The 54,012-nt window shown below is 70.5% G+C and carries 61 protein-coding genes (1 of these 61 only partly in view); 32 read left to right on the top strand and 29 right to left on the bottom strand.

Annotated features, from left to right (window positions below; genetic code table 11):
- The 13 genes from ACFUUZ_RS22255 to ACFUUZ_RS22195 all read left to right on the top strand — a co-directional run.
- On the top strand, positions 1 to 733 hold the 3' portion of the coding sequence (locus tag ACFUUZ_RS22255) for a lipid-transfer protein (protein ID WP_378699144.1). The gene continues 440 nt to the left of window position 1, outside the view; the window shows 733 of its 1,173 coding nt (coding positions 441-1,173); the start codon falls outside the window, past its left edge; the stop codon is at positions 731 to 733.
- Between the two features lie 102 nt (positions 734 to 835).
- Positions 836 to 1,270: an NUDIX domain-containing protein gene (locus ACFUUZ_RS22250; RefSeq protein WP_378699142.1), complete on the top strand. Its 435-nt coding sequence runs from the start codon at positions 836 to 838 to the stop codon at positions 1,268 to 1,270.
- A gap of 14 nt (positions 1,271 to 1,284) precedes the next feature.
- Entirely contained in the window at positions 1,285 to 2,232 is a 948-nt protein-coding gene (zapE, locus tag ACFUUZ_RS22245) for a cell division protein ZapE (RefSeq protein WP_378699140.1), read from the top strand.
- Positions 2,233 to 2,446: 214 nt separating this feature from the next.
- Entirely contained in the window at positions 2,447 to 3,370 is a 924-nt protein-coding gene (locus ACFUUZ_RS22240; RefSeq protein ID WP_378699138.1) for a DUF4129 domain-containing protein, read from the top strand.
- A complete protein-coding gene (locus ACFUUZ_RS22235) occupies positions 3,367 to 3,870 on the top strand; it encodes a hypothetical protein (protein ID WP_378699136.1) in 504 nt (167 codons plus the stop codon). Before ACFUUZ_RS22240 ends, ACFUUZ_RS22235 begins: the two co-directional genes overlap by 4 nt.
- A 31-nt stretch (positions 3,871 to 3,901) precedes the next feature.
- Entirely contained in the window at positions 3,902 to 4,864 is a 963-nt protein-coding gene (locus ACFUUZ_RS22230; RefSeq protein WP_378699134.1) for an AAA family ATPase, read from the top strand.
- Positions 4,861 to 6,135 carry a DUF58 domain-containing protein gene (locus tag ACFUUZ_RS22225; RefSeq protein WP_378699132.1) on the top strand — a complete coding sequence of 425 codons (1,275 nt, stop codon included), beginning with the start codon at positions 4,861 to 4,863 and terminating at the stop codon, positions 6,133 to 6,135. The genes ACFUUZ_RS22230 and ACFUUZ_RS22225 overlap by 4 nt, the downstream gene beginning before the upstream one ends.
- Positions 6,132 to 6,629 carry a hypothetical protein gene (locus tag ACFUUZ_RS22220; RefSeq protein ID WP_378699131.1) on the top strand — a complete coding sequence of 166 codons (498 nt, stop codon included), beginning with the start codon at positions 6,132 to 6,134 and terminating at the stop codon, positions 6,627 to 6,629. The genes ACFUUZ_RS22225 and ACFUUZ_RS22220 overlap by 4 nt, the downstream gene beginning before the upstream one ends.
- A 124-nt stretch (positions 6,630 to 6,753) precedes the next feature.
- A complete protein-coding gene (locus ACFUUZ_RS22215) occupies positions 6,754 to 7,518 on the top strand; it encodes a CAAX protease (RefSeq protein WP_378699129.1) in 765 nt (254 codons plus the stop codon).
- 178 nt (positions 7,519 to 7,696) lie between these two features.
- Complete coding sequence (locus ACFUUZ_RS22210) at positions 7,697 to 8,083, top strand: DUF4870 domain-containing protein (protein WP_378699127.1); 387 nt, start codon at positions 7,697 to 7,699, stop codon at positions 8,081 to 8,083.
- A gap of 49 nt (positions 8,084 to 8,132) precedes the next feature.
- Positions 8,133 to 8,867, top strand: coding sequence for a leucyl/phenylalanyl-tRNA--protein transferase (gene aat / locus ACFUUZ_RS22205; protein ID WP_378699125.1), 735 nt, complete (start codon positions 8,133 to 8,135; stop codon positions 8,865 to 8,867).
- 43 nt (positions 8,868 to 8,910) lie between these two features.
- Positions 8,911 to 9,171, top strand: coding sequence for a ribbon-helix-helix domain-containing protein (locus ACFUUZ_RS22200; RefSeq protein ID WP_378699122.1), 261 nt, complete (start codon positions 8,911 to 8,913; stop codon positions 9,169 to 9,171).
- A complete protein-coding gene (locus ACFUUZ_RS22195; protein WP_378699120.1) occupies positions 9,168 to 9,407 on the top strand; it encodes a toxin in 240 nt (79 codons plus the stop codon). Before ACFUUZ_RS22200 ends, ACFUUZ_RS22195 begins: the two co-directional genes overlap by 4 nt.
- 12 nt (positions 9,408 to 9,419) lie before the next feature.
- On the opposite strand, the gene ACFUUZ_RS22190 is transcribed toward ACFUUZ_RS22195, so the two are convergent.
- On the bottom strand, positions 9,420 to 9,791 hold the full coding sequence (locus tag ACFUUZ_RS22190; RefSeq protein ID WP_378699118.1) for a winged helix-turn-helix transcriptional regulator: 372 nt from the start codon (positions 9,789 to 9,791) through the stop codon (positions 9,420 to 9,422).
- Positions 9,792 to 9,906: 115 nt separating this feature from the next.
- Between ACFUUZ_RS22190 and ACFUUZ_RS22185 the strand changes: the two genes are divergently transcribed.
- Complete coding sequence (locus tag ACFUUZ_RS22185) at positions 9,907 to 10,284, top strand: RidA family protein (protein ID WP_378699157.1); 378 nt, start codon at positions 9,907 to 9,909, stop codon at positions 10,282 to 10,284.
- A 20-nt stretch (positions 10,285 to 10,304) separates the two neighbouring features.
- On the opposite strand, the gene ACFUUZ_RS22180 is transcribed toward ACFUUZ_RS22185, so the two are convergent.
- The 3 genes from ACFUUZ_RS22180 to kstD are packed head-to-tail and all read right to left on the bottom strand — an operon-like array spanning position 10,305 to position 13,849.
- Positions 10,305 to 11,198 (bottom strand): NAD-dependent epimerase/dehydratase family protein, encoded by an 894-nt coding sequence (locus tag ACFUUZ_RS22180; RefSeq protein WP_378699116.1) that lies wholly within the window; start codon positions 11,196 to 11,198, stop codon positions 10,305 to 10,307.
- Positions 11,199 to 11,249: 51 nt separating this feature from the next.
- A complete protein-coding gene (locus tag ACFUUZ_RS22175) occupies positions 11,250 to 12,110 on the bottom strand; it encodes a MaoC/PaaZ C-terminal domain-containing protein (protein WP_378699114.1) in 861 nt (286 codons plus the stop codon).
- Entirely contained in the window at positions 12,110 to 13,849 is a 1,740-nt protein-coding gene (gene kstD / locus ACFUUZ_RS22170) for a 3-oxosteroid 1-dehydrogenase (RefSeq protein ID WP_378699112.1), read from the bottom strand. The genes ACFUUZ_RS22175 and kstD overlap by 1 nt, the downstream gene beginning before the upstream one ends.
- Before the next feature lie 38 nt (positions 13,850 to 13,887).
- On the opposite strand from kstD, the gene ACFUUZ_RS22165 reads away from it, so the two are divergent.
- The 6 genes from ACFUUZ_RS22165 to ACFUUZ_RS22140 all read left to right on the top strand — a co-directional run bounded on the left by ACFUUZ_RS22165 (position 13,888) and on the right by ACFUUZ_RS22140 (position 19,750).
- Positions 13,888 to 15,489: an FAD-binding protein gene (locus ACFUUZ_RS22165; RefSeq protein ID WP_378699111.1), complete on the top strand. Its 1,602-nt coding sequence runs from the start codon at positions 13,888 to 13,890 to the stop codon at positions 15,487 to 15,489.
- A complete protein-coding gene (locus ACFUUZ_RS22160) occupies positions 15,490 to 16,275 on the top strand; it encodes a 2-keto-4-pentenoate hydratase (RefSeq protein ID WP_378699110.1) in 786 nt (261 codons plus the stop codon).
- Between the two features lie 262 nt (positions 16,276 to 16,537).
- Positions 16,538 to 17,008 (top strand): hypothetical protein, encoded by a 471-nt coding sequence (locus ACFUUZ_RS22155; RefSeq protein WP_378699109.1) that lies wholly within the window; start codon positions 16,538 to 16,540, stop codon positions 17,006 to 17,008.
- A gap of 85 nt (positions 17,009 to 17,093) precedes the next feature.
- Positions 17,094 to 17,402: a hypothetical protein gene (locus ACFUUZ_RS22150; RefSeq protein WP_378699108.1), complete on the top strand. Its 309-nt coding sequence runs from the start codon at positions 17,094 to 17,096 to the stop codon at positions 17,400 to 17,402.
- 83 nt (positions 17,403 to 17,485) lie between these two features.
- Positions 17,486 to 18,223: an SDR family oxidoreductase gene (locus ACFUUZ_RS22145; protein ID WP_378699107.1), complete on the top strand. Its 738-nt coding sequence runs from the start codon at positions 17,486 to 17,488 to the stop codon at positions 18,221 to 18,223.
- A 57-nt stretch (positions 18,224 to 18,280) separates the two neighbouring features.
- The gene (locus tag ACFUUZ_RS22140) at positions 18,281 to 19,750 is read left to right on the top strand and encodes an ATP-binding protein (RefSeq protein ID WP_378699106.1); all 1,470 of its coding nucleotides are present in this window, start codon (positions 18,281 to 18,283) and stop codon (positions 19,748 to 19,750) included.
- A gap of 5 nt (positions 19,751 to 19,755) precedes the next feature.
- Here ACFUUZ_RS22140 and ACFUUZ_RS22135 read toward each other — a convergent pair whose 3' ends face one another.
- The 5 genes from ACFUUZ_RS22135 to hsaA are packed head-to-tail and all read right to left on the bottom strand — an operon-like array spanning position 19,756 to position 23,876.
- Positions 19,756 to 20,301 (bottom strand): YdeI family protein, encoded by a 546-nt coding sequence (locus tag ACFUUZ_RS22135; RefSeq protein WP_378699105.1) that lies wholly within the window; start codon positions 20,299 to 20,301, stop codon positions 19,756 to 19,758.
- 49 nt (positions 20,302 to 20,350) lie between these two features.
- Positions 20,351 to 20,920 carry a 3-hydroxy-9,10-secoandrosta-1,3,5(10)-triene-9,17-dione monooxygenase reductase subunit gene (hsaB, locus tag ACFUUZ_RS22130; RefSeq protein ID WP_378699104.1) on the bottom strand — a complete coding sequence of 190 codons (570 nt, stop codon included), beginning with the start codon at positions 20,918 to 20,920 and terminating at the stop codon, positions 20,351 to 20,353.
- Entirely contained in the window at positions 20,917 to 21,822 is a 906-nt protein-coding gene (hsaC, locus tag ACFUUZ_RS22125; RefSeq protein ID WP_378699102.1) for an iron-dependent extradiol dioxygenase HsaC, read from the bottom strand. The genes hsaB and hsaC overlap by 4 nt, the downstream gene beginning before the upstream one ends.
- Positions 21,822 to 22,700, bottom strand: coding sequence for a 4,5:9,10-diseco-3-hydroxy-5,9,17-trioxoandrosta-1(10),2-diene-4-oate hydrolase (hsaD, locus tag ACFUUZ_RS22120; protein WP_378699100.1), 879 nt, complete (start codon positions 22,698 to 22,700; stop codon positions 21,822 to 21,824). Before hsaD ends, hsaC begins: the two co-directional genes overlap by 1 nt.
- Positions 22,701 to 22,712: 12 nt before the next feature.
- Positions 22,713 to 23,876 carry a 3-hydroxy-9,10-secoandrosta-1,3,5(10)-triene-9,17-dione monooxygenase oxygenase subunit gene (gene hsaA, locus ACFUUZ_RS22115; protein ID WP_378699098.1) on the bottom strand — a complete coding sequence of 388 codons (1,164 nt, stop codon included), beginning with the start codon at positions 23,874 to 23,876 and terminating at the stop codon, positions 22,713 to 22,715.
- Positions 23,877 to 24,072: 196 nt separating this feature from the next.
- Here hsaA and ACFUUZ_RS22110 point away from each other — a divergent pair, with 196 nt between their 5' ends.
- The gene (locus ACFUUZ_RS22110; RefSeq protein WP_378699096.1) at positions 24,073 to 25,269 is read left to right on the top strand and encodes a Rieske 2Fe-2S domain-containing protein; all 1,197 of its coding nucleotides are present in this window, start codon (positions 24,073 to 24,075) and stop codon (positions 25,267 to 25,269) included.
- Positions 25,269 to 25,598 carry a hypothetical protein gene (locus ACFUUZ_RS22105; RefSeq protein ID WP_378699094.1) on the top strand — a complete coding sequence of 110 codons (330 nt, stop codon included), beginning with the start codon at positions 25,269 to 25,271 and terminating at the stop codon, positions 25,596 to 25,598. Before ACFUUZ_RS22110 ends, ACFUUZ_RS22105 begins: the two co-directional genes overlap by 1 nt.
- Before the next feature lies 1 nt (position 25,599).
- Here the strand turns inward: ACFUUZ_RS22105 and ACFUUZ_RS22100 are convergent, their stop codons facing one another.
- Together ACFUUZ_RS22100 and ACFUUZ_RS22095 are read right to left on the bottom strand one after the other, a co-directional pair.
- Positions 25,600 to 26,001: a cupin domain-containing protein gene (locus ACFUUZ_RS22100; RefSeq protein ID WP_378699092.1), complete on the bottom strand. Its 402-nt coding sequence runs from the start codon at positions 25,999 to 26,001 to the stop codon at positions 25,600 to 25,602.
- Positions 26,002 to 26,014: 13 nt separating this feature from the next.
- On the bottom strand, positions 26,015 to 26,614 hold the full coding sequence (locus ACFUUZ_RS22095) for a TetR/AcrR family transcriptional regulator (protein WP_378699090.1): 600 nt from the start codon (positions 26,612 to 26,614) through the stop codon (positions 26,015 to 26,017).
- A gap of 83 nt (positions 26,615 to 26,697) precedes the next feature.
- On the opposite strand from ACFUUZ_RS22095, the gene ACFUUZ_RS22090 reads away from it, so the two are divergent.
- Positions 26,698 to 27,588: an alpha/beta fold hydrolase gene (locus ACFUUZ_RS22090; RefSeq protein WP_378699088.1), complete on the top strand. Its 891-nt coding sequence runs from the start codon at positions 26,698 to 26,700 to the stop codon at positions 27,586 to 27,588.
- Here the strand turns inward: ACFUUZ_RS22090 and ACFUUZ_RS22085 are convergent, their stop codons facing one another.
- The 6 genes from ACFUUZ_RS22085 to ACFUUZ_RS22060 all read right to left on the bottom strand — a co-directional run bounded on the left by ACFUUZ_RS22085 (position 27,589) and on the right by ACFUUZ_RS22060 (position 34,532).
- On the bottom strand, positions 27,589 to 28,806 hold the full coding sequence (locus ACFUUZ_RS22085) for an MFS transporter (protein WP_378699086.1): 1,218 nt from the start codon (positions 28,804 to 28,806) through the stop codon (positions 27,589 to 27,591).
- Between the two features lie 109 nt (positions 28,807 to 28,915).
- Positions 28,916 to 29,941, bottom strand: a complete 1,026-nt coding sequence (locus tag ACFUUZ_RS22080) for an acyl-CoA dehydrogenase family protein (RefSeq protein ID WP_378699084.1) — start codon at positions 29,939 to 29,941, stop codon at positions 28,916 to 28,918.
- Between the two features lie 46 nt (positions 29,942 to 29,987).
- Positions 29,988 to 30,968, bottom strand: coding sequence for an acyl-CoA dehydrogenase family protein (locus ACFUUZ_RS22075; RefSeq protein ID WP_378699082.1), 981 nt, complete (start codon positions 30,966 to 30,968; stop codon positions 29,988 to 29,990).
- Complete coding sequence (locus ACFUUZ_RS22070) at positions 30,965 to 32,104, bottom strand: acyl-CoA dehydrogenase family protein (protein ID WP_378699080.1); 1,140 nt, start codon at positions 32,102 to 32,104, stop codon at positions 30,965 to 30,967. Before ACFUUZ_RS22070 ends, ACFUUZ_RS22075 begins: the two co-directional genes overlap by 4 nt.
- Positions 32,104 to 32,979 carry an enoyl-CoA hydratase gene (locus ACFUUZ_RS22065; RefSeq protein ID WP_378699078.1) on the bottom strand — a complete coding sequence of 292 codons (876 nt, stop codon included), beginning with the start codon at positions 32,977 to 32,979 and terminating at the stop codon, positions 32,104 to 32,106. Before ACFUUZ_RS22065 ends, ACFUUZ_RS22070 begins: the two co-directional genes overlap by 1 nt.
- Positions 32,979 to 34,532 (bottom strand): FadD3 family acyl-CoA ligase, encoded by a 1,554-nt coding sequence (locus ACFUUZ_RS22060; RefSeq protein ID WP_378699076.1) that lies wholly within the window; start codon positions 34,530 to 34,532, stop codon positions 32,979 to 32,981. Before ACFUUZ_RS22060 ends, ACFUUZ_RS22065 begins: the two co-directional genes overlap by 1 nt.
- A 56-nt stretch (positions 34,533 to 34,588) precedes the next feature.
- Between ACFUUZ_RS22060 and ACFUUZ_RS22055 the strand changes: the two genes are divergently transcribed.
- Genes ACFUUZ_RS22055 through ACFUUZ_RS22040 form a run of 4 tightly spaced genes read left to right on the top strand, consistent with a single transcriptional unit; the run spans position 34,589 to position 38,395 of the window.
- Positions 34,589 to 35,791 carry an acyl-CoA dehydrogenase family protein gene (locus ACFUUZ_RS22055; RefSeq protein ID WP_378699074.1) on the top strand — a complete coding sequence of 401 codons (1,203 nt, stop codon included), beginning with the start codon at positions 34,589 to 34,591 and terminating at the stop codon, positions 35,789 to 35,791.
- Positions 35,788 to 36,606 (top strand): SDR family oxidoreductase, encoded by an 819-nt coding sequence (locus tag ACFUUZ_RS22050; RefSeq protein WP_378699072.1) that lies wholly within the window; start codon positions 35,788 to 35,790, stop codon positions 36,604 to 36,606. Before ACFUUZ_RS22055 ends, ACFUUZ_RS22050 begins: the two co-directional genes overlap by 4 nt.
- Complete coding sequence (locus ACFUUZ_RS22045; RefSeq protein WP_378699155.1) at positions 36,606 to 37,220, top strand: TetR/AcrR family transcriptional regulator; 615 nt, start codon at positions 36,606 to 36,608, stop codon at positions 37,218 to 37,220. The genes ACFUUZ_RS22050 and ACFUUZ_RS22045 overlap by 1 nt, the downstream gene beginning before the upstream one ends.
- Before the next feature lie 8 nt (positions 37,221 to 37,228).
- A complete protein-coding gene (locus ACFUUZ_RS22040) occupies positions 37,229 to 38,395 on the top strand; it encodes an acetyl-CoA C-acetyltransferase (RefSeq protein WP_378699070.1) in 1,167 nt (388 codons plus the stop codon).
- A gap of 57 nt (positions 38,396 to 38,452) precedes the next feature.
- Here the strand turns inward: ACFUUZ_RS22040 and ACFUUZ_RS22035 are convergent, their stop codons facing one another.
- The 12 genes from ACFUUZ_RS22035 to ACFUUZ_RS21980 all read right to left on the bottom strand — a co-directional run bounded on the left by ACFUUZ_RS22035 (position 38,453) and on the right by ACFUUZ_RS21980 (position 49,058).
- The gene (locus ACFUUZ_RS22035; RefSeq protein ID WP_378699068.1) at positions 38,453 to 38,923 is read right to left on the bottom strand and encodes a hypothetical protein; all 471 of its coding nucleotides are present in this window, start codon (positions 38,921 to 38,923) and stop codon (positions 38,453 to 38,455) included.
- Complete coding sequence (locus tag ACFUUZ_RS22030; protein ID WP_378699066.1) at positions 38,920 to 39,546, bottom strand: hypothetical protein; 627 nt, start codon at positions 39,544 to 39,546, stop codon at positions 38,920 to 38,922. Before ACFUUZ_RS22030 ends, ACFUUZ_RS22035 begins: the two co-directional genes overlap by 4 nt.
- Before the next feature lie 475 nt (positions 39,547 to 40,021).
- Positions 40,022 to 41,263, bottom strand: a complete 1,242-nt coding sequence (locus tag ACFUUZ_RS22025; protein WP_378699064.1) for a hypothetical protein — start codon at positions 41,261 to 41,263, stop codon at positions 40,022 to 40,024.
- Positions 41,260 to 42,453 carry a hypothetical protein gene (locus tag ACFUUZ_RS22020; RefSeq protein ID WP_378699062.1) on the bottom strand — a complete coding sequence of 398 codons (1,194 nt, stop codon included), beginning with the start codon at positions 42,451 to 42,453 and terminating at the stop codon, positions 41,260 to 41,262. Before ACFUUZ_RS22020 ends, ACFUUZ_RS22025 begins: the two co-directional genes overlap by 4 nt.
- Before the next feature lie 72 nt (positions 42,454 to 42,525).
- The gene (locus ACFUUZ_RS22015; RefSeq protein ID WP_378699060.1) at positions 42,526 to 43,281 is read right to left on the bottom strand and encodes an ESX secretion-associated protein EspG; all 756 of its coding nucleotides are present in this window, start codon (positions 43,279 to 43,281) and stop codon (positions 42,526 to 42,528) included.
- Positions 43,274 to 44,578 (bottom strand): hypothetical protein, encoded by a 1,305-nt coding sequence (locus tag ACFUUZ_RS22010; protein ID WP_378699058.1) that lies wholly within the window; start codon positions 44,576 to 44,578, stop codon positions 43,274 to 43,276. The genes ACFUUZ_RS22015 and ACFUUZ_RS22010 overlap by 8 nt, the downstream gene beginning before the upstream one ends.
- Positions 44,575 to 44,949, bottom strand: a complete 375-nt coding sequence (locus ACFUUZ_RS22005; RefSeq protein ID WP_378699056.1) for a hypothetical protein — start codon at positions 44,947 to 44,949, stop codon at positions 44,575 to 44,577. Before ACFUUZ_RS22005 ends, ACFUUZ_RS22010 begins: the two co-directional genes overlap by 4 nt.
- An 8-nt stretch (positions 44,950 to 44,957) precedes the next feature.
- The gene (locus tag ACFUUZ_RS22000) at positions 44,958 to 45,518 is read right to left on the bottom strand and encodes a DUF3558 domain-containing protein (protein ID WP_378699054.1); all 561 of its coding nucleotides are present in this window, start codon (positions 45,516 to 45,518) and stop codon (positions 44,958 to 44,960) included.
- Positions 45,519 to 45,606: 88 nt separating this feature from the next.
- Positions 45,607 to 46,677 carry an NAD(P)H-dependent flavin oxidoreductase gene (locus ACFUUZ_RS21995; protein WP_378699052.1) on the bottom strand — a complete coding sequence of 357 codons (1,071 nt, stop codon included), beginning with the start codon at positions 46,675 to 46,677 and terminating at the stop codon, positions 45,607 to 45,609.
- Entirely contained in the window at positions 46,674 to 47,420 is a 747-nt protein-coding gene (locus ACFUUZ_RS21990) for a CoA-transferase subunit beta (protein WP_378699050.1), read from the bottom strand. Before ACFUUZ_RS21990 ends, ACFUUZ_RS21995 begins: the two co-directional genes overlap by 4 nt.
- On the bottom strand, positions 47,417 to 48,283 hold the full coding sequence (gene ipdA, locus ACFUUZ_RS21985) for a cholesterol ring-cleaving hydrolase subunit IpdA (RefSeq protein WP_378699048.1): 867 nt from the start codon (positions 48,281 to 48,283) through the stop codon (positions 47,417 to 47,419). The genes ACFUUZ_RS21990 and ipdA overlap by 4 nt, the downstream gene beginning before the upstream one ends.
- Positions 48,284 to 48,293: 10 nt before the next feature.
- On the bottom strand, positions 48,294 to 49,058 hold the full coding sequence (locus tag ACFUUZ_RS21980; RefSeq protein ID WP_378699046.1) for an enoyl-CoA hydratase family protein: 765 nt from the start codon (positions 49,056 to 49,058) through the stop codon (positions 48,294 to 48,296).
- A 55-nt stretch (positions 49,059 to 49,113) separates the two neighbouring features.
- On the opposite strand from ACFUUZ_RS21980, the gene ACFUUZ_RS21975 reads away from it, so the two are divergent.
- The 5 genes from ACFUUZ_RS21975 to ACFUUZ_RS21955 all read left to right on the top strand — a co-directional run bounded on the left by ACFUUZ_RS21975 (position 49,114) and on the right by ACFUUZ_RS21955 (position 53,725).
- Entirely contained in the window at positions 49,114 to 49,905 is a 792-nt protein-coding gene (locus ACFUUZ_RS21975; RefSeq protein WP_378699044.1) for an SDR family oxidoreductase, read from the top strand.
- A 17-nt stretch (positions 49,906 to 49,922) separates the two neighbouring features.
- A complete protein-coding gene (locus ACFUUZ_RS21970; protein ID WP_378699042.1) occupies positions 49,923 to 50,831 on the top strand; it encodes an SDR family oxidoreductase in 909 nt (302 codons plus the stop codon).
- Positions 50,832 to 51,225: 394 nt separating this feature from the next.
- Positions 51,226 to 52,221, top strand: a complete 996-nt coding sequence (locus ACFUUZ_RS21965; protein WP_378699040.1) for a hypothetical protein — start codon at positions 51,226 to 51,228, stop codon at positions 52,219 to 52,221.
- Positions 52,218 to 52,721, top strand: coding sequence for an ImmA/IrrE family metallo-endopeptidase (locus ACFUUZ_RS21960; protein WP_378699038.1), 504 nt, complete (start codon positions 52,218 to 52,220; stop codon positions 52,719 to 52,721). Before ACFUUZ_RS21965 ends, ACFUUZ_RS21960 begins: the two co-directional genes overlap by 4 nt.
- The gene (locus tag ACFUUZ_RS21955) at positions 52,718 to 53,725 is read left to right on the top strand and encodes a hypothetical protein (protein ID WP_378699036.1); all 1,008 of its coding nucleotides are present in this window, start codon (positions 52,718 to 52,720) and stop codon (positions 53,723 to 53,725) included. Before ACFUUZ_RS21960 ends, ACFUUZ_RS21955 begins: the two co-directional genes overlap by 4 nt.
- The last annotated feature ends 287 nt before the right edge of the window (positions 53,726 to 54,012 follow it).

The following is a 54,012-nucleotide window of genomic DNA, read 5'->3' as shown; positions in this document are numbered from 1 at the left end:
CCCGGCGGCGCAGGTGGCGATGGTGGCTCGTCGGTACATGCACGTGTACGGGGCCACCAGCGCGGACCTCGGGCGGGTCGCGGTGGCCGACCGCAAGCACGCCGCGGTGAACCCGAACGCCTTCTTCCACGGCAAGCCGATCACGCTCGACGACCACCAGAACTCGCGCTGGATCGCCGAGCCGCTGCACCTGCTGGACTGCTGCCAGGAGTCGGACGGCGGGGTCGCGCTGGTGATCGTCAGCGCCGAGCGGGCGAAGGAGCTGCCCAACCCGGCCGCGGTGATCACCGCCGCCGCCCAGGGCAGCGGCGCCGACCAGTACGTCATGACCAGCTACTACCGCGACGCGCTCACCGGCCTCCCGGAGATGGGGCTGGTCGGCGACCAGCTCTGGGCACAGAGCGGGCTGCGCCCGGACGACATCCAGACGGCGGTCCTCTACGACCACTTCACGCCGTTCGTGCTCATGCAGCTCGAGGAGCTGGGGTTCTGCGGGCGCGGCGAGGCGCGGGAGTTCATCGCGGACGGTGCCATCGAGCTCGGCGGGCGGTTGCCGCTGAACACGCACGGCGGGCAGTTGGGGGAGGCGTACATCCACGGGATGAACGGCATCGCCGAAGCGGTCAGACAGTTGCGCGGCTCCTCGGTGAACCAGGTGCCGGACGTTCGGAACGTCCTGGTGACGGCGGGTACCGGCGTCCCGACGTCAGGGCTGATTCTCAGCGCGGCGTGAACTCGGTCGGGCTGCTCACCGGCGGCCCGACCTGCAGCGGCGCGTGCTCCGCCGGCACGCTGGATCCGGCGCACCCATCCCGCGCCGGAGAGGAGCGCCGCCGTGATCACCCGGCACGTTGTCGATGTGCACGCCCTGCTCACCAGGCAGGACGAGATCCTGCTGAGCCTGCGCCGCAGCGGCGACGAGTTCGACGCCCGCTGGCACCTGCCCGCGGGCAAGCTGGAGGCGGGCGAACCGGCCGCGCTCGGCGCGGTGCGGGAGGCGCGCGAGGAGGTCGGGGTCGAGATCGATCCCGGCACCCTGCGCCTCGTGCACACCGCCCACGTCACCGCCCCGAACCGGGACTCCCGGCTCGGCCTGTTCTTCCACACCGAGCACTGGTCCGGCACCCCGGAGAACCGCGAACCGGACCGCTGCTACGAACTCCGCTGGTTCCCGCTCGACGCCCTCCCCGCCGACCTCATCCGCTACCCGGCACTCGGCATCGACGGCTGGCGCACCGGCACCCCGTACAGCGAGTTCGGTTGGCCCTGATACAACCGGGGTCGATGCCCGATCCGACACTCGACCCCGCACAGCAGGCCGCCGCGGCCGCCCTCGACGCCCTGCTGGACCGCCGCGGCCGCGTGCGCAGACCCGGCGGCCCCCGCCCGGCAGGCGTCTACCTGCACGGCCGCCCCGGCCGCGGCAAGACCATGCTCATGGACCGCTTCTTCACCGCCACCACCTCGAAACACAAGGCCCGGCTGCACTTCCACCGCTTCTTCGCCGACCTGAGCGCCGCCGTCCGGATCACCGGCTCCATGCGCACCGCCGTCGACATGGTGGTCGGCGACGTCGCCCTGCTCTGCTTCGACGAGTTCCAGGTGGACGACATCGGCGACGGCATGCTCATCGCCCGCCTGCTCGACGTCCTGATCGCCCGCCGCGTCCTGGTAATCGTCACAGCCAACCAGGCGCCGGCCGAGCTGCTGCCGAACCCGATTTTCCACGAGCAGTTCGAGCCCACCATCGCGCTCATCACCGAGCGCTTCACCGTCCTCCCGGTGGACGGACCGCGCGACTACCGGGCCTGCGGCGAGCGGGCCGCGGGCGGTTTCGCGGGCGGCACCTACCGGATCACCGGGGTCGTGCCCGCCCTGCCGCCACCGGGCCGCCCGGTGCGCCGCGCCCTCCGCCCGGTCCCCGCGGGCGACGGCGTCGCCCTGCCCTTCACCGCGGTCTGCGGCGACGCCGGGGCCGCCGGAGACTATTTGGCCCTGGTCGCGGCGCATCCCCGGATCACGCTCACCGGCGTGCCCCCGCTGCGCCTGGTCCCGCCGTCCTGGACGGCCCGGCTGGTCACCTTCGTCGATGTCATGCACGACGCGGGCGCGCACCTGACCGTCGAGGCGACCGTCCCGCCCGCCGAGCTCGCCGCAGGCACCACCCCGATCCCCGGCCTGGCCCGCATGCTCAGCAGGCTCGCCGAACTGAAACCTGTTCCATCCTCCTGAGACAGCGGAGTGAGATTCCACAGGAGACCGCGGTGCGGTTTGTGGCTGAACCCGACCAGTCCGCAAGATCGCTGGTGAGAGCGCTTTGTGAGCCATCCGGATGTCACCGATTCGGACTCGAGCGGACCACCCGCCATGTAACTATGTGGGCGAATTCGGTGTGATCGGGGTTGGTGAACTGAACGTGGCAAGGGCGGGCGCGCCGGTCGCACGCGTGGTCGTATCGATCGCGCTGCTCTGCTGTGCCGTCGTCGCGCTCCGCGGCCACCTGCCCGGCGCCGAGGCCGCGCGCCCGCCGGAGCCCGCCGCGCCGTCGGCGCTCACCCTCGCGCTCATGCCGGTGCTGCTCACCGTCTCGGTGGTGATCCTGACCGCGGGCGTGATCGCCTCCAGGCACCGGCTGCCGCTCGCGGTGCCGGAGCCGGAGCGCGCGGAGGAGCGGGAGCTCGGCAAGCTCGGCCCGATCGGGGTGCTGGTGGTCGCCGGGCTGGCGCTGCTCGCCATGGCGCTCGCGGTGGGGTCGGTGGCCTACCTGCTCCGGGCCACCGCGCCGGCGGAGGAGCCGGGGGAGGTGACGCTGCCGCCGTCGCCGACCGGCACCGCCCCGCTCACCACCGACGCCCCGCCCCCCGATCCGGGCGCGGCCCCGCTCGGCCTGGACGGCACCGCGCTGCTGCTCACCGCGGTCACCGCCGCCGTACTGCTCGGCGCCGCGCTGCTCGGCCTGCTGGTGGTGCTCTTCTCCGGCCCGAGCACCCGCAGGCGGGTGGTCACCGCGCCGCCGGAGCCGGAGACCCCGAGCCAGATCGACACGCTGGCCCGCGCCGCCGAGATGGGGCTGGCCGCCATGAACGCGCCGGGCCAGGACGCCCGCACCGCCATCATCGCCTGCTACGTCGCCATGGAGCGCGGCCTCTCCGCCGACCGCGCCGCCGCGCCGCTCGCCTCCGACACCCCCATGGAGGTGCTGGCGCGCGCCTTCGAGCACGGCGCGCTGCGCGACGCCTCGGCGCGCGAGCTGGTCGCCATGTTCGAGGAGGCGCGGTTCAGCCCGCACTCCATGCTGGAGTGGCAGCGCATGCGCGCCGAGCAGCTGCTCCGGGTCGTGCTCGCCGATCTGCAGGGGGAGATGGCATGAACCGCGCAGGTGTGGTGGCGGCGGGCGCGGTGGCCGTGCTCTTCGTCGAGCTGATCGCCTTCCGGGTGGCGCGCGAGCTGGCGCTGATCGTCGCCGCGGTGCCGCTCGCGCTGGTGCTCTGGATGCTGGCCCGCTGGTGGCTGGGCGAGCGCGCGCCGTTCAGCGAGCCGGACCTCCCGCCGGACGACATGGAGAACGGCCCGGCCGAGATGCTGGAGCGCTGGCACGCGCGGGCGAGCGTGCTCGCCGACCGCGCCGACGGGACCAGGGCCGACTGGGACAAGCACCTGCGTCCCATGCTGGCGAAGGAGTTCGAACTCTCCACCGGGCTGCGGATCGCCAAGAACCGGAGAGCCACCGAGGCTGCGGGGTTGTTGCAGTTCGGGCCGGAGCTGTGGCGGTGGGTGGACCCGACCGATTCGGCGACTCGCGACCACACCGGTCGCGCGCCAGGCCGGGCGGCGCTGGACGAGATCCTGCGCCGATTGCAGCGGTTGTGACAATGGGGTCGAGGGAAATGCGGGTGTTCACATGACCATGCCGATGGACGCTACCGTCCACCGCAGCGAGGCCATCCTCCGCGAGATGTCGCGGGTGGTGGTGGGTAAACGCGAGGAGTTGCAGCTGATCCTGGTGGCTGTGCTCGCGGGCGGCCACGTCCTGATCGAGGACCTGCCCGGCCTGGGCAAGACGCTCATCGCCAGATCGTTCGCCGCCGCGCTGGGGCTGAACTTCACCCGGGTGCAGTTCACCCCCGACCTGCTCCCCGCCGACCTGCTCGGCTCCACCATCTACGATATGAACACCGGCCGCTTCAACTTCCGCCGCGGGCCGATCTTCACCAATATGCTGCTCGCCGACGAGATCAACCGCACCCCGCCCAAGACGCAGGCGGCGCTGCTCGAGGCGATGGCCGAGGGGCAGGTGAGCATCGACGGCGAGACCTTCCCGCTGCCCGACCCGTTCATCGTGCTCGCCACCGACAACCCCATCGAGTACGAGGGCACCTACCCGCTGCCCGAGGCCCAACTGGACCGGTTCGCCATCCAGCTGCGGCTCGGCTACCTCTCCGAGCACGACGAGACGCAGATGATCCGGCGGCGGCTGGAGCGCGGCGCGGTGCCGCCGCAGGTCGGGCAGGTCGTCGACGCCCAGGGGCTGCTGGAGATGCGGCAGTCGGTGGAGTACGTGACCGTGCACCCCGACGTGGTCAGCTACGTCGTGGCGCTGGCCGCCGCCACCCGGGCGCATCCCCAGGTCGAGGTGGGCGCCAGCCCGCGCGCCGAGCTGGACCTGGTGCAGATGTCGCGGTCGCGCGCGCTGCTGCTCGGCCGCGACTACGTGATCCCCGAGGACGTCAAGGCGCTGGCCGTGCCCGCCATGGCGCACCGGATCACGCTGCGGCCGGAGATGTGGGTGCGGCGGATCCGCGGCGAGGATGTGATCTCGGAGTTGCTGCGCCGGCTTCCGGTGCCCCGCGCCACGAACTCATGAGGCATCGGGAGGCGGGCGCCACCGTCGAGGCGGAGCTGAAGTGGCGGCCTGCTCCGCTGGTCTTTATGCTGCTCGCGGTCGCCGGGGTCGCGCTGCTGCTAGCGCTGGTGGTGCAGCGCTGGCAGCTGGTGGTTTTCGTCGCGCCGATGATCGGGGTGTTGGTCACCGCGCCGTGGCAGCAGTCGCGGACCCGGATCCAGGTGGACGGGTCCGGGACGCTGCGCTGCTTCGAGACCGAGGAGGTGGTCTTCGAGGTCGCCGCCTTCGTCGACGACGGGCACGCGCTGCTCCGGATGACGCCGGAGCCGCTGGACGGGCTGGCCATCCACGTCGAGGAGAGTTCGGATTCCGGGCTCGCGCCCGCGGGGTTGAAGTTGGCGCTCTCCGCGCAGCGGTGGGGGCGGTACCCGGCGGCTGTTCGCGTCTCCGCGCTGAGCCCCGCCGGGCTCGCCGTCGCCACCGCCGTCCTGCCCGCCGGGCAGCTGTACGTGTACCCGATCACCGACCCGCAGCGGCTCACGCTGCCGCGCACCGAGTTGCCGGAGCGGCTCGGGGTGCACCTGACCCGCAAGCACGGGCCCGGCGTCGAGTACGCCGATATCCGCGCCTACGCGCCCGGCGACCAGCTGCGGCTGGTCAACTGGCCGGTCAGCGCGCGGCGCGGCAGGCTCTACGTGACCGAGCGGTACACGAACCGCTCCGCCGACGTGGTCGTCCTGGTCGATACCTCCCAGCAGGCCCCGGGCCCCGCCACCGACTCCATGGAGCTCTCCGTGCGCGGCGCCGCCCAGGTCGTGCAGTCCACCCTGCAGGCAGGCGACCGCACCGCCGTCGTCTGCCTCGGCGAGACCCCGCGCTGGCTGCGCCCCGATATCGGCCGCCGCCAGTTCTACCGCATCGTCGACACCGTGCTCGACGTCGGCGACGAGCACATCCCCACCACCGGCACCCTCGCCCCGCACGCCGCCGTCCCCCTCGGCGCGATCATCGTCGCCTTCTCCACCCTGCTCGACACCCAGTTCGCGCTCGCCCTGATCGACCTGCGCAAACGCGGTCACGTCGTGATCGTGGTCGACGTCCTGCGCGGCACCCCGTTCCGCGCCGGGCTCGATCCGACGCTCGGCAAGATGTGGCAGCTGGAGCGCACCGCTATGTACCGCGACATGGGGACGGTCGGCGTCGATATCGTCGGCTGGCCGGAGGACGCGCGGCTCGACCAGGTGATGAAGCTGATCCCCGAGCACCGCCGGATGATTCGAGCCCGCCGATGAAACGCTTCCTCGCCGCGCTCTCCGGGGTGTTGCTCGCCGTCTCCGTCGCGACGGTCGAGCCGTGGCTCGCTCTTGCTGTCCTGCTCCTGGCCGCAGTCGGCCTGTGGTTCCGGATCGCCGCCGTCTGCGCGGTCCTCGTGGTAGTCGGGTTGGTAGCCGTCGCCGACGTCGACCTGGTCGTCTGCACCGCCGCCGGTCTGGTCGCCACCACCTACCTGCTCAACAGCGCGACCGTCACCGCGCCGGCAGGCGTCGTCCCCACCACCATCCCCTCGGTCGTCGCGGCGCTGTTCTTCGCCGGCTGCGCGGTCGCCGTAGCGAGCGTCCCCCTCGACCTCCCCTACGCCCCCCTCGCCGCCCCGGTCCTGATCCTGATCCTCTGCGCCCTCGTCCTGCTCGGAGTAGCGGTGCGCCGCAACGGTTCCCGCCCCGAACCCGCCTCGCCTCCGGCTCCAGAGCCGAGCCCGATCCCTGCCACCGACGTCGAGCCGTGATCGTCGCATGCATGTCTGGCCCTGGTAGACTGACCTTGTCAGCCCCAGGGCCTTCCGCTACTGCTTCAGTAGGCCGCCCCCTGGGGCACTTTCATGTTCAGGGGTTTCTGCTCGAGGGGGAGTAGTGGGACCGGAGGATCTGCGGCTCGATGCCGTCCTGTCGTCCGCGCGCCATGCCAAGTATCTGGCCGCCGCGAACGCGGACGCAGGCCGAGCCGCGCGGCTGTTCGCCTGGAACTGCCGACTGTCGGCCGCCTACTGGCCGAGTATCGCGCTCGTGGAAATGGCCGTACGCAACACGATCAATACCCGGTTGTGCGCCTCTCTCGGCGTCGCTCCTGCCACCGGATGGCACGTCGATGCGCTCGGTGACCGGCCTCGCCTCCACCTGTTGGACAAGGATTTGGACAAGGTGCGCTCCGCCATCGATGCTTTCGCTCGGCGCCGCGGCAGGCGGCCGACGGTTCCGACGGGTGACGATGTCGTCGGTGGAACCAGTCTCGGCCTCTGGGTAGCCCTCTGCGGCGAGGGCATCCCCCGGCACAGCACCCTGGACTACCACCGCTCGCTGTGGCGAGGCAGAAAACTCTGGCTGGCCTTCCCGAACTATGCGAAGTGGCTGTCGGAGCGAGGGGAGCGGAAGGTCGACCCCGCCGACAATCCGGGTCCGCTGCGCGGGGCGTTGCGCGACTTCGAATTTCTTCGCAACCGGATCGCCCACCACGAGCCGATCTATTCTCTGTCGCACGCCTACCACCGCGACAATATCGGCGAGCTGGCCGGCCTCATAGATCCCGCCCTGCGCGCCTATATCGCTAGCTCGGAGCAGGTGACATCCGTTTGTGCGGACTACCAGGAGTCCGTTCTCGCAGGCGATCGAACTCGGTAGGTAATACCCGATGCCCACCCTCTACCTGATCATCTGCGCCGCGTGCGCGCTCGCCGCTCTCCGGCAGGCAGCTCCGGCCTCCTTCGCTTCCCCGCCACCGAATGGACCCACCCCGTGACCAGCGGAGAGTTCTGAAACCTGGGATCGGTAGGCGCCGCCCCCGGCATCTACTTACGGCATGACATCTTCACAGCTCCCCCAGAACAACCCGCAGACCGGCCTGGACAAGAAGACCAGCGCGATCCTCTCCTACGCCCTCGGCTGGCTCACCGGAATCGTCTTCCTCGTCCTGGGCAAGAACGACCCCGACGTCCGCTTCCACGCCGCGCAGTCGATCGTGTTCTTCGGCGCGGTCTCGGTGCTCAATATCGCCCTGAGCATCGTCGGCTCGCTCCTCGGAACCGTGGGGATCATCTTCAGCCTGGCCGGCTTCGCCCTCTCGGTCTGCACCGCGGTCGTCTGGGTCATGTCCATGCTCCAGGCGAACAAGACCGGCGGCGTCCGCGCGGAAATGCCCCTCGTCGGAAAGTTCGTCGCCCCCTACGCCGATCGGCTGGCCGGCTAGGCCGATCGACAGCAGGAAGCTCCGCGCCGAGGTCGGTAGCGTCTCACCGGTGGACGCTACCGACCTGATGCGGATGTACCTGGCCGACCCGGACCAGCCGTTCCCACCTGTCGAACTCGCGGACCCCTCCGGGCTGATCGCCTTCGGCGGGGACCTCTCCCCACAGCGACTGCTGAGCGCCTACTCCGCGGGCATCTTCCCCTGGTACAACCCCGGCGAGATCATCCACTGGTACTGCCCGGACCCCCGCAGCATCCTGATACCGACCGACCTGCGCGTCACCAAGTCGTACCGCCGAGCCGTCGAGAAAGCCGACTACGCGGTGACCATGAACCGCGCGTTCGCCGAGGTGATGGCGCACTGCGGCGAACCGCGCGGCGGCGACGACGGAACCTGGATCGGCTCGGACATGCTCGCCGCCTACCTCCGGCTGCACCACCTCGGCCACGCGCACTCGGTCGAGGTGTGGCGGGATGGCGAGCTGGTCGGCGGCCTCTACGGCGTCGCCCGCGGCCGCTCCTTCGCAGGCGAATCCATGTTCTCCCGGGCCCGCGACGCCTCCAAGATCGCGCTCTACTGGCTCTGCGCCCAGCTCACCGCCTGGGACTTCCCTCTCATCGACTGCCAGATCGCCTCCGGCCACCTCACCTCCCTCGGCGCCATCGAACTCTCCCGCGCCGACTACCTGGCCCTGCACACGAGCGCCGCCGCCCGCCCCGGCCCGCCCGGCCCCTGGCAGTTCGACATCCCGGTCCCCACCTCGCCCAACCATCTTCCGGTCTGAACGGGTACCGCCGTGAGCAAAATTTCGTATTACACTAATAGTTATGGCTGACGAGACGATCAACGGTGAACCCGTCACCGACGAGGTGATCCAGGGCTGGGCTGACGAGGCCGAAGCCGGATACGACACCGAGAAGCTACGCAAGCGCGGACGACCGACGGTCGGCGACGGGCCGGGAGTCGTGGTGCCTGTGCGGATGGACGCGGCTTTGCTGCGGGCGTTGACCGCGCGCGCCGAGCAGGAGCATGTCTCCAGGTCGGAGGCGATTCGAGAAGCAGTGCGGGCCTGGACCCAGGTCGCGTGAAGGCACACAAGTCAGCTCTGAAGCACGGAATAAGTGCAGACGACGGTCTCTACGCCGCGCAGCGCCACGTTTATGTCGCCGACCTCGACGATGACAATCCCGCGCGCCAGTTTCGGTTGGGGTTCGACCGGAACGGTCGACTTCTGGAATTGGTGGTCTTGCGCTTCGACAGCGGCGGGGAACTCCTCATTCACGCGATGAAGGCCCGGCCGCAATATTTCGACCTTCTTCCCTGATTGCCCGACCACCTACCCCGGTAGCTCCTCGACGGTGTCGAACCGATCGCGGGCACGCTCGATATCGGCCATGTGCTCGGTCGCCCAGTGCAGGATCGCGTCGATCGGCGGACGCAGCGTCTTCCCGAGCGGCGTGATCCGATATTCCACCGCTACCGGGCGCGAACTCAGCAGTACCCGCTCGATGATTCCGTTGCGCTCGAGCTTGCGCAGCGTCGCGGTCAGCGATTTCTGCGTGACCGTCGGGATCGCGCGGCGCAGGGTATTGAACCGGCAGGGGCGTTCGCACAGTTCGTTGAGTACCGCCAAGGACCACTTGTCGAGCACCTGATCCAGCAACTCGCGGTGCGGTGTGCTGATTGTGAGCTCGGAGGTATCGGTCATGAAACCACGTTCCCTTGAAGTGTCCTGGACATACCAAGTATCAACAGTATACCTAGTCCGGAAGTGACCCGAGGAGAACAGCGTGCCCGTTATCCGTTCCACCCCCGCAGGCTTGATGCAGCCGACGCCCTATCACCACGTCGCGGTCGGCACCGGCTCGCGGCACGTGCACGTCAGCGGCCAGATAGCCCGGTCGGCCGACGGCACGCCCGTCGCCCCGGGGGATCTGGCCGGTCAGGTGGCACAGGCCCTGCGGAACACCGCGATCGGGTTGACCGGCGCGGGCGCCACCTTCGAGGATGTCCTGCGCCTGACCTTCTACGTGACGCACTGGGCGCCCGAGAAGATCGCCGACTTCAGGGCGGGCGTCGAGCGGGTCGCCGCCGACGTCGGCCTGCCTCTCCCGCTTCCACCCGCCTCGTTGATCGGCGTGGACTACCTGTTCGAGCCGGACGTTCTCGTCGAGGTCGAAGCGACGGCGATAGTCGGCTGAGGCTCGGCGGTCGGCGTCATTCAGCGGAGAGTTCTGTCCTGTGCCGTCCACGCGTCCCGAACGATTTCTTCGAGCTCCGAGCGGCGAGGTGACCACTCCAGCTCCGCCATCGCCCGGGATGGATCGCTGATCGACACCGCAGGCTCCGGCGCCGCCGGGCGGTACTCGAGCGGGACCGGCCGCCCGGTGACGCGCTCCACCGCGGCCACGACATCCTTCACGCTGCTGCCAACCCCGCTCCCGACGGTGTACGTCACCGCCCGCTCGACCTCGGGCAGCCGGTCGACCGCGGTGGCGAAGGCGTCCGCGGCGTCGGCGATGTGGAGGTAGTCGCGGACGGCCGATCCGTCTCCGTTCACCGTGAGAGCAGTCCCGCAGCAGGCGGCGGTGAGCGCGCGGGGGAGGAGGCGGGTGGGGTCGGGGTCGGAACCTCCGGCGACGTTCAGCATCCGCAGGGTGATGGCGGTGAACGATTCGAGCGCCAGTTCGGCGGCGAGCTTGCTGGCGGCATAGGGGTGCGGCGGGGCGGGAGGGAGATCTTCGGTCATCGGCCGGCGCTCGGGGGTGCCGTAGACCGAGCCGGTCGAGGCGAAGACGATGCGGCGGACTCCGGCTGAATCCATGGCGTCGAGCAGTGAAAGCGTCCCGGTCGCGTTGGTACGGAAGTAGCCGAGGGGGTCGGTGAGCGATTCACGGGCACGGGTGCGACCGGCGAGGTGGCACACCGCGTCCACGTCGCGGACGGCTTCCCGGAGTGACGGTGGATCGTGCAGGTCGGCGACTCGGGCCGGACCGGGTTCACCGACCCGGCCCGGCGCCCGAACCATGGGAATGGGTTCATGGCCACGGCCGCGCAGCGCTGCGACGACGGCCCGGCCGACATAGCCGTTCGCTCCGGTCACGAGTACCCGCACCGGGCCATCATGACAAAGGAACGGCTGGTGGGGGCGCTTTCGCGCCCGTGTCTACGCGATCCGCAACTCCACATCGGCCAAAACCGGCGCATCGTCCCGCTCGACGACGGTCACCCCGAGCGTGACCACGTCCCCGGAACGCCAGCCGCGAATCCGCAACGTCTCACCCGGGAAAACCACCCCGGCGAACCGCGCCCGGAACCCGCCGACCTTCGAAACATCGCTCCCGAGAAGCGCATCCGTCGCCGTCTTGCAGGTGATCCCGTATGTGCACAGCCCGTGCAGAATCGGCGCCGGGAACCCGGCGCCCTTGGCGAACGCCGGATCCGAGTGCAGCGGATTGCGATCCCCGCTCATCCGGTACAGCAGCGCCTGCTGCGGCAGAATCGGCACCAGCTCCTCGAAATCCGGAGCGGACGAGGGAATCTCGACCTTGGTCGACGGCCCCCGCTCCCCGCCGAACCCACCCTCGCCCTTGGCGAAGATGGACGACCGATCCGTCCACAGCGGCTCCCCGTCGGACCCGACAATGGTCAGCTCGCGAACGACGACCGCGGCGGACCCCTTGTCCCAGACCTCGGTCACGCGACCGGTGAGCGAGGCCTTCCCCGAGGCCGGGATGGGCCGGTGCAGCACGATCTCCTGGTGCGCGTGCACCACCTTGGCCAGGTCGATATCGACGCCCGGGTAGCTCACGCGCGGCGGCTCGGTCTCGTGCACGGTCGGCGCGACCGCCGCGAAGGTGGGCAGCACCTGCGGGGCGGCGTCGTCCAGGTAGCGCAGCTCGGCCGGGTCGAGCCAGCGCGTGCCCGCGCCGAGCCCCAGGTGGTAGACCTGCACATCCGACGGCGTCCAGGAGAACGACCGTCCGGGCAGTTCGGCGCCGAGCGCGCGTTCGAGATCGATGGGCATCAGCGACCCTCCTTGGCTCTCTGCTCGACAATATCCATAACGGCCAGGTACCCGAAGGTCAACGCCGGGCCGATGGTGGCGCCGGGGCCCGCGTACGTGTGCCCCATGACCGGCGCGCTCACGTTCCCGGAGGCGTACAGCCCCTCGATCACGCTCTGATCCTCGCGCAGCACCCGACCGGCGGTATCGGTGACGACGCCGCCCTTGGTCCCGAGGTCGCCCGGAACCAGGACCACCGCGTAGAACGGCCCCTCCTCGAGCGCGCCGAGGCACGGGTTCGGCTTGATGGTCGGGTCGCCGTAGTACTTGTCGTACGCGCTGTCCCCGCGGTGGAAGTCCTCGTCGACACCGCTGCGAGCGAATCCGTTGAACCGCTCGACGGTCCCGGCCAGTTTGTCGGCGGGCACCCCGATCTTCTCGGCGAGCTCGGCGAGCGTCGGCGCCGACACGATGTAGTCGTTCTCCAACCAGCGCTTGGGAATCCGCTGCCCCGGCTGCAACCCGGCGAAGATGTACCGATTGCGGTACCGCCGGTCGAAGACCAGCCACGCCGGAATGTTCTCGCCCGGCCCTTCGCCCTCGCCGTACTGCCCGCCGTACATGGTGTGCACCGCCTCGACATACGGCGCGGATTCATTGCCGAACCGCTCGCCGCGGTCGTTCACGATGATGCACCCGGGCAGATTCCGCTCGGAGAGGCAGAACCACGGCTTGCCGCCCTTGAAAATGGTCGGCCCCCACCAGGCGTCCGCCATGATGTCGGTATCGGCGCCGAGCTCGATGGCGGCCCGGTGCCCGTCGCCGGTATTGGCGGGCGCGCCGGTGGTCCAGTCGGTGGTGATCGGGGCGCGCTGGTACTTCGCGCGCATCTCCGCATTGTGGTCGAACCCGCCGGTCGCCAGCACCACCCCGCGCTTGGCGGTGAACCGCACCGCCTCCCCGTTCTGCTCGGCGTCGACCCCGACCACCCGGCCGTTCTCCACGACCAGCCCGGTCAGCGGCGTCTCCAGCAGCACCGGCACGTCGGCGTCCATCAGCCCCTTGCGAATGGCGGCGGCCAGCGCCTGGCCCATCCCGAGCAGGTGCTTCCCGGTGAGCCGCGCCCACGTGGTGCGCGCCCCGACCTTCGCCGCCCGCAGCATCCCGCGCGGGTGCCTGCGGATCAGGTTGAGCTGCTTGAAGTCGGCCTGGGTGACGACGACGTTCAGCGGTGCCTTGCTGTAGTTGGGCTCCAGCTTGAAACGCTCGGCGCCGAGCACCTTCGCGTTGAACGGCTTGGGCTCGCAGGAGCGCCCGGCAGCCGTCCCGCCCGGCGCCTCGGGGTAGTAGTCGGAGTACCCGGGCACCCAGGTCATCTTCAGCGGCGTGTGGTCGAGGACGAAGTCGAAGGCCTCGGCGCCGCGGTCGATGTAGGTGTCGATCCGGTCCTTCGGCACCACCTCGCCGATGATGCTGTGCAGGTAGGTCCTGGCCTCCTCGCGGTCGTCCGGGCGCCCGGACGCCTTCAGGGCCTTGTTGCCCGGAATCCACACCCCGCCCCCGGAGCGCGCGGTCGACCCGCCGTAGTGCGCGGCCTTCTCGATGACCACGACGCTGAGTCCGTGGTGTGCCGCGGTGAGGGCCGCGGTCATCCCGGCGGCGCCGCTGCCGACCACCACCACGTCGTATTCCCGATCGCTCATGTAGAACACGTTATAGAATGGTCGCGGCTTTGGTCTATGTTGAGTGGCAGATCGCATGAGAACAGCCGGGTAACTCGTTTCAGTTCGGAGAGCGGATGGTCTGGGATAGCAGTGCCGACGTGGTGGTTGTCGGAGCTGGGGCCGCGGGCGCCGCGGCCGCGCTGGAGGCGGCGGAGGCCGGGGCGCAGGTGCTCGCGCTGGATCGGTTCGCGGGTGGCGGGGCGGCGGCGCTCTCCGGCGGCATCGTCTACGCGGGCGGCGGGACCAGCATCCAGCGCGCGGCGGGAGTCGAGGACGATCCAGCGTGGATGCTCGCCTACCTGCAGCGCGAGGTCGGCGACGTGGTCGCTCCGGAGACGCTGCGCCGATTCGTGGCCGAGAGCCCGGCGCTCATCGACTGGCTGATCGAGCACGGCGTGCCCTTCGACCCCTCGCTCTGCCCCTACAAGACCTCCTACCCCAACGACGACTGGTACCTCTACCACTCCGGCAGCGAGCTCTCCGGTGCCTTCGCCGATATCCCGCCCGCGCAGCGCGGGCACCGGGTGAAGGGGCGCGGGGTGTCGGGGAAGAAGTTCGCCACCGGGCTGCTCGCCTCCATGCGGAAGGCCGGGATCCAGCTCGAGACCTTCACCCGCGCGACGACCCTGCTCACCGACGACACCGGCGCGGTGATCGGCGTCGAGTGCGTGACCATGAACGACGCACCCCGCCGCGTGCGCGACCAGTTCGCGCGGATGGCGGCGCTCGCGGCCAAGCCGGGCATCTACTACCCGCCGCTGCGCAAGGCGCTCGAGCAGCGAATGGCCAGGCTCGAGCAGCGCTACGGCGTCACCAGGAAGGTGCTCGCCCGGCGCGGTGTGATCGTCAGCGCGGGCGGGTTCATCGCCAATCGGGAGATGGTGCTCGAGCACGGCCCGGAGTTCCGGCACGGCCTCGCGCTCGGCACCACCGGCGACGACGGCAGCGGCATTCGGATGGCGCAGGCGGCGGGCGCCGTCACCGCGCACATGGACAATATCTCCGCCTGGCGCTTCCTCCTCCCGCCCAGCGCGTTCGCGGGGGCATTGCTGGTCGACGCGGCGGGCACCCGCGTGATCGACGAGACCCGCTACGGCGCGGCGGTCGGCGGCACACTGGTCCGCGAGCACGGCGGGCTCGGCTGGTTGCTGGCCGACGACGTGGTCGCGCGCCGCGCCTTCGGGCAGATCCACAAGGAAGGCGCCTGGTTCCAGCGCGCCCAGTTCGAGCCGATCCGGCGCCGCGCTGTCAAGGCCACCACCATCGAGGAGGCTGCCAGGAAGGCGGGTATCGACCCGGCCGGGCTGCGCGCCACCGTCGAGGCACACAATGCCGCCATCGCGAACGGCACCCCCGACCCCGTCGGCAAACCCGCCGAATTCCGCGAAACCTGCGCCACCGGCCCGTTCTGGCTGTTCGATGTGGGTATCAAACCCAGCCTGACCAATCCCTGCCCGATGCTCACCCTCGGCGGCGTCGTGGTGAACGAGGAGACCGGAGCCGTGCGCGACCGCGACGGCGCCGACATCCCCGGCCTCTACGCCGCGGGCCGCACCGCCGTCGGGATCTGCTCGCGCTCCTACGTGAGCGGGCTCTCGCTCGCCGACTGCGTCTTCTCCGGGCGCCGCGCCGGGCGGGCGGTGGCCGGGGCGGACATAGCGGAAGGAATCCGATAGGTGCTCTCCGAAGCGGTACGAATCGATTTGGCCGCCGAACTCGCCACCGCCGAGCGCGAACGGGTCGCCATCGACCCGCTGGTCGCCAGGTACCCCGAGATCGACGTGGTCGACGCCTACGAGATCCAGCTGCTGAACATCAGGCACCGGCTGGCCGACGGCGCGAGGGTGGTCGGGCACAAGGTCGGGCTCTCCTCGAAGGCCATGCAGCAGATGATGGGCGTGGACGAGCCGGACTACGGGCACCTGCTCGCCGAGATGGCGGTCTACGAGGACGAGCCGGTGCCCGCCGGGAACTACCTCTTCCCGCGGGTCGAGGTGGAGGTCGGGTTCGTGCTCGGCGCCGACCTGCCCGGGGAGGAGTGCACCGAGGCCGACGTCCTCGCCGCGACCACCGCCTTCGCGCCCGCGATCGAGCTGATCGACTCGCGGATCAAGGACTGGAAGATCGGGCTCTGCGACACCATCTCGGACAATGCCTCGTCCGCCGGGTTCGTGCTCGGGCCGGAGCGGGTCGCGCCCGGGGAGATCGATATCAAGGGCATCGATGCCGTGCTCACCCGGAACGGCGAGGTGGTCGCGGAGGGGCGCAGTGACGCGGTGCTCGGTGATCCGGTGATCGCGGTGGCGTGGCTGGCTCGGAAGGTGGCGAGCTTCGGGGTGCGGTTGAAGGCGGGGGACATCGTGCTGCCCGGGTCGTGCACGCGGGCGATCGACGCTCGACCCGGGGATAGTTTCCTGGCCGAGTTCGCCGGGCTCGGGGCTGTTCGGCTGCGGTTCTCCTAGGTCGGGTCCTGCGGCATGTTCCGCTCACACCCTCGGCGGTCTCGCTGGACACCTCGCCGAGACCTCCGGGGCGCACCAACCCGACGACCCTGCCTGCCCCACCGACTTCTCCGACTACACCTTCGCCTTCCGACTCGAGCAGGACTTGTTGGTGCTGACCATCGGCACTGATTGCGGGGTCACAGGGGAGTTGTCGCCCGCGCGGGCGCAGCAGATCTTCGCCACCATCAGGCATCTGCCATGATCTTGCTAGAATTATGGCATGACAATGTTCCAGGTCAGCGACCTAGCGGGTGCGCGAAGGCGCGAATTCCTCGATGAGGCCAAGCAGGACTCGGCTTCGCTGCGAGATACCGATGGCTCGGTCCTGGTCATGCTCGCGGCTCGTCGGGTGGCGGCCCTGCGCGAGGCGGCCTCGGTAGCGACCTTGCTCTTCGCCGTCGAAGCTGTGCTGGCGCGGACCGACAAACCGACACCGGTCGAACTGGGCGGTCTGGCCTGGCTGGCGGAGTTCGATGCCGACGACCGTGCCGAAGCGCTGTCCGAGATCAGGAATGCCGTCGCGCTCACCGTCGCGTCGGAAGATCCGGCGCCGCTGCGTGAAGTGCTGCACGCCTGGGCGACGACCGCGACGGTCATGCGCGATCCAGCGCGCCGCGCGATCCACACTGCCTCGGCGGACGAGCTCGAGTTCGCTGAGGTCGATGCTCCTCGCCAGGGCGATGATGGCTGAGGGCGATCCGCAACCGGGTGCGTACCGTCCGTTCGTCGCCGCCAGGTCGCCCGGTGGCAGACCGCGGGACAGACCTGGATATCGGGTGCTGGTGCACCGGCAATACCTCGAGGCCTGGAACGAACTCGCCGACCGCGTCGGCCTGACCGCCGCGCGCCAGTTCTGGGACCACGTGTCGGCTACGCCCGGCCGACCTCCGGCGGTGGGCAGCTCGACAGTGCTGCGTGGCAAACACCACGGCCCCAAGTGGCCGGGCTACTCCCGCACCATTCACTACGAGATCAGCGGCGCCGGACGCATCGACTACCAGTACTGCAGCGACACGCAAGAAGGAGCAGCGGGCGATCCCCACGCGGTCGTCAAGATTCTTACCATCGACCTGGGTAGTCACTGAGGTGATGCGGGTCTCACTGCTACCTGTCAGCTTTCCTGGCCCTGCCCGGTCTACCCGGTAACCGACGAGCGAAGGAGCGGGCGATGAGGATTGCGGTGGCAGGCGGGACCGGGACCGTGGGGAAGCCCGTGGTGGAGGTGGTGCGCGAGCGCGGGCACGAGGCAGTGGTGCTGGCTCGATCGACTGGGGTCGACCTGCGCACCGGCGCGGGGCTGGACCTGGCCGGAGTCGACGCGGTCATCGATGTGACCTCGCTGGTCACCCGCTCGGCCGCGGAGGCGACGGAGTTCTTCGAGCAGGTCACCGCGAACCTGCACCGCGCGGAGCAGGCGGCGGGGGTGCGGCACCACGTTCTGCTCGGGATTGTCGGGAGCGATGAGGTGCCGTACGGGTACTACACCGGGAAGATGGCGCAGGAGCGGGCCGTCGAACGAGGGCCGGTGCCGTGGACGCTGCTGCGCGCGACCCAGTTCCACGAGTTCGCCGGGCAGCCGCAGGGTGGGGTGCGGGTCGGCCCGCTGACGCTGGTCCCCGCCATGCGGGTGAACCCGGTCGCCGCGCGCGAAGTCGCGGAACACCTGGTCGACCTCGCCATCGGTGAGCCGAGGGGCCGGGTTCGCGATCTCGGTGGTCCGGAAGAGCTGGAACTGGACGACATGATCCGCCGCTACGCCGCCACCACCGGTCGCGGCGTTCGGGTGCTGCGGTTCCCATTGCCGGGAAAGGCTGGGCGCGCGTTCCGCCGCGGAGCTCTGGTTGCCGGGTCGACTGCTGATCGCGGGAAGCAGACGTTCGAACAGTGGCTGAAAACAGGCGTTTAGCAGGCATTTCGTGAGAGAAGTATACTTATCATAACTGTACTTCTCTCGGAGGGTGCTGTGGAGAAACCAGCCGATGTCTTCGATCGGGACCGTGAGTGGACCGCGCTGAGCCGTTTCGTCACGGACGAGACCAAAGGTGCCTCACTCGGCGTCGTCTCGGGTCGCCGCAGGCAGGGCAAGAGCTTCCTGCTGGAGGCGGTCTGCGAGAGCGCGGGTGGCTTCTACTTCTCGGCGCAGGAAGCCACCGATGCCGAGTCGCTGGCCTCCATCGGGCAGGCGCTGACCCGGCACCTGCGGCCGGTGGTGCCGTTCGCGCCCGCCGACTGGGGGCAGGTGGTAGACGTGCTGCTCCGGATGGGGGAGGAGCGACCCGTCCCAGTGGTCATCGACGAGTTTCCGTACCTGGCTCGGGTGAACCCCGCTCTGCCCTCGATCCTGCAGGGCGCGTACGCCCCGCGGCGTCGCGAGCGCACCTCGTCCCGCACCCGGCTGCTGCTGTGCGGCTCCGCGCTCTCGTTCATGGGGAAACTGCTCTCCGGCAACGCTCCGCTGCGCGGCCGCGCCTCGCTCGAGTTGCCCATCCGCACCCTCGGGTATCGGGAGGCCGCGCGATTCTGGGAGATCGACGACCCGCGGCTGGCTCTGCTCGTGCACGCGGTGGTCGGCGGCACACCCGCGTACCGCACCGAGATGATTCGCTACGACGCCCCGCGCGGCCTCGATGACTTCGACGACTGGGTCGGCCGCGCGATCCTCTCACCGGGCAGCCCGATGTTCCTCGAGGCTCGCTACCTGCTCGCCGAGGAGCCCGACCTCCGCGACGGCGCGATCTACAACTCGGTGCTCAACGCGATCGCCAACGGCAACAGTGGGCGTGGCGGTATCGCCGGCTACGTGGGCCGGAAGTCGAACGAACTCGCCCACCCGCTGACCGTGCTCGAGGATGCGGGCCTGATCACCCGCGAAGTCGACGCCTTCCGCGCCAACCGCACCGACTTCCGAATCGCTGAGCCACTACTCACCTTCTACCACGCGATCATGCGGCCCTTCTGGCCCCAGCTCAGCGCGGCGACGGCCATCGAGCGCATCTGGGAGCGGTCCGAGCACCGCTGGACGAGCAATGTCCTCGGCCCGCACTTCGAGCAGGTGTGCCGGGAGTGGGCGGCGCAGTACGGACACCAGCGGCGGCTGGCGGATCTGCCCGTTCGCGTCTGTGCGGGTACCGTCAACGATCCCGACGAGCGGACGACACACGAGGTGGACGTGGTCGCGATCGGCTACGCCGACGGGAGCAGACCGCCACTGCTCGCACTGGGCGAGGCGAAGTGGAACGACGTCATGGGGCTCGGCCACTTGGATCGGCTTCGGCGCATCCGGGACCTCGTCGGCCGTCAGGGACGCTTCGACACCGAGGCAACTCGTCTGTTCTGCTTCTCCGGGGCCGGATTCACGGACGATCTGGTGCAGGAACAGGGTCGTGGTGAGGTCGAATTGATCGGCCTCGACGAGCTGTACGGCAGAGCGTAGGAAGGTCACGCCGCCAATTCCGCGAGCACCTTCCGCACCTGATTCGCCCGGCCCGCGGCGGACCGCGCCTTGGTCACCCGCAGGGAGAACCCGTAGCGCGCGCTGCGCCCCAGGGCGTCGAAGCGCGCCCGGGCAGCCGGATCACCGTCCAGCGCGGCGACGAGTTCCGGATGTATCTCGCCGCTCCGCTGCGCGGGATACGCCGCCTCCCAGCGCCCATCCGCCCGCGCCGCCTCGATCGCCGCGAACCCGGCCGCCCGCATCCTCCCGGCCGCGATCAGCGCCTCCGCCTTCGCGACGTTCACCGCCGACCACGGGCTCCGCGCCCGCCGCGGGGAGTACCGCTGCAGATAGTGCTCGGCATCCCCGCCTCGCCGGTGACTGTCGATCCACCCGACGCACAGCGCCCCGTCCAACGCCTCGGCCGAGGTGACGCTCGCCCGTCCCGAACCCTTCTTGGCGATCCGCACCCACACCTCGCCTACCCGCTCGTGATTCGCCGCCAGCCAGTGCTCCCATTCGACGGCATCCGCACACTCGATGATCTGCATGCGTCCCATGCTGCCGGAGTAAGTGCTCACCAACTGAGCACTTACCGACCTACAGCCACGTATCCAGCGTCGTGGTGGTGAGAAAGTGCTCGAGATCCGCGCGCCAGGGCGCGGGCACCGTCTTCTCCGGCTCGATAGCGCTGTACTGCCCCCGGTAGAAGAGCAGCGGCCGCCCCGACTCGCCCACCTCGGCGAGCGAGAGCACCCGCCCGATGACGATCCAGTGATCCCCACCGTCGACCACCCGGTCGACCGAGCACTCGATGGTGGCGAGCGCATCGTCGAGAACGGGCAGCTCGAGGGCGGAGCGGTGCCACGCCGCCCCGGCGAACTTGTCCTGCTCCCGCGACCCGAAGCGGGCACAGAGCTCCCGCTGCTCCTCGGCGAGCACGTTCACCGCGAACCGCCCGCGCTCCTCGATCGCCGCCCAGGAGCGGGACGCCTTGCCCGGGCAGAAGAGAACCAGGGGCGGGTCGAGGGAGAGCGCGGCGAAGGACTGGCAGGCGAAGCCCACCGGCGCCTCGTCCGCGCCGAAGGTGGTGATCACGGTGATCCCGGTGCAGAACTGCCCGAGGACGTTCCGGAACGCCCGCCCGTCGATCTCCGGGTACTCGCTCATTGCTCGCGGAACCCGACGGTGAAGTCGTGACCCCACAGGCTGACCGCGGTCGACTCCCGCGCGATCCAGTCGTCGTCCTCGACTTCCAGCCCCTCGCAGCCGAATTCGATGTCGAACCCGCCCGGCGTCTTCATGTAGAAGGACAGCATCTTGTCGTTGACGTGCCGCCCGAGCGTGGCCGACATCTTCACCTTCTTGCGCAGCGCGCGGTCCAGCGCGAGCCCGACGTCGTCGGCGTTCTCCACCTCGAGCATGAGGTGCACGATGCCGCTGGGCGTCGGCTGCGGCAGGAAGGCCAAAGAGTGGTGCCGCGGGTTGCAGCCGAGGAAGCGCAGCCAGGCGGGCTCGCCGTCGGCGGGGCGGCCGACCATCTGCGGCGGGAGCCGCATGGAGTCGCGCAGCCGGAAGCCGAGGACGTCGCGGTAGAACTCCAGCGCCGCCTTGTCGTCGGAGGTGCTGAGCACGACGTGTCCGAGCCCCTGCTCCTCGGTGACGAAGCGGTGCCCGTACGGGCTGACCACCCTGCGGTGCTCGAGCGCGACACCGTGGAACGCCTCCAGGACGCTGCCGCTCGGGTCCTCGAACCGGATCAGCTCGTAGACCTTGCGGTCGGCCAGCTCGGCCGCGGTGCCCTCCTTGTAGGGGACGCCCGCGGCGTCCAGGCGGGCGCGGATGTCCTGCAGCTCCTCGGCGTTCGCGGTCTCCCAGCCGGAGACCTGCAGCCGGTCCTGCTCGCCGGGCACGATCACCAGGCGGGCCGGGAACTCGTCCATGCGCAGGTAGAGCGAGTTCGGGTCGGAGCCCCTACCCTCCACCATGCCGAGCACCTTGAGCCCGTACTCGCGCCAGGCGGCGATATCGGTGGCCTCGATGCGGAGGTAGCCGAGGGAGCGGATGCCCATCACTTCTCCTTCAGGCCGGCCAGGAAGTCGATCGCCAGCCGGTTGAACTCGTGGAACTTCTCCAGCTGCGCCCAGTGCCCGCAGCCGCCGAAGACGTGCAGCTGCGCCCGCGGGATGGACTTGAGCGCGACCAGCGCGCCGTCCAGCGGGTTCACCCGGTCCTCGCGGCCCCAGATGAGCAGCACCGGCTGGCGCAGCGTGTAGGCGTCGCGCCAGAGCATGCCCTTCTCGAAGTCGGCGCCTGCGAAGGACTTGCCCATCGCGCGGGTGGCGGCCAGCGACTCCGGCTCGCTCGCCGAGGCGAAACGCTCCTCGACCAGCTCGGGGGTGATGAGCTTCTGGTCGAAGACCATGATCCGGAGGAACGCCTCCAGGTTCTCCCTGGTCGGCTCGTAGTTGAACTTGCCGAGCAGCTTGACGCCCTCGGTGGGGTCGGCGGCGAAGAGGTTGGTGCTCAGCCCGCCGGGGCCCATGAGGATGAGCTTGCCCGCGCGCTCCGGGTAGTCCAGCGCGAACCGCACCGAGGTGCCGCCGCCCAGCGAATTGCCGAGCAGGTGCACCCGGTCGGTGACGCCGAGGTGGTCCAGCAGGTCCTTCAGCGCCGACGAGCTGTGCACGAAGTACTGCGGGTGCTCGGTCGGCTTGTCCGACTTGCCGAAGCCGGGCTGGTCGACCGCGAGCACATGGAACTCACGGGCCAGCACCGGGATGTTGCGCGCGAAGTTGGACCACGAGGAGGCGCCGGGGCCGCCGCCGTGCAGCAGCACGATCGTCGGGCCGTTGCCGACGCCCGCCTCGTGGTAGTGCAGTGTCAGGTCCGGCCGCACCTGGGCGAACCGGGAGGTGGACTCGTAGGTGAGTTCCGCCGTCGAGGTCACGTGTGTTCTCCCCTACACCATGGCGTCGTTGATCGGCAGCCCGAACTCGTGCGTGCCGAACATCTGGTACGCGCGCTCCGGGTCGTTCGCCGCGTGCACCCGGCCCGCGTGCGCGTCGCGCCAGAAGCGCTGCAGCGGCGTGCCGTTGGACAGCGCGGTCGCGCCCGCGCTCTCGAAGAGCCGGTCGATCGAGGCGATGGCGCGGCCGGTGGCGCGCACCTGGTCGCGGCGGGCCCGAACGCGCAGATCGAACGGGATCTCGCCGCCGGCCTTCAGGATCGCGTACTCGTCGGCGACATTCCCGGAGAGCTGGCGCCACGCGGCGTCGATATCGCTGGCCGCCTCGGCGATCCGCACCTTGGCGAAGGGATCCTCCTTGGCCTTCTCGCCCGCGTAGGCGGCGCGCACCCGCTTGCCCTGGTGCTCGACGTGCGCGTCGTAGGCGCCGTAGGCCATGCCGACGATCGGCGCCGAGATGGTGGTGGGGTGCACGGTGCCCCACGGCATCCGGTAGACCGGGTCGGTGTTCTGCTCCAGGCCGGGCGCGGTCAGCTCGCTCATCGCCTTGAAGCTGAGGAAGCGGTGCCTGGGCACGAAGACGTCCTCCACCACGACGGTGTTGGAGCCGGTGCCGCGCAGCCCGACCACGTTCCAGACGTCGTCGATGCGGTAGTCGTCGCGCGGGATCAGGAAGGAGCCGAAGTCCACCGGCTTGCCGTCCTTGATCACCGGGCCGCCGAGCACCGCCCAGCTCGCGTGGTCCGAGCCGGAGGACCAGGCCCAGCTGCCCTTCACGATGTAGCCGCCGTCGGTGACGGTGCCGATGCCCATCGGGGCGTACGAGGAGGAGATCCTGACCTCGGTGTCCTCGCCCCAGACGTCCTCCTGGGCGCGCTGGTCGAAGAGCGCGAGGTGCCAGTTGTGCACGCCGATGATGCCCGACACCCAGCCGGTGGAGCCGCAGGCGCTGGCGATCTTGCGCACGGTGTCGTAGAAGACGACCGGGTCGGCCGCGTGGCCGCCCCACTGCTTCGGCTGTAGCAGCCGGAAGAAGCCGGTCTCCTGCAGCGCCTTCACGGACTCGTCCGGAATGCGGCGCAGATCCTCGGCCTCCTGCGCGCGCTCGCGCAGCGTCGGCAACAGTGCTTCGACCCGTTCGGTCACTTCCTGCGTCATGTCCGGACCTGCTCCTGCCTGGTCGATCGGTAACCGGTACTCATCACTCCTGAGACTAGAACAGGTTCTTATTTATGTCGAGAACAGAACGCGGGTGCTGGTCGAAGCCGGGCGAAAGCGGGAGAGCTGGGCCTACGCTGGCGCTGCGGCGCACAGTTTTGTAACGTGTTCTAGTAGTGAAGGAGGAGGATTCGCGATGGCAGACACCTCAACCCGCGGCGGTAAGGTGCGGGAGCTCGACGTCGGCACGGTTCCGACCCGCTACGCGCGGGGCTGGCACTGCCTCGGGCTGGCGAAGACCTTCCGCGACGGCAAGCCGCACGCGGTCCATGTATTCGGTACCAAGCTCGTGATCTGGGCGGACGGCAGCGGCGAGCTCCGCGTGCTGGACGCCTACTGCAGGCACATGGGCGGGGACCTGAGCATGGGCGAGGTCAAGGGCGACGACATCGCCTGCCCGTTCCACGATTGGCGCTGGTCCGGCACGACCGGCAAGTGCACCGAGATCCCCTACGCGCGGCGCGTGCCGCCGCTGGCGCGGACCAGGAAGTGGATCACCCTCGAGCGCAACGGCCAGCTCTTCGTCTGGCACGACCATGAGGGAAGCACACCGCCGGACGACGTGACGATCCCGCACATCGTCGGCCCCTACACCGACGCCGATGGCAACGCCACCGAGCAGCTGGACAGCGGCTGGACCGACTGGACCTGGAACTCGATGCTGATCGAGGGCGCCAACTGCCGCGAGATCATCGACAACGTCGTGGACATGGCGCACTTCTACTACATCCACTACGCCTTCCCGACCTACTTCAAGAACGTCTTCGAGGGGCACATCGCCACCCAGTTCCTGGAGACCAAGGGCAGGCCGGACATCGGGATGGCGTCGAAGTACGGCGGCGACACGCTGCTCAAGTCCGAGGCGTCGTACTTCGGCCCCTCGTACATGATCAATCCGCTGGTCAACATCTACAGCGGGTACGAGGTCAAGAGCGTCCTGATCAACTGCCACTACCCGGTGAGCCAGGACTCCTTCATGCTGCAGTGGGGGATCACCCTGCAGAAGCCGGACGGCGTCGAGGGCGAGACCGCCGACAAGCTGGCGGCCAAGATGACCGAGGGCATCAGCGTCGGCTTCCTGCAGGACGTGGAGATCTGGAAGCACAAGTCCAAGGTCGAGAACCCGCTGCTCTGCGAGGAGGACGGGCCGGTCTACCAGCTGCGCCGCTGGTACGACCAGTTCTACGTCGACCTCGCCGAGGTGACCGAGAAGATGACTCAGCGCTACGAGTTCGAGGTGGACACCACCAAGGCGAACGAGTACTGGGAAGCCGAGGTGGCGGAGAACCTGCGCCGTCAGCAGGAGGCCGGGCCGCAGGAGGCGAGCGTCTGATGGCCGCCACCTGGGCCAAGGCCCCTGACTTCGCCGACCGGCCGGAGCGGCAGGCCGAGGTGCGGGCCCAGACGGTGGCGGACAAGCAGCGCTATCTCGAGGACGGCATGACGCCGCTGCGGTGCCAGTCCTGCGGCACCGAGGTCAGGGTGCGCAAGGCCAGTGAGCGGCAGACCTCGATCGAGTGGACCGAGCCGCCGCAGGCGCGCTGCCCGGTCTTCGCCCGGCTCAGCGCGGACGGGTACGGGCCGGGGCGGCCGGAGGGGTGCGAGAGCCTCGCCAAGACGATCCGGTGGGCCGTCGAGGAGGGCGTGCTCGAGGTGCAGTAGCTCAGTCGAGCCGGAAGTCCTCGAAGTCGAAGCCGGGGGAGACCACGCAGGCGACCAGCACATGCTGGTCGCCTGCCGGTTTTGCGGCCTGGCTCACCCCGCCGGGCACCAGCACCTGCAGCTGCTGACCGGCCGCCGGGTCGGGGCCGAGCAGCACCTCGGTGCCGCCGATCTCAAGGACCAGCGCGCCACCGCCCTGCCAGAACCAGAGCTCGTCCGAGCGCACGGTGTGCGCGGCCGAGCGCTCGCCCGGCATGAGCAGGAAGAGGATGGCGGTGGCCGCGGCGCGGTCGCCGGGGTAGCCGTCGGGGGTGAAACGCACCGGGCTGCGGTAGGTCTCGCGGAACCAGCCGCCCTCCGGGTGCGGGTCGAGGTCGAGCGTTTCGGCGAGGGGCGGGCGCATGGCGTCCTTTCGGTCAGGGTGGGCAGAGCCGGTCCAGCAGGCGGTCGAGGAGCAGTTCGGCGTGGTCCGGGGTGGCGAAGCCGCTCAGCATGCCCTGGGCGAGCCCGTCGACCGCGGCGACCAGGAGTTCGGCGTCCAGTGTGATCGTCTCCATGCGGGCGTCGGTGCCTCGACGCACCCGCGCCAGTTGCTGGGCGGCGGCGTCGACCGAGTCCCTGGCCGGGCCGGTGCCGATGGAGTTCTCCACCTCGGCGCCGCCGAGCCGGGCGGCCTGGAAGGCGCCGAGGATGAGCACCTCGGCGCGGCGGGTGTCGTCCAGCGGGAGCAGCTCGGCGAAGGTGGTGCGCAGGACGTCGCGCGGGCTCGGGTCCGGGCCGAGCGCGGTGAGCCCGGCGGCGAGCCTGGCGCCCGCGTCGACCAGCACGGCCTGGTGGGTGGCGATCAGGAACTCGCGCTTGGTGCCGAAGTAGTACTGCACCAGCCGCACCGAGATCCCGGCCTCGGCCGCGACGGACTGGAAGGTGGCCGCGGTCAGCCCGTCGCGGGCGATCACCCGGCGGGTGGCGTCGGTGATCTGCTTCCTGCGCTGTTCGTGGTCGGCGAGCCGAGGCATTCGTCCACCTTTCCCCGGAAGGCATACGGTACGGCGAGGCAGCCTTTATGATACGACGGTACCACCATATGTGAGGAGCGGTGATGGCGATCAGAGCGGGGCACTTCGGGAGCGCGAAGGCGCGGGAGAAGTTCGTCGCCGCCTACCGGGCCGCCGAAGCACTGTATCCGATCCCGTGGCGGGATCTCGAGGTATCCACCTCCTACGGCCCCACCTATGTGCGCAGCTCCGGGGACGGCACCGGAACGCCGCTGGTGCTGGTCCACGGGTTCCAGGGGAACAGCCTGATGTGGAGCCCGGTGATCGAGCGGCTGGCCCGCCGCCGCACCGTCTACATGCCGGACATCATCGGCACGCCGGGCCGCTCGGTGCAGACCGAGCCGATCGTGCGCGGCGCCGAGATGGCGCGCTGGCTCGGCGAGGTGCTGACCGGGCTCGACCTGCCGCGCGCGCACCTCGTCGCCTTCTCGCACGGCGGCCGGTTGGCCGGGATGCTCGCCGGGCAGAGCGACATCCCCGCCAGCCTCACCCTCATCGAGCCCGGCTCGGTGCTGGTCCCGGTGCGCACCGTGCTGCTCGCCCGCATGGTCCTGGCGGGCATCCGGCCGACGCGCGGCCGCACCCGCAGGCTGCTCGCGCGGTTACAGCCCGGCGTTCCGATCGCCCGCGAGGACGCCGAACTCGCCACCGCGGCCACCCCCTTCCGCATGTCGCTGCCGTACGCCCGGGTGCTCGCCGACGCCGACCTCGCCGCCATCGCCACCCCCACCCTCGTGCTCTGCGGCGGCGGCACCGTCCTGTACGACCCCGCCGCCGCCGTCAAACGCGCCCGTGCCCTCATTCCAAATGTGGAGACCGAGGTGTTCCCCGAGGTCTCGCACGGCCTGCTCGCCGAGGTCCCGCGCTCCGCCGCCACCCGCCTCCTGCAGTTCACGGCGCTGCACGACGCACGGGTTCGCGGCGCGTCGGCGTGATCAGTCGCCGACGGTGACGGCCCTGGCCTCGTCGATGCTGTGCGGCGCGGGCTCGTGCTCATCGATGTGGGCGAGCGCGGCCCGGCCGCCGAGCAGGACGAGGACGGCGGCGGCGGTGAGGGCGGCGCCGAGCCAGAAGGGGAGCGCGGTGCTGTGCTCGCCGAGCTTGCCCGCGAGGTAGGGGGCGGCGGCGCCGCCTGCGAAGCGGACGAAGCTGTAGGCGGCCGACGCGGTGGAGCGCTCGACCGGGGCGGAGATCATGACGGCCTCGGTGATCAGGGTGTTGTTGACGCCGAGGAAGAGCCCGGCCAGCACGGTGCCCGCGATGAGCACCGGCTTGGAGTCGGCGAAGAGCGCCATGACGGCGAGGTCGGCGGCGAAGAGCCCGATGGCGGCGCACATCATGGGTAGCGTGCCGTAGCGGCGCTGCAGCCGCGGGGCGAGGAAGACCGAGGAGACGGCGAGCAGGATGCCCCAGCCGCAGAAGATGAAGCCGATGGCGTAGGTCCCCATGTCCAGCGGGAACGGGGTGTAGGCGAGCAACGTGAAGAAGCCGAAGTTGTAGAGCAGCGCGGTCAGGCTGACCACGAGCAGGCCGCGGTGGCGCAGCGCGCGGAAGGGGGCGGTGATCGAGGTGCGGTGCGCGGGCTTCGGGCTCTCCGGCAGCAGGACCAGGATGGCGACGAAGGCGATGGCCATGAGCACCGAGACGCCGAAGAACGGCCCGCGCCAGCTGATCCCGCCGAGCACCCCGCCGACCAGCGGCCCGGTGGCGATGCCGATGCCGAGCGCCGCCTCGTACAGGATGATGGCCCGCGCGACCCCGCCGCTGGCCGCGCCGACGATGGTGGCGAGCGCGGTGGCGATGAAGAGCGCGTTGCCCAGCCCCCAGCCCGCCCGGAAGCCGACGATCTGCGCGACGGTGTCGGAGAGCCCGGCCAGCGCGGCGAAGATCACGATCACCGCGAGCCCGGCGAGCAGCGTGCGCTTGGCGCCGAACCGGCTGGAGACGACGCCGGTGATCAGCATGGCGACCCCGGTGACCAGCATGTAGCTGGTGAACAGCAGCGAGACCTGGGACGGCGAGGCGTGCAGCTGCTCGCCGATCGGCTTCAGGATGGGGTCGACCAGGCCGATGCCCATGAAGGCGATGACGCTGGCGAAGGCGACGGCGTACACCGCCTTCGGCTGCTTCGTGCGTTCGGGAGTGGCGCTCATCGGAAGACCTCATCGCGTGTCGACGGCTGATCGCGGCGCCGTAAACACGCGGCAGGCCGCACACAGATAATTGTTACATAAGCTAATTATCTGTGTGCGGTGAGGTCGCTCACCCGGTGCGGGCCGGGCGGCGGGCGGCGCCGAAGAGCTGGGCGTCGGCGTGCGCGCGCTTGAAGAAGAGGTGGGCGTCGTGCTCCCAGGTGATGGCGATGCCGCCGTGCAGCTGGATGGACTCCGCCGCCACCGTGGAGAAGGCGGTGGTGCTGTGCGTGCGCGCCACCCAGACCTCCTCCGCGGCGGTCTCCGCCTCGGTGACCAGTGCCGATGTGGCGGCCTGGACGGTGGACTCGGCCGATTCGACGAGCACGTACAGGTCGGCCATCCGGTGTTTGAGCGCCTGGAAGCTGCCGATCGGGCGGCCGAACTGCACCCGCGACCTGGTGTACTCCACGGTGTTCTCCAGGCAGCGCGTTGCGGCGCCGACCTGTTCGGCGGCGAGCGCGGTCCAGGCGATCTCGCGCAGCCGGGCGGGGTCGACCGAACCGATGCGGCGGCCGGTGACGCCGTCGAACTCGACCTCGCCGACGCGGCGGGTGGGGTCCATGGTGGCGATGGTGCGGACGGCGGTCGGCTCGGCCTCGTAGAGCCCGGCGTCGGTGAGCACCAGGTGCGTGGTGGCGCCCGCGGCGTCGAGAACGTAGTGCGCGGTGCCGTGCAGCGTGTCGCCGTCGGCGCGCACGCCGGGCGAGTCCCAGCCGCCTGCGCAGGCCCAGCTGACGGCGAGGGTGCCGGTGCCTTCGGCGACCTCGGGGAGCAGCCGGGCGCAGGTGTCGGCGTCGCCCGCCAGCAGCAGCGCCTGCACGCCGATGACGGCGGAGCCGAGCATCGGCACCCCGGCCAGGGTGCGGCCGAGTTCGCCGACGACCAGCAGGGATTCGGTGAGCCCCGCGCCGATCCCGCCGTACTCCTCGGGGATGGCGAGCGCGGCGACGCCGATCTGCTCGCAGAGCAGGCGCCAGAGCTTCTCGTCGTAGCCGAGGTCGGTGTCGATGGCGGCGCGCACCGCGGCGGAATCCGCGTGCTTGGTGAGCAGGGCCCGCACCGACGTGCGGAACTCCGTCAACTCGTCGTTCACGCGGCCCACCCGCGTCCGGACGCGCAGCGCATCGTGGCTCCCGCGCTCATGCGGTGCCGCGCAGGGAGTCGGCGATCCGCGATCGGTGGAAATCGGAGGTGCCCCAGGCGCTTTGCAGCGCGCGGACCCTGGTGATCCAGAGCGAGAGGTCGTACTCGGCGGTGTAGCCGATGGCGCCGTGCACCTGCAGCGCCACCCGCGAGGCGAGGTACGCGGCGTCCGCGCACTTCAGCAGCGCAGCGGAGACATCGCGCCCGCGGGTGGGCTCGGTCGTGGTGAGCGCGGCGCGCAGGAGCAGCGGCTCGGCCAGGTCGAGCGCGATGAGCACATCGGCGAGCTGCTGCTTGACCGCCTGGAAGCTGCCGATCGGCGCACCGAACTGCTTGCGCTGCTTGGCGTACTCGGTGGTGGCGGACAGCAGCGCCTTGCCCGCGCCGAGCAGCTGCGCGGCGGCGGCGAGCGCGCCGTGGTCGAAGCCCGCCCCGGTGGCGGCGCGCACCTCCTCGCCCTCGGCGAGCACCTCGCCGGGCTGCACCCGGAAGAGCCTGCGCGCGGGGTCGACCGAGCGCATCGGCTCGCCGACGGTGGCGCGGCTCAGCCGCGGGCCGTCGGCGATCAGCACGGTCTCCGCGATATCGGCGTCGAGCGCGAGCGGCTCGCCGAAGGCGATGGTGCCGAGCGCGCCCTCCGCCAGCCCGGGCAGGATGTCGGCGGGCACCTCGGGCAGCGCCTGGAGCAGCGCGGGAATGGCGGCGGCCGATTCGACCAGCGGACCGGGCGCGGCGGCCCGGCCGATCTCCTGGAAGGCGACCAGCAGGTCGACCGGCTCGGCCCCGAGCCCGCCGTGCTCCTCGCTGACGGCGAGCCCGAGCACGCCCGCGTCGGCCAGGCCGCGGACCAGCGCGAGCCCCGGCCCGGTGTCGCCTGCGGCCCAGCTCCGGACGGCGGCCGGGGTGCGGCCCGCCTCGAGGAGTTTGCGCACGCTGGCCCCGAAGTCGGTCTGCTCCGGGCTGAGCGCGAATCTCATCGGCTTCCTCTCGGTAGTCCGAGCAGCCGCTCGGCGATGATGTTGCGCTGGATCTCGTTGGTGCCCGCGTAGATCGGGCCGGAGATGGCGAAGAGGTAGCCGTCGGTCCACGGCCCCGCCTGCTCGGCGGCGCCGCCGAGGACGTCCAGCGCGGTCTCGTGCATGGCCACGTCCAGCTCGGACCAGAACACCTTGGTGATCGAGGACTCCGCGCCCAGCTTGCCGCCCTCGGCCAGCCTGGTCACGGTGCCGAAGGTGTGCAGCCGGTACGCCTCGGCGCCGATCCAGGCGTCGACGACGGCATCGCGCTGCGCGGTGTTCGCCCGGTCGCCCGCGGTGCGCCACAGCTCGAGCAGCCGCTCGGCGGTGGCGGTGAACCGGCCGGGGCTGCGCAGCGAGAGCCCGCGCTCGTTGCTCGAGGTGCTCATGGCGACCCGCCAGCCCTCGTTCGGCGGGCCGATCACGTCGGCGTCCGGCACGAAGACCTCGTCCAGGAAGATCTCCGCGAACCCGGCCTCGCCGTCCAGCTGCGGGATCGGCCGCACCGAGACGCCCTCGGCGTCCAGCGGGAACATGACGTAGGTCAGCCCGCGGTGCCGCTCGGCCTCCGGGTCGCTCCGGAACAGCCCGAAGGCGCGGTCGGCGAAGGCGGCACGGGAACTCCAGGTCTTCTGGCCGCTGAGCAGCCAGCCGCCGTCGGTGCGCTTGGCGGTCGAGCGGATACCGGCCAGGTCGCTGCCTGCCTCCGGCTCGGACCAGGCCTGCGCCCAGATGTCGTCGCCGCGGGCCATCCGCGGCAGGATGCGGTCCAGCTGCTCCGGGGTGCCGTGCTCGAAGAGCGTCGGGGCCAGCAGGAAGATGCCGTTCTGCGCGACCCGGCCCGGCGCGCCCGCGGCGTAGTACTCCTGCTCGAAGAGGACCCACTCCAGGAGCGAGGCATCGCGGCCGCCGTGCTCGCGCGGCCAGGAGACCACGGAGAAGCGGGCGTCCGCGAGGGTGTGCTCCCACGCGCGGTGCGCCTCGAAGCCCGCGGCGGTGTCCATGGACGGCAGCGGGGTGCGCGGCGCCGACTCGGCCAGGAACTCCCTGACCTCGCGCTGGAACGCGCGCGCGGATTCGTCGAGATCCAGGTCCATCAGGCTTTCCCGTTCTCGGTCGCGGTGTCGCGCATGGAGCGGGCGTTCATGCCGCCGAGCGCATCCGCCCCGACCTCGGCATTGTGCGCGTGCGCGAAGTGGTGCAGCCCGAAGACCGAGTCCATGCCGGTGCGCATCCCCATCAGATCCTCGGCCTGGTTCACCGCCTTCTTGGTGAGCGCCAACCCGAACTGCGGCATCTGCGCGATCTTCTCGGCCAGCGCGGTCACCTCGGCCTCCAGCTCGGCGCGCGGCACGACCCGGTTCACCATGCCCCACTCCTTGGCCTGCGCCGCGCCGAAGCGGTCGCCGGTGAAGAGGAACTCCTTGGCGGCGCGCGGGCCGATCATCCACGGGTGCGCGAAGTACTCGACGCCCGGAATGCCCATGCGCACCACCGGGTCGGAGAAGAAGGCGTCGTCCGAGGCGACGATCAGGTCGCAGACCCAGGCCAGCATGAGCCCGCCCGCGATGCAGGCGCCCTGCACCTGCGCGATCATCGGCTTGGGGATCTCCCGCCAGCGCCTGCACATGCCGAGGTAGACCTCGGACTCGCGGGCGAAGCGCTGGTCACCGCCCTTGCGGTCGACGTGGTCCCACCAGAGCACGGCTTTGTTGTCGTAGTGCACGTGGTGGTCCTTGCCCGGCGTCCCGATGTCGTGCCCGGCGCTGAAGTGCTTGCCGTTGCCCGCCAGCACGATCACGGTGACCTCGGCGTCCTCGACGGCGCGCTGGAAGGCGGCGTCCAGCGCGTAGGTCATCACCGAGTTCTGCGCATTGCGGTAGTCCGGCCGGTTCATCGTGACGACCGCGATCGGGCCGCGCCGCTCGTAGGTGACCACCTCGCCCTCGTCGGGCACACCGTCAGCGGACATCACGAAATCTCCTCACGTAGACGACGTTTCAGCACCTTGCCTGCGGCGCTGTAGGGCAGCTGGTCGCGGAACTCGACGAAGCGCGGGACCTTGAAGTTGGCCAGCGTGCCTGTGGTGTGCGCGAGCACCTGCTCTTCGGTGAGCTCGGCGCCGGGCTTGCGCACTACGTACGCCTTGCCGACCTCGCCCATCCGCGGGTCCGGCACGCCGATCACCGCGGACTCCGCGACCCCGTCCAACCGGGCCAGCACCTGCTCGATCTCGGCCGGGTAGACGTTGAAGCCGCCGCAGATGTACATGTCCTTGAGTCGGTCGGTGATCTTCAGGTAGCCGCGCTCGTCGACCACCCCGATATCGCCGGTGTGCAGCCAGCCCTCGGTGTCGATGGCCTCGGCGGTGGCCTCCGGGTCGTCCAGGTAGCCGAGCATGACGTTCGGCCCGCGCAGCAGCACCTCGCCGGAATCGGCCAGCTTCAGCTCGAAATCGGCGATCGGGCGGCCGCAGGTGCCGGAGATGGTGGCCGGGTCGTCGTCGGGACGGCACATGGTGCCGAACCCCGCCGCCTCGGAGAGGCCGTACGCGGTGAGCACCACCTCGAAGGCCAGCTCGTCGCGCATCCGCTCGATCAGCACCACCGGGACGGTGGCCGCGCCGGTCACCGCGATCCGCAGCGTGCTCAGGTCGAACTCCGCGCGGTCCGGGAAGTCGAGGATGGTCTGGTAGATGGTCGGCGGGCCGGGGAGCACCGAGATCTGTTCCTCGTTGACCAGCCGCATGGCCGTCGGTACGTCGAACACCGCCTGCGGCACGATGGTCGCGCCGGTGAGGACGCAGGCGAGAATGCCCGCCTTGTAGCCGAAGTTGTGGAAGAACGGGCTGATGATCAGGTAGTTGTCGGCCTGCCGCAGGGTCGCGCACTCGACCCAGCCGCGGACGACGCCGAGCGCCTGCCGGTGCGCCACCAGCGTGCCCTTGCTGCGGCCGGTGGTACCGGAGGTGAAGAGGATGTCGGCGATGTCGTCCGGGGAGACGGCGTCGGCGCGGGTTTCGACCTCCGCACGCGGGGTCTGCCAGGCGAGGTCGCCCAGGTCGTCCCAGTGCAGCGCGTCGGCGGCCGAGCGCGGTGCGCCGGGGTCGACCGGGATCACCACGATCGACGCGATGTCGAGCTGCGGCGCCTCCGCGCGCAGCTCGGCGAGCCGGTCCCGGCCCAGGAACGGCCCCGCGACGAAGAGCGCGGCCGCGTGCACGCGCGCCAGCACGTCCGCCGCCTCGGCCGCCACATACCTGGTGTTCAGCGGGACCAGGGCGGCACCCGCGTACTGCGCGCCCAGCGCGGCCGCCACCCAGTGGTGCGTGTTCGGCGCCCACATGGCGACCCGGTCGCCGGGCCGGACCCCGCGGGCGATCAGCGCGCCCGCCACCCGGCGCACGGCGTCGAGCAGGTCGTCCCAGTCGAGCCGCGCCGAGCCATCGGCGATGGCGGGGGCGGCCCCGAACTCGGCCGCGGCCGCCCTGAGCGCCGCCGGGATGGTCTGAGCAGGGGTGCTCACAAATGTCCTCACCGTCGAAGCTACAAAGCAAGTGCTTGGTAGGTTACCCTAGCGTCGTGGGTGCGATCCAGACCTCAGAATCCGGCACGGCGGGTCCCGGCGGGGCCGATTCCGGCGATGCCGCCTTCGCCCGCGAGGTGCGCGAGTGGCTGGCCGACAATCTGTCCGGCGAGTTCAGCGGCCTGCGCGGGCTCGGCGGCCCCGGCCGCGAGCACGAGGCGCACGACGAGCGGCTGGCCTGGGACCGGCACCTCGCCGCCGCAGGCTGGACCTGCCTCGGCTGGCCCGCGAAGTACGGCGGCCGGGACGCGAGCGTGCGCAGGCAGGTGATCTTCCACGAGGAGTACGCGAAGGCGAACGCGCCCGCGCGGGTCTCGCACGTGGGGGAGGAGCTGCTCGGCCCGACGCTGCTCGCCTTCGGCACCGAGGAGCAGAAGCAGCGCTTCCTGCCCGGCGTCCGGAACGTCACCGAGCTCTGGTGCCAGGGCTACTCCGAGCCCGGTGCGGGCTCCGACCTGGCCGCGGTGAGCACCGCCGCCCAGCTGGACGGCGACGAGTGGTCCATCACCGGCCAGAAGATCTGGACCTCGCTGGCGCACGTCGCCGACTGGTGCTTCGTCATCGCCCGCACCGAGAAGGGCTCGAGCAGGCACAAGGGCCTCTCCTACCTGCTCGTCCCCATGGACCAGCCGGGGATCGAGGTGCGCCCGATCATCCAGCTCACCGGGACCTCGGAGTTCAACGAGGTGTTCTTCGACAATGCCCGCACCGCCGCCGACCTGGTGGTCGGCGCGCCGGGGGAGGGCTGGCGGGTGGCCATGGGCACGCTCGCGGTCGAGCGCGGCATCTCGACGCTGGGCCAGCAGATCCGCTTCGAGCGCGAGCTGGCCTCGATCGAGGAGCTGGCTACCGAGTCCGGGGCGGCGGAGGATCCGGCCATCGCGGCTCGGATCGACGACGCCTGGGTCGGGCTGCGGGTCCTGCGCGCGCACGCCCTGCGCACCATGGGCGAGAGCGGCGACGAGGGCGGGCAGGCCTCGGTCGGCAAGCTGCTCTGGGCCAACTGGCACCGCTCGCTCGGCGAACTCGCCATGGCGGTGCGCGGCCCCGCCGGGCTGCTCGCCGTCGACGACCTGGACGAATGGCAGCGGCTCTACCTCTTCACCCGCGCCGACACGATCTACGGAGGTTCGAACGAAGTGCAGCGCAACATCATCGCCGAGCGGGTGCTCGGACTTCCCCGCGAGGCCCGGCCGTGAGCGACAGCGCCGCCGTGGGCTCGAAGCCGCTCTCCGTCGCACCGGAACCTGTTGCGGGACACGGGCTGCTGACCGGACGTAAGGCCGTCGTGACCGCCGCCGCGGGCACCGGGATCGGCTCGGCGACGGCGCGCAGACTGCTCTCCGAGGGGGCCGACGTCGTGGTCTCCGACTGGCACGAGCGCAGATTGGGCGAGACCAGGACCGCGCTGGCCGCGGAGTTCCCGGACCGCACGGTGGGCGCCGTCGTCTGCGACGTGCAGAGCACCGAGCAGGTCGACGCCCTGATCACCGGCGCGACCGCCGCACTCGGCCGCATCGACATCCTGGTCAACAATGCCGGGCTCGGCGGCGAGACCCCGGTCGTCGACATGGACGACGCCCAGTGGGACCGCGTCCTCGACATCACCCTGAACGGCACCTTCCGCTGCACCCGCGCCGCGCTGCGCTACTTCCGCGCGGCCGGGCACGGCGGCGTGATCGTCAACAATGCCAGCGTGCTCGGCTGGCGCGCGCAGTACGGCCAGGCGCACTACGCCGCCGCCAAGGCCGGCGTCATGGCGCTGACCAGGTGCAGCGCGGTCGAGGCCGCCGAGCTCGGGGTGCGGATCAACGCCGTCTCCCCGAGCATCGCCAGGCACGCCTTCCTGGACAAGACCAGCTCCTCCGAGCTGCTCGACCGGCTCTCCGAGCGCGAAGCCTTCGGCCGGGCCGCCGAGCCGTGGGAGGTCGCCGCCACCATCGCCATGCTGGCCAGCGACTACACCAGCTACCTGACCGGCGAGGTGGTCTCGGTCAGTAGCCAGCGGGCATGATGAATCAGGTGACCGCCCCCGACGCCGCGAAGCCCAACCGACGCGCCGAACTGCTCGCGCTCGCCGCCGGACTCTTCGCCGAGCGCGGGCTGCGGGCCACCACCGTCCGCGATATCGCCGACGCCGCGGGCATCCTCTCCGGAAGCCTCTACCACCACTTCGATTCCAAGGAATCCATGGTGGACGAGATCCTCCGCGGCTTCCTCGACGACCTCTTCGGCCGCTACCGGGAGATCGTCGGCTCCGGGCTCGGCTCCCGGGACACGCTCGAGGCGCTGGTCCTCAGCTCCTACGAGTCCTTCGACCGCTTCCACGCCGCGGTCGCCATCTACCAGACCGAGGCCAAGCGGCTCCGCGGCTCCGAGCGCTTCGCCTACATCGAGGAGTACAACCGCGAGTTCCGCGAGCTCTGGCACCAGGTGCTGACGGCGGGCGTCGCCGACGGCACCTTCCGCGCCGAGCTCGACGTCGAACTCGCCTACCGCTTCCTGCGCGACACCGTGTGGGTCGCCGTCCGGTGGTATCGCCCCGGCGGCCCGGTCACGGTCGAGAACCTCGCCAAGCAGTATCTGACCATCGTGCTCGACGGGCTCACCGCCCCCGGGCACAGCTAGGAGTTCCGATGTCCGCACCCCGCCGCGCCCTCGATGCCTATGTCGTGGACGCCGTCCGCACCCCCGTCGGCAAGCGCAATGGCGCGCTCGCCCAGGTGCACCCCGCCGATCTCGGCGCCACCGTGCTGCGCGGCCTCCTCGACCGCAACCCCGTCGACCCCGCGCTGGTCGACGATGTGATCGTCGGCTGCGTCGACAATGTCGGCCCGCAGGCGGGCAATATCGGCCGCACCATGTGGCTCACCGCCGGCTACCCGGAGGAGGTGCCAGGGGTCACCGTCGACCGGCAGTGCGGCTCCAGCCAGCAGGCCATCAACTTCGGCGCGCAGGCCATCATGAGCGGCACCGCCGAGCTGATCGTGGCCGGTGGCGTGCAGAACATGAGCGCCATCCCGATCTCCGCGGCCATGCTCGCGGGCAAGGAGTACGGGTTCGACTCGCCCTTCGTCGGGGCGAAGGGGTGGGATCACCGCTACGGCACCGACGAGGTCTCGCAGTTCCGTGGCGCCCAGCTGATCGCCGAGAAGTGGGGAATCAGCCGGCAGGACATGGAGCAGTGGGCTCTCCGTTCGCACGAGCGGGCCCGGGACGCCATCAAGAACGGCCGCTTCGACAACGAGATCGTTCCCGTCGGGGACTTCCACATCGACCAGGGCCCGCGCGAAACCACGCTGGAGAAGATGGCCTCGCTGCCCGCCCTGGCCGAGGGCAGCCCGTTGACCGCGGCCGTCGCCAGCCAGATCTCGGACGGCGCCAGCGCGACCCTGCTCGCCTCGGAGTGGGCGGTGCAGGAGTACGGGCTGAAGCCGCGCGCCCGCATCCACCACGTCTCCGCCCGTGGCGCCGACCCGATCTTCATGCTCACCGCGCCGATCCCGGCGACCAAGTGGGCGCTGGAGAAGACCGGGCTGACGATCGACGACATCGACGTGGTCGAGATCAACGAGGCGTTCGCGCCGGTGGTGCTCGCCTGGTTGAAGGAGACCGGGGCCGACCCGGACAAGGTGAACTCGAACGGCGGCGCCATCGCGCTCGGGCACCCGCTCGGTGCCACCGGAGCCAAGCTGTTCGCCACGCTGCTGAACGAGCTCGAGCGACGGAACGGGCGCTACGGCCTGCTCACCATCTGCGAGGGCGGTGGCACCGCGAACGCCACCATCATCGAACGGTTGTGAACTCGGCGAGCCGGGCGAAGACCACTGCGGTGGACGAGCCCGGCTCGCACCCGCATTTCAGTATTGGGAGTGCGGGGTCGGTTCGGATGCGCTATCCCCATCCGGGTTATTGATAGTGAGAGAAACCTCGCCCGGCCGGAGGAGACGCAAGACCGGCCTCTCCAGCCCGAGCTTCGCACTCGATTGAGTGATGGACTCGCGAAGGTAGGGGTAGACCGCCATGACCCCGACTCGGGCCGCGAAGTCGGTAACGGCTTCCGCTGTGGCTTCGACCGGTTCTCGGAAAGTAAAAACAGCTGAAGCATCTGCGATGTACTCGCCTCCCGCTCCAGCAATAGTAGCCCTGCACCGAACTTCGAGACCGAGTTCATCTCGACCCAGCGCGATCTGTATGGACAGAGGCACTTCCCCAGCGTCGCGATTGCGTCGTCCGCTGCATTCGTAGAACACGATGTCGGTAAGTTCAGCAAAGGCGAGAATTGAGTCGGTGTCGGTGGCAACGCTCGCGGCCGAGAATTCTTCGCTCATATCGCGAGGCCGTATTCCGCCCGAAAACTACCGCCGGCTAGGGCAGAATGAGTGTCAATCCTGGACGGTGCATAGAAAGTCCCTGCTCGCCCGCCACCGAGCGCGACATAGCCGGTGATCTCGCACGCGTTCGAGCGGAGCGAACTTCTCGACAGGTCCAAGAGCGCACTATCGATGCGGGTGTGATCACTCATCGAAGGGAATCCGAGGTCGTCGGTCTCATAGTCCTGTCGCCGGAGCCACGCGACAACGTCGCCCCACAGCCAGACGCCACCGCCGACCAGATTCGCCGGTGTGGGGAAGGCATCCGCCCGCTGGCGCTCGCCTCGGACCCAGTTTCCCACTGCCTGCCGGGTTACTTCGGCTCGCTCGGCGATGTCCTGGCGGGTGACCAGATCGGGGTGTGACCGCACGGGCGAGAGTCCGCATGCCGCCAGAACACGTGCTGCGTTCATGGCGGCGCTGAGTACTTCGGCTCCTTCGGCGGTGACGGTAGCCAGCGTGAGGCCGGAGTGGGACTGGACCACAATGTCCAGATACCTCCCGACGTGCTCTATCCGCAGGTCACCGGGATCGGAGACCTGTGAGACCTCGAAAATGAGCTCGAACTCGCTCTGGGACATGTCACCAGCATGCGCCCCGGGTCGGCTGTTGTCAATTGACCACAGTCGGGCATATGGGGGCGTTACTACTTCATCAACTCGTGGCGGTCAGGACACTTCGCTGCCGACCGTTTGACTCGCTTGGCGGCATTTCCGGGATTCCGCGAGGTACCTGGGAGTGTGATGAAGTCTCCGGTCCCATCTGTGCAAGGGCAGTAGATCGCATATTTGTGGCCTTGGCGGCGCAGGCGCCAGCCCTGGTTCTTCACCAGTTCCTCGACCACTTCATAGACTTCTTTGTCAACCGACCCCCGCGCGTCTCGCACGCGGACCTCGGTCCATGCCTCACCCACTCCGATGTCTTGCGGCGGCATTCGCCGGGAAAGTCCATCGGGGTTTCAATCTGAAGCTCGCATGTTCACTCGATAAGAGTTTGATCGGACCCTCCCCCAAGGTCGAAGCGGTGGCCGCGTCGGCCATCCTGCACCGAAAGAGTTTAGAGGGCAGCGGCTGGGCGCCGGACGTCCGATGGTGATCGACACTCTCGGAGCTGTGACCTGCCGGTCTCCAGCAGGTCCGCGATGGTGACCGCCTCGGGCAGACTCCAGGTCGCCGCCTGCTCGGCGAGCAGTTCTTCCCACGAGGGTGCCGCCGCGGTATCGGAGCGGACCTGCAGGGCGAGCATGCCGATCCGGAGCAGAGCCGGAATATTCAGGTGCCGGGCCGCCATAGCGGCTTGGCCTGCGATGGCGGCCGCCGCCGTCTTGGAGAGGCTGATCGCGCCCGCGGCGGCGTGGGCTGCCAGCAGCATCTCGGTGCGTTTCGCTGCCGTACCGGAAGGGAGGCGGGCGGTGCCGGTCGAGCGGTAGGCCGCGAGGTGGGTGTGGGTGCGGATGACGACCTCGGTCGCGAGGACGCCGAGGCCGGGCGTCAGGACGCCGGAGCGGAGGTTCAGGCCTGCGTTCGCGTAGGCGTCGTGGGCGAACTTGCGCAGGGCGGGGTCCGGCATTTCACACAGCAGGGTCCAGCCGGGGAGCGGCAGGCTCATCGGGGTGACGAAGTCGGCGGCCCAGTGTTTGAGCAGGAGCGCGATCGCTCGGTGCGGGTCGGATTCCTGGGCGAAGGGCAGGCCGGAGCGGGTTGTGGTCGCCAGGCCGGTCATGCGTCGGCCGTCGTCCCAGTAGCTCCCTTCGAAGGTGCCGGTGCGGATCTGGTTCAGGGCGGTGCAGAAGCGGCCGATGTCGTGGCCCGCGGACTTGACGCGGTGCGCCGGGCCGCCGAATTTCGGGCCGGTGTAATCGATGGGGAGCCGGGCGGTCTCCCGCTCCCAGCGGCGCAGCAGGGCGCTTTTCTTCAGCTGGGACAGGCCGCCGAGCACGGCGGCGTCCACCTGGGTGTCGTAGAGGTTGGCGAGGGCGCCGAGCAGGCCGGTGATGCCGACGACCAGCAGGTCGCTGCGGTCCCACGGCAGCCGCTGGGCCGCCCGCCATTCGTCGAGCTGCGCTAGCGCTGTCGGATCGAGCAGATCGGCGAGTTCGGTTTCGCCTTCGCGGCGTCCCCGATGGTGGTCGGTGAGTTCCGCGTAGGTGAGCTCGGCGGGAGTGTTCGCGAGGCGCTGTCGCAGCGTGCGATCGGTCGGCTCGTCCGAAAGGGCGGCCGCGGCCAGCTTTTCGATGTCGCCGATGTCGCGGCTGAGGATGTCCAGGTTGCCGATGTAGTCGGCATCGACGACGCTCACGCCGCTTCCTCGAGGTCGTCGGCGAGGCTGGTGACTCCCTGCGCCAGCGTCTCGACGGTCTTCTTCTCGTCCGTGAGCTCGTCCAGCTCGGCGATCAGGGACTTGAGCTCGTCGTCCTCGGGACCGGTCACCCGCTCCCGGAGCCGGTCGGCGACGCCGCGGAAGCGGGCGACCCGGTCCTCGGCCGCGAGCCGGTGCTCCCGCTCCGCCTCCACCTCCGCCTGCTTGGCCTCGAGCTGCGCCCGGAGCTTCTCGATGCGTTCGGCGAGCGCCGCGACGGTCCTGCCCAGTGCCGTGACCCGCTCGCGCAGGCTGACGACGACGGCCTTGGCAGCCTCCTCGTTGCCGTCCACATCGCGGAGCACGAGCTGGGTCACCACGTGCAGCCGGACGGCGTCGGCGGCAATGCGCGCGGCCGTGAGGCCAGCGGCCTTCCCGGCGAGCGTGACCATGCCCGCCCCCGCTGCGCCGGTGAAACCGGTGATCAGCGCGGCGCCACCGGCCATGCCGAGTCCGCCTGCCGCGATCGAGCCGCCGCCGAGCGCCGCCAAGCCCGCCGAGGTGGCGACGGCGCCCGAGTAGCCGAGCACCAGTGCGCCGTACGCACCTGCGATGGCCGGTGCGGCGAGGCCGCCGGTTAGCAGGCCGAGCCCGAGACCTGCCCCGGCGAGGAGCGCGTACTTGGTCCAGTTGCCTGCCTTCGACAGCGTCTTGATCGCGTGCTTGTACGCGTTCTCCACGGCGTCGAGGTCTTCCGGGTGCAGCGGGGGCAGTGCCTCGTGCGCGGCTCCGAGAATTTCGGCGCGGGCCCCCTTCTCCCATTTGCCCTCCACCCACGGCTCGAAGCCGTAGAGGTCGATGAGCAGGAGCAGGGCCCTCGACCGCCGCGTCACCACCGCGGAGACCTCCGGCCCGGCGGCTTCGAGCGCCTCGAAGTTCGGCGCCGCGCCGTCCGCGCTGACTCGGCGCACGATATCGGCCACCGCGGGCGACCAGTCGCCATGCCCGCGGTCCGCGATGGCCGCGGCGGCGGCCGCGCGGAACCCGTTGCGCACCTCGCGCTTGGCGGGCAGGAACTTCCCCTTCGACGCCGCGATATCGCGCTGCATCATCCGGTACTGCCACGCTGTCAGGACGAAGTCTTCGTCGGGGGAGAGCTCGAGCTTCCGCTGCACCTGCGCCGCTTCCATGCGGTGAGACTAGCGACAAGGTTGCTGAATCAGGCGCTGGTCGTGCACTTCTCGACCGGAGTCGCCCGTAGCTCAGCCGGAGGCGCGCTCGTTCTCGCGGTGCCACCGCTGGGCACGGACGGCGCGGCGCTCGATCTCGGCGACCATCGCGTCCGCGCCGAGCGGGGCGGCTTCGATCGGGTCGCCGGTGCGGACCAGGTAGCGGCCGTCGTCGTAGTCCATCCACCAGAAGCCGTCACCGGGGGTGGGGCGGGCGTCGAGGGCGGAGCCGGGGAAGACCGCGACCTCGCCGAGTGCCTGGCGGGGGCGGGCGAAGACGCGGTCGAGGCGGGCGATGGCGCCGTCCGGGGAGCGCAGTGGGCGGTCGCGGTCGGTGCGGATGTCCACGCGGGGCAGGTGGATCGAGGGTTGGGTGCCGGGCCTGCGGGCGGGTAGGGCCGCGACGGCTGCCGCGGGTACCTGTTTGGCCTGGCCGTAGCGGAGCACGATGTCGGCGCCGGTGTCCGGGGCGGGGCCGGGTTCCTGGGTGAGCGCGGTGCCCGCATTGGCGCGGATGGCGCCGTGGAAGCGCACGAGGCGCGCGGGGTCGGTGTGGTCGAGGCCCGTGACCTCGATGCGGACGTCCGGCTCGAGCAGGACGTCGAGGGCGCGTTCCAGTTCGACCGCGTACATGTCGGTGAGGGTGGTGACGGCGGCCTCGCGGAGTTGTCGCAGGTCGCGGAAGTCCATGGGCTCCGGGCGGTAGCGCAGCGGGTACGGGAGGCGGTCGCGGCCGTAGGCGTTCCACAGCAGCTCGAATTCGAGGCCGGTGAAGCGCCACTCAGGCATTGTCGCCGCCGATCACCGGCGGCACCGTCCTCGGGTGGGAGTCGAGGCCGGTGAGTTCCTCGCCGTTGCGCTGGTTGATCAGGTAGTCCTTGGTGCCGGTCGAGTTCTCGTCGTCCCGGCGGGCCGCGCCCGCTCCCGCGCCCATCATGCCGGGGACGCCGGTCGTCGTGCGGGTATTGGTGCCGGTAGCGGTGGTGGCGGCGGGGGCGATGGTGGTCGATGGGGGTGCGCCGGTGATGCTGCGGCCCGGTGCAGGGGTGGTGACCGGGGTGCCGGAAGGGATTCCGGGGGAGGGGGTTCCCGGCCGCGACGGTGTGCCGGGGCTCGACGGTGTTCCAGGGGTCGATGGCGTGCCCGGGGTTGTCGGCGTGGCGCCGGGCACTGTGCTGGTCGGGCTCGGGGTGGTGCTCGCCGGGGTGGTGTTCGGCGTTGTCGAGGTGGGGGTCGTGGACTGGGTGGTGGGGTCGGTGCCCGCCGCCTCGGTCTGGGGTTCGTTGCCCGGCTGATCCTCGGTCGGGGTTGCGGTGTCGGTGGCCGGGACGTCGGTTGCCGACTCCTCCTCGATAGTGGGAGCGCCGGTGCCTGCCGGACCCGTGTTGTCGGCACCGGTCGGGGTGCCAGGGACGCCGGCGGGCGGTGCCTCTGCTCCCGGTCCGCTCACGATCACGGGGGCATCGGGCAGGACGGGGACACCGTGGTCGGTCTGCTGCGCCACCTGCCCGTACACGGTGCGCAGTACTCGCCGCGCCTCCTGTGTAGCCTCCTCCTCGGCGTAGTCGCCCTCCTTCATCACCCCCTCCTGCGGGAGGGTTTTGCCCGCGATGTCGGGGCGTTCCGTCACGTACGGCATGAGTGCCTGCGTCTGGTGCAGGCCGGTGTGCAGTTCGGCGAGTTTGAGGCCGACCATGGCTGCGGCTGTCGCCAGGTCCTCCGACCGTTGGGTGTAGTTCTGCACCGCCGTGACCGCCGATTGCGCCGCCGCGCCTTGCCAGCCGCCGTTCACCGTGCGTGCGAACTCCTCGTTGAACACACTCACGGCGCCGGTCATGTTCATGCCGATACCCGTCCACGCCTCCGCCGCCTGCTGTGCGATGGACGGGCGCATGGCGTTGACCGCGTCGACCATCTGGGTCAGCGTCATGCTGTCGTAGTTGTCCGGGGCGGGGATGTGGGGTGGGTCGTATTCGCCGGTGAAGCCGGTGGCGCCGCGGGAGGTGAAGTCGTAGATGGTGTCGCGTTCGCGGTTCCACTGTTCCTGTGCGTCGATGATGCGGGCGCGGTAGTCGTCGTAGGTCACGGCGTGGTCCCCGAGATGCGGTCGCCGGAGGCGATGTCCTGTTCTGTGAAGTTCTGAATTGCCTTCGCCACGGCTTGTTTGGCGAGTTTCACGGCATCGATGTGCTGGAGGAGTACGACTTCCAGCGAGCGGTCGCTGCCCATCGCCTTTTGGGCGAACTTCTGTTGCAGTACTTCGGATGATGGGAAGCCGCCGAACCCCTCCAAGAACGCGATGCTGCGGAGGTTCTGGTAGAGCTCGCTGAGCCGGGTCACGTAGTTGTCGCAGATCCGGTCGAGGTCACGACCAACTGCGGGATCAAGCGAGACCTGGCCGGCTTCGGCGGCCGCAAGAACGCTTTGCCATTCCAGGTTGGATGCTGTGGGGTCCATTCGGATGCTCAGCTTCTCGGTAGATTCACGGCGAGGTCATCGGCATGGCGGATCACCTCAGAGCACGGATCACCCAATTTGCCTACCGCGGGGCTGGTGATCAGGCGAAACGCGACGGTGCCCCCGGACACCTCGACTGCGACGGTGCACCCGAGGCCCCGAGAATCGCCGACATCGAGAAACTTCACTCCTGGACGACCATCGATCGAGCGATCCTCGAACGAGGTGAAATCTTTGCGCTGCCGCACTTCGGCGAGCGTAGGGCTGCCGGAGAAGACTGTCAGTTCGTACCAGTCCGGTGGTTCGGGACTCCAGTTGCACACCCTCCACCCGTCGAAGTCGACGCCGGCAACATCCGGGATCTTGCTCGCCGGATCCAACCCGGTCGCAGAAATGGCCGAATCGGGCAGCTCGCACGGGTCCCACAACCCCGCATCCGGATCGGCACTAGTACTCGGCGCCACCGTCGCAACCACCGACGTCTCCGGCACGACCTCCGCCGTGGGCCCACACCCCGCACTGATACCCGCAGCGGCGAGAACCCCCACCACAACCCCTGCCCTGCGCATCTCCGCACCCTCCCTGCCGATGCGGGGCCGGTACCGTCTCCCCGCCCCGGACGGGTCAGACGGTACCGGTCGGCACGAACACCGGCAATCAGTGCTCGGCGGCCACCTTGTCCAGCGCCCCGATCCGGGCGACAGCATCGCTGACGATTCGATCGATGAGCTCCGCACAGGTCGGCAGGTCATCGATGATGCCGGTGACCTGCCCGGCGGCCAGAACCCCTGCCTCGGTATTCCCCTCGACCAGCCCGGCCCGGAGCAGCATCGGCGTATTGGCCGCCATGACCACTTGCGACCACGTCAGATCCTTCGCCTTGCGCATGGCGAGCCCGTCCCGAACCAGGGTCGACCACTTCATCCCGGTCATCCCCTTGAACTTCGCCGCATTGGCGACAGCGGCGGTCAACCCGCGTACCCGCCCCGACTTCTCCAGCCGCGAGACCAGCTCGGTGTTCAGCACCCGGTGCGGCATCCCGTCCACCTTGAGCGAGACCACCGTGTCCTGGAGTTGCCGGGCGAGGTACTCCTGCTTGACCGAGTCCGGCACCGAACTCTCCTGCGTGAGCAGGAACCGCGTGCCCATCGCGACTCCGGCCGCGCCGTAGGCCAGAGCGGCGGCCAGCCCGCGGCCGTCGAAGAAGCCGCCGGCGGCGACGACGGGGATATCGACCGCGTCCAGCACCGAGGGGAGCAGCAGGGTGGTGGCGACCGGGCCGGTGTGGCCACCACCCTCGCCGCCCTGCACGATCACGGCGTCGGCGCCCCAGGAGGCGACCTTCACCGCGTGCTTGGCCGCCCCGATGGACGGGATGACCACCACACCGGCGTCCTTGAGCTTGGCGATCAGCTCCTTCTTCGGCGCCAGCGCGAACGACGCGACCCGTACGCCCTCGCGGATGAGCAGGTCGATCCGCTCCGGAGCGTCCGAGGCATCGGCCCGGATATTCACGCCGAACGGCTTGGAGGTGCGCTCCTTGGTCTTGGCAACGGCCTCCTCCAGCTCCGCATAAGTCATGGTCGCGGAGGCGAGAATGCCGAGCCCACCGGCATTGGAGGTGGCGGAGACCAGGCTCGGCCCGGCCACCCACCCCATGCCGGTCTGCACGACGGGATGCTCGATCCCGACCAGCTCGGTGAGCGGGGTGCGCAGCCGCGCGGTCACTGCGGCACCTCGCGGTCGCGCACCGACTTGGGGTCGAGCACCTCGCGGATGAGCCGCAGCTCCTCGGCGGTGGGCAGCCGGGACTCCGGGGCATCGGCGAGCCCGGCGATCTCGAACGAGGTGTTCTCCGCGACCTCGTCGGCGCTCACCCCGGGGTGCAGGCTCCGCGCGCGGAGCGTGTGGTCCGGGCCCTCGAAGTCGAAGACGCCCAGGTTGCTCACCACCCGGTGCAGGTGGTGGAAGCGAAACGCCGGGTTGGCCGGGTCGACCTTGTCGTAGCCGACCCCGGAGACAATATCGACCTTCTCCACGAAGACCCGCTTACCGTGCTTGGGCACGAAGTAGCTGGTCGCGTGGTTGATGGTGTTGCCGGGCGCCCCGCGCACGCCGAACATCTGCCGGGTCGGCTGCTGCAGAGAACCGAAGGCGGAGAGGTTCTGGTTGCCGTGCCGGTCGATCTGGTTCGCGCCCATGACGACGTGCCTGCGCCCGGAGGCGACCACGTCGAACACCTTGCGGAACGGGATCCACCCCTCGATCGGCGCCGAGCGGCCGAGCGCGGGCGTCTCGGCGAAGAACCTGGCCTCGCCGTCGGAGAGCAGCAGGTCCGGCTCGATGGTGAGCTTGGCCAGCCGCGCACCCAGGGTGGTCAGCGGCGACATCGGGCTCGCCATGATCTCGCCCGCCCCGGCGAAGATCTCGGCGCAGGCCACCGCGCAGACCTCGGCACGAGTAATGGTCACTGCTCCTCCTCCGCGAATCGCCGCACGGCGGCCTGGTACTCGTCCTCGGACACCGCCAGGTACGTGTCCACGAACTGCTGCCACGCCTCCGGCGTCTTGGCCGACTCCACGTAGTGCCGCTGGAACTTCTCGTCCCGGCCGTAGTCGTCGGCCGCGAGCGTGAAGTGCGCGCCGCCCGGCGCCTCGACCACGCCGTCCACCAGCATTCGGTTCAGCAACAGCGCCTGCGGCGGAACGGATTTCACCAGCTCCTCGGTCTCGACGACGCGCTCCACCGAGAGGTAGCGGCGCTCGGCCGCCAGGCAGTACAGGTCGTCGAAGTACGGGTCGATGCCGGTGTAGGCGGCGTTGCCGTGCTTGTCGCCGAGGTTCAGGTGCACCAGCGCGGCGTCCAGGTTGAGCGCGGGCATGGCGATCAGGGTCTCGTCGCCGTAGGGGGAGTCGACGGTCTTCAGCTCGCCCTCCCAGAAGTTCGGCACGTCGGAGCCGAGCCCGGCGCGAATGGGCAGGAAGGGCAGCCGGGCGGCGGCCGCCTCCAGGCCGCACTTGACCATGCCCTCGTCCATCTCGCGCACCACGATCTCGCCCGCCGTGCGCGCCTTGGCGAACCACGGGTCGTAGAAGGGCGGCGAGTCCAGCGAGACGAAGCCGTAGTACGCCTTGCGCACCTTCCCCGCCGAACAGAGCAGCCCCAGGTCGGGGCCGCCGTAGGTGACCACGGTGAGGTCGGTGATGTCCGAGCGCAGGAGCGCGCGGACCAGGGCCATCGGCTTGCGCCGCGAGCCCCAGCCGCCGATCCCGATCGTCATCCCGCTGCGCAGCTCGCCGACCACGTCGTCGAGCGACATCCGCTTGTCGCGCATCGTTGTTCCCTCAGTTCCCGGACCGGCGCGCCGCCAGATCCTCGTCGAATCGCGCCCGGATCTCGTCCGAGACCCCGGCCAGGTTGAGCTCGAAGGTGAAGCCCTGCTCGTAGCGGTAGCTGCGGTGCACGTCCTGCACGTCGATGCCGTTGAGCGCGCGCTTGGCGGCCCGGATGACCCGGCCGTCCTTGGCCGCGACGTTCTCCGCGACCTTCAGCGCGGCGGCGTCCAGCTCGGCGCGCGGCACCACCTGGAAGACCGAGCCGAAGTGCTGCAGCTGCTGCGCCGTCACCGTGCCCGCGGTGTAGAAGAGCGCGCGCATGAGGTGCTGCGGCACCAGCCGGGAGAGGTGCGTGGCCGCGCCGAGCGCGCCGCGGTCCACCTCGGGCAGCCCGAAGGTGGCGTCGTCGCTCGCGATGATGATGTCGGCATTGCCGACCAGCCCGATCCCGCCGCCCAGGCAGAACCCCTGCACCACCGCGATCACCGGCACTGGGCAGTCGTACACCGCCGCGAACGCCTCGAAGCAGCCGTGGTTGGCATCGATCAGCGCCTGGTGCCCCGGGTTGGCCTGCATCTCCTTGATGTCGACGCCCGCGTTGAACCCCCGGTTCTCCGCGCGCAGCACCACCACCCTGGTCTCCTGGTCGCGCCCGGCCGCGCGGATCTCGTCGGCGAGGGTGAACCACCCGGCCGACGGAATGGCATTGACCGGCGGGTAGTCGACCGTGACGACGGCGACGCCCGGGGCGGCGGAGTGACGGTTGATTCCCATCGCATGTCCCATCGAAGCGTTGGCAAAGCAAGCAGTTGCTTGGTAGGTTAGCACGGTGGCCATCGAAATCGACCTGACCGACCACGTCGTGCTGGTGACCGGCGGTGTCCGCGGGGTCGGCGCCGGGATCAGCCGGGTCTTCCTGGCCGCGGGCGCGTCCGTCGTCGCCTGCGCGCGCCGCCCGCCGGACGCGCCGATCACGGTGGGGGAGCGGACGGTCGAGTACCTGCCCGCCGACGTCCGTGACCCGGAATCCGTTGCGGCGCTGATCGACTCGATAGTTCAGCGGCACGGCCGCCTGGACCACCTGGTCAACAACGCGGGCGGTGCCCCCTTCGCGCTGGCCGCCGATGCCAGCGCCCGCTTCCACGACAAGATCGTGCAGCTCAACCTGCTCGCCCCGCTGCAACTCGCGCAGGCCGCGCAGGCCGTCATGCGGGACCAGCCGACCGGCGGCACGATCACCAGCATCACCAGCGTGAGCGGGGTGCGGCCGTCGCCGGGCACCGCCGCCTACGGCGCCGCCAAGGCTGGGGTGGACAGCATGACCACCTCGCTCGCCGTGGAGTGGGCGCCCAGGGTGCGGGTGAACACGATCGTCGCGGGCCCGGTCGAGACCGAGCTGAGCGCACTGCACTACGGCGATGCCGACGGCGTCGCCGCGGTGGGCCGGACCATCCCGATGGGCAGGCTGGCCGCCCCGGAGGACATCGGCCGCTGCGCCGTCTTCCTGGCCTCGCCGCTGGCCGCCTTCGTCACCGGCGCGGCGCTGCTGGTGCACGGCGGCGGCGAGCTGCCCGCCTTCCTCGGCGCCGCGACCACCGAACACCACGAGCAGCTGAGCTGACCAGGAGAAGGACGAGCATGAGCGAGCAGATCTGCGCCGGGCGCACCGTCATCGTCACCGGGGCGGGCCGCGGCATCGGCCGGGCCCACGCGCTGGCCTTCGCCGCGGCGGGCGCCAGGGTCGTGGTGAACGACCTCGGCTCGGCGCTGAACGGCGCCGCCACCGGCGAGACCCCGGCCGAGCAGGTGGTCGCCGAGATCCGCGCCGCGGGTGGCGAGGCCGTCGCCAACGGCGACGACGTGGCCGACTGGGACGGCTCGCGCAACCTGGTGCACCAGGCCATCGACACCTTCGGCGGGCTCGACGTGCTGGTCAACAATGCGGGCTTCGTCCGCGACCGGATGCTGGTCAACCTGGCCGAGGACGAGTGGGACGCGGTGGTCCGGGTGCACCTCAAGGGGCACTTCGCGCCGCTGCGGCACGCCGCCGAGTACTGGCGCGGGGAGGCCAAGGCGGGCCGCACGCCCGCCGCGCGGGTGATCAACACCAGCTCGGGCGCGGGGCTGCAGGGGTCGGTCGGGCAGGGCAACTACGGCGCGGCCAAGGCCGGTATCGCCGCGTTGACGCTTACCGCCGCAGCGGAATTCGGCCGCTACGGGGTCACGGTGAACGCCATTGCGCCGTCCGCGCGCACCCGCATGACCGAGACGGTCTTCGCGGAGATGATGAACACGCAGGGCTCCGACTTCGACGCCATGGCGCCGGAGAACATCTCGCCGCTGGTGGTGTGGCTCGGCAGCGCGGAGTCCGGCGACGTGACCGGCCGGATCTTCGAGGTCGAGGGCGGCAAGGTCGCGCTCGCAGACGGGTGGCGGCACGGCACCCCCATCGACAAGGGGCAGCGCTGGGACCCCGCTGAGCTGGGGCCGGTGGTTGCCAAATTGATTGCCGAATCGGTGCCGCAGGAGCCGGTCTACGGCGCCTGAGCCGATTCGCGCGAGCGCGGGCCGGTTCGGTACGCCCCGGCTATGATGGGCTCGCGTTCGCCCCGAAACCCCGTCCGGAACAGCAGCGGGCCCATGGGCCGCGCGCGTTCGACTAGGGGAAGGCTGGCGTATGGCCGGGGGTCGTGTGGTTCGCTCGACGGCAGTTGCCGCGGCTGTTGCTGTCATTGCGCTGTCGGTCCAGGTGGCGGCCGGTGCCGAGCCGTCCGAGACGGTGACCTCGACGCCGTCCGCGACCACGACGGCGTCGGCCGCTCCGACCACGACCTCGGCTGCGCCCGAGACTACCGACGAAGTGGAGTCGACGACCGGCACGGAGGAGGCGCCGACGTCGACGGGCGTGTCGGTGACCACGACCGTTCCCGAGGTTCCTCCGGTGGAGGAGCCGATCGAGAGCGCGGAAGCCACCGCTGAGCCCGAGCGCAAGGTGGAGGCCGGACCGGGGGTCGGCACCACGACGCCCGCGCCGCCGCCGCCCGCCGCGCCGCCGGTGCTGCTCGGTGCGGGTTCGGCCGGGCTCGGCCTCATGTTCATCGGGTCGGCCGGAATCAGCCTGACGGCAACCGGTTCCGGTGGACCGGGACTCTCCGTGTCCTCGGAGCTCGAACTGGGCGGCGCCGTCTCGATCGGCGCGGAGACCGGAGCGGGCGCACCCGGCTCGGTGAGCGCGGCCCCCATCGCGCTCGACCCGGCCGCGATCATCTCCACCGCGACGGCGCTCGCCCTCACCTCCGCCGTCCCCCTGCTCCTCCTCATCCCGCTCCCCGCGCTCCCGACCCTGGCGCAGCCCGGCGTGGAGCCGCCCTTGGACGGCCCTCCTGCGCCCGCTCCCGGCAATTCGGGCAATCCCGGCACATTCGATAGCCCCGAGAGCGCGAGCGACGCGGACGCGCCGGGCAGCGACGGCACCCCGGACTCCGCCGACAGCGGGGAAGCGCATGGCGAGCCCGGCACCCCGGACGCCGCCGACAGCGGGGAAGCGCAGGGTGAGCCCGGCACCTCGGCGCCAGGTGGCGATCGCGATGCGAACTCCGGCGGGCAGACGGCATCTGGCGAACCCGGCATCCCGGCGGCCCCGACCCCCGGCGCACTACCCGGCACCCCGGCGCCCGGAGCCCCCGGTGCACCGATCCCCATCGGCGCCCCGGAAAACGCCTTCACGCAACCGAACCCACCCGACCCCGAGGTCCGCCCACTGGCCGCGGACGACCCGATCCCCGCGGCCCCGCTCCTCCCGGTCCTCGGCGGCCTGGCCGCCATGGCCATCGCGGCTGCCGCCTCCGGCGCCGTGAGCTTCCGCAGCGCCGCCGCCGCCCAGGCGCGGCTCGACGCCGCCAGAGCCGAGTTCTTCGGACCGGGGAGCAGCCGATGACCAGGACCATGAACCGCTCGTACCGCCGGGTCGCCGCCGCGGTCGACGCCGTCTGCGCGGTCGCCGCCGACTCCGACGCCACCACCCTGGACGAGGTGGTGCTCGCCATCGGCCGGGAGCGCGGCCGGGACATCGAGATCACCAGCGCCAGGCTCGGCCCCGGCGTCTGCGGCCAGCGCCGCCGCTACCCGGAGCGCGACGTCATCGTGCTCGCCGAGGCGCTCCCCGGCCGGGACCACACCCTGGCCCACGAACTCGGCCACATCGTCTTCGCGCACGAGGGCGCCCCCGCCGAGGAGGTCACGCTGGCCGCGAGCGACGACCTCATCGCCTACATGCTCAGCCAGCGCTCGCACCAGGAGATCGTCTCCGACGGCGCCGACGAGCACGCCGAGTGGGAGGCCGAGACCTTCGCCGCCATGCTCATGACGCGGCTGCGCGTCTTCACCAACCGGGGCGCGGGCGTCTCGGTCCTGCGATTCGACGAGGCACTCGGATGACGCCGTGGATCACCGCCGTGCTGATCTGGATCGCCGCGGGCGCGCGGGTCGGGCGGGTGCTGGTCAAGCCCGCCACCACCGCAAGGGTGGCGATCGTGCTCGCGGTCGCCGCGGTGGCCACCGCGGTCACCACCGCGGTCCCGGAGATCGGCCTCGCGCTCGACCACGCGCTGCCCGGCGGGCTGCCCTCCGGGCTGCTCTCCACCGGCGTGCAGACCGCCGCCTGGATCGGCTTCGCCACCGCCACCTCGGTGGTGGCCTCGGCGGCCTGGCCGGTGGTCTCGCGCGGGAACCTGCGCCGGATCGCCGCGGGCATCTACGGCGTCGGCACCGCGGCCGCGGCGGTCACGCTCGCCTGGTCCACCACCTTCGGCTCGGCCTTCGTCGTCCTCGGCTGCGCATTGGTAGTGGTCACAGGGCTGCGCAACCTGGACTGGACCGCGCTCGGCCGCGGCATCGCGCTCTACACCGCGGGCACCGCCCTGGTCGGGCTGCTCGCCGCCGCCGATATCCGCGCGGCCATCGCCGGGGAGCGGGCCAGGGCGGCGGGAGCGGCGCTGCCGTTCGCGCCGGCGTGGGCGCTCGCGGCGCTGCTGATCGGGCTCGGCGCGGTGTGGATCGTGGTGGAGCTGTGGCTGCGCGCCCGGCTGCTCATGCGCCGCACGCACGCGCTGCACAGCCTGCTGGTGCGCCGGTTCCCGCAGGTGATCGCGCACGAGCAGGCGGCGTGGTCGACCCAGTTGCGCGCCTCGGACCAGATCACCCAGATCATGGACGCGCTCTACCTGCAGGCGGGCGGCGGCGCGCGCTTCGCCGCCGGTGACCCGCCCGCGCAGGTGCCGGAGCGGGCCGCGGCGGTCGCCCGCTGGGCGCGCGATCCGCGCGGCGTCGACTGGGTGGACGCGCGCTGGATCGCCCCGCCCCCCGGGATCAGCCCGCGCGGGTGGGTGCAGGCGATTGCCCGCGCCTTCCAACCCAGCCCCGGCGCGCACGGACGCAAATGATCGGATGAATTAGGGCGCCCCGAATTCCGGGGGCGCCGGGGGGTCCGCTGGAGATTCGCCGATCGGACCGATGGGTCGGAATCGCGGCCCGCCGGAATGGCGGCGGAAGCGCGCTATCGATCTGACGGGAATCCGTTTCGCTTCACTCGTGCATTTTTGCGAATGCACGTGCAGATGAACGTTAAGCGCACACAGTGGACACTCGGTTGTCCGAGAAGTGTCCCGGCGGCGAGCCGTCGGGTTGTGATAGCTCACAACGCGGCGCGGTGCGGCCCCCTGGACCGCAC

Origin of the sequence: Nocardia sp. NPDC057353 (assembly GCF_042667085.1) — a bacterium.
GTDB lineage: Bacteria > Actinomycetota > Actinomycetes > Mycobacteriales > Mycobacteriaceae > Nocardia.
This window is presented reverse-complemented; position numbering and strand designations above follow the sequence as displayed.

Bases quoted from the DNA above. Each gene is read 5' to 3' on its own strand.
- zapE (WP_378699140.1), top strand. From the start codon at position 1,285: ATGCCCGATCCGACACTCGACCCCGCACAGCAGGCCGCCGCGGCCGCC.
- ACFUUZ_RS22235 (WP_378699136.1), top strand. From the start codon at position 3,367: ATGAACCGCGCAGGTGTGGTGGCGGCGGGCGCGGTGGCCGTGCTCTTC.
- ACFUUZ_RS22230 (WP_378699134.1), top strand. From the start codon at position 3,902: ATGACCATGCCGATGGACGCTACCGTCCACCGCAGCGAGGCCATCCTC.
- ACFUUZ_RS22225 (WP_378699132.1), top strand. From the start codon at position 4,861: ATGAGGCATCGGGAGGCGGGCGCCACCGTCGAGGCGGAGCTGAAGTGG.
- ACFUUZ_RS22220 (WP_378699131.1), top strand. From the start codon at position 6,132: ATGAAACGCTTCCTCGCCGCGCTCTCCGGGGTGTTGCTCGCCGTCTCC.
- ACFUUZ_RS22210 (WP_378699127.1), top strand. From the start codon at position 7,697: ATGACATCTTCACAGCTCCCCCAGAACAACCCGCAGACCGGCCTGGAC.
- ACFUUZ_RS22200 (WP_378699122.1), top strand. From the start codon at position 8,911: ATGGCTGACGAGACGATCAACGGTGAACCCGTCACCGACGAGGTGATC.
- ACFUUZ_RS22190 (WP_378699118.1), bottom strand. From the start codon at position 9,791: ATGACCGATACCTCCGAGCTCACAATCAGCACACCGCACCGCGAGTTG.
- ACFUUZ_RS22185 (WP_378699157.1), top strand. From the start codon at position 9,907: ATGCAGCCGACGCCCTATCACCACGTCGCGGTCGGCACCGGCTCGCGG.
- ACFUUZ_RS22175 (WP_378699114.1), bottom strand. From the start codon at position 12,110: ATGCCCATCGATCTCGAACGCGCGCTCGGCGCCGAACTGCCCGGACGG.
- kstD (WP_378699112.1), bottom strand. From the start codon at position 13,849: ATGCGATCTGCCACTCAACATAGACCAAAGCCGCGACCATTCTATAAC.
- ACFUUZ_RS22165 (WP_378699111.1), top strand. From the start codon at position 13,888: ATGGTCTGGGATAGCAGTGCCGACGTGGTGGTTGTCGGAGCTGGGGCC.
- ACFUUZ_RS22155 (WP_378699109.1), top strand. From the start codon at position 16,538: ATGACAATGTTCCAGGTCAGCGACCTAGCGGGTGCGCGAAGGCGCGAA.
- ACFUUZ_RS22145 (WP_378699107.1), top strand. From the start codon at position 17,486: ATGAGGATTGCGGTGGCAGGCGGGACCGGGACCGTGGGGAAGCCCGTG.
- ACFUUZ_RS22135 (WP_378699105.1), bottom strand. From the start codon at position 20,301: ATGCAGATCATCGAGTGTGCGGATGCCGTCGAATGGGAGCACTGGCTG.
- hsaB (WP_378699104.1), bottom strand. From the start codon at position 20,920: ATGAGCGAGTACCCGGAGATCGACGGGCGGGCGTTCCGGAACGTCCTC.
- hsaC (WP_378699102.1), bottom strand. From the start codon at position 21,822: ATGGGCATCCGCTCCCTCGGCTACCTCCGCATCGAGGCCACCGATATC.
- hsaA (WP_378699098.1), bottom strand. From the start codon at position 23,876: ATGACGCAGGAAGTGACCGAACGGGTCGAAGCACTGTTGCCGACGCTG.
- ACFUUZ_RS22110 (WP_378699096.1), top strand. From the start codon at position 24,073: ATGGCAGACACCTCAACCCGCGGCGGTAAGGTGCGGGAGCTCGACGTC.
- ACFUUZ_RS22105 (WP_378699094.1), top strand. From the start codon at position 25,269: ATGGCCGCCACCTGGGCCAAGGCCCCTGACTTCGCCGACCGGCCGGAG.
- ACFUUZ_RS22100 (WP_378699092.1), bottom strand. From the start codon at position 26,001: ATGCGCCCGCCCCTCGCCGAAACGCTCGACCTCGACCCGCACCCGGAG.
- ACFUUZ_RS22095 (WP_378699090.1), bottom strand. From the start codon at position 26,614: ATGCCTCGGCTCGCCGACCACGAACAGCGCAGGAAGCAGATCACCGAC.
- ACFUUZ_RS22090 (WP_378699088.1), top strand. From the start codon at position 26,698: ATGGCGATCAGAGCGGGGCACTTCGGGAGCGCGAAGGCGCGGGAGAAG.
- ACFUUZ_RS22085 (WP_378699086.1), bottom strand. From the start codon at position 28,806: ATGAGCGCCACTCCCGAACGCACGAAGCAGCCGAAGGCGGTGTACGCC.
- ACFUUZ_RS22075 (WP_378699082.1), bottom strand. From the start codon at position 30,968: ATGAGATTCGCGCTCAGCCCGGAGCAGACCGACTTCGGGGCCAGCGTG.
- ACFUUZ_RS22070 (WP_378699080.1), bottom strand. From the start codon at position 32,104: ATGGACCTGGATCTCGACGAATCCGCGCGCGCGTTCCAGCGCGAGGTC.
- ACFUUZ_RS22065 (WP_378699078.1), bottom strand. From the start codon at position 32,979: ATGTCCGCTGACGGTGTGCCCGACGAGGGCGAGGTGGTCACCTACGAG.
- ACFUUZ_RS22045 (WP_378699155.1), top strand. From the start codon at position 36,606: ATGAATCAGGTGACCGCCCCCGACGCCGCGAAGCCCAACCGACGCGCC.
- ACFUUZ_RS22040 (WP_378699070.1), top strand. From the start codon at position 37,229: ATGTCCGCACCCCGCCGCGCCCTCGATGCCTATGTCGTGGACGCCGTC.
- ACFUUZ_RS22035 (WP_378699068.1), bottom strand. From the start codon at position 38,923: ATGAGCGAAGAATTCTCGGCCGCGAGCGTTGCCACCGACACCGACTCA.
- ACFUUZ_RS22030 (WP_378699066.1), bottom strand. From the start codon at position 39,546: ATGTCCCAGAGCGAGTTCGAGCTCATTTTCGAGGTCTCACAGGTCTCC.
- ACFUUZ_RS22020 (WP_378699062.1), bottom strand. From the start codon at position 42,453: ATGGAAGCGGCGCAGGTGCAGCGGAAGCTCGAGCTCTCCCCCGACGAA.
- ACFUUZ_RS22015 (WP_378699060.1), bottom strand. From the start codon at position 43,281: ATGCCTGAGTGGCGCTTCACCGGCCTCGAATTCGAGCTGCTGTGGAAC.
- ACFUUZ_RS22005 (WP_378699056.1), bottom strand. From the start codon at position 44,949: ATGGACCCCACAGCATCCAACCTGGAATGGCAAAGCGTTCTTGCGGCC.
- ACFUUZ_RS22000 (WP_378699054.1), bottom strand. From the start codon at position 45,518: ATGCGCAGGGCAGGGGTTGTGGTGGGGGTTCTCGCCGCTGCGGGTATC.
- ipdA (WP_378699048.1), bottom strand. From the start codon at position 48,283: ATGCGCGACAAGCGGATGTCGCTCGACGACGTGGTCGGCGAGCTGCGC.
- ACFUUZ_RS21980 (WP_378699046.1), bottom strand. From the start codon at position 49,058: ATGGGAATCAACCGTCACTCCGCCGCCCCGGGCGTCGCCGTCGTCACG.
- ACFUUZ_RS21970 (WP_378699042.1), top strand. From the start codon at position 49,923: ATGAGCGAGCAGATCTGCGCCGGGCGCACCGTCATCGTCACCGGGGCG.
- ACFUUZ_RS21960 (WP_378699038.1), top strand. From the start codon at position 52,218: ATGACCAGGACCATGAACCGCTCGTACCGCCGGGTCGCCGCCGCGGTC.
- ACFUUZ_RS21955 (WP_378699036.1), top strand. From the start codon at position 52,718: ATGACGCCGTGGATCACCGCCGTGCTGATCTGGATCGCCGCGGGCGCG.